General features: G+C 72.1%; 51 protein-coding genes and 1 pseudogene (2 of these 52 cut by a window edge). 19 read left to right on the top strand and 33 right to left on the bottom strand.

The genetic code is table 11. The features are described from left to right. The 4 genes in view from NE235_RS00505 to NE235_RS00490 are tightly spaced (at most 48 nt apart) and all read right to left on the bottom strand, a layout consistent with a single transcriptional unit that may run on beyond the window. A protein-coding gene (locus NE235_RS00505; protein ID WP_252798626.1) for an ABC transporter permease crosses the window boundary here: on the bottom strand, window positions 1-710 show its 5' portion. The gene continues 301 nt to the left of window position 1, outside the view; the window shows 710 of its 1,011 coding nt (coding positions 1-710); the start codon lies at window positions 708-710; its stop codon lies beyond the left edge, outside the window. Then, the gene (locus NE235_RS00500) at window positions 707-1,684 is read right to left on the bottom strand and encodes an ABC transporter permease (RefSeq protein ID WP_252798625.1); all 978 of its coding nucleotides are present in this window, start codon (window positions 1,682-1,684) and stop codon (window positions 707-709) included. The genes NE235_RS00505 and NE235_RS00500 overlap by 4 nt, the downstream gene beginning before the upstream one ends. After that, a complete protein-coding gene (locus NE235_RS00495; RefSeq protein WP_252798624.1) occupies window positions 1,681-3,240 on the bottom strand; it encodes a sugar ABC transporter ATP-binding protein in 1,560 nt (519 codons plus the stop codon). The genes NE235_RS00500 and NE235_RS00495 overlap by 4 nt, the downstream gene beginning before the upstream one ends. Window positions 3,241-3,288: 48 nt before the next feature. Further along, window positions 3,289-4,371, bottom strand: a complete 1,083-nt coding sequence (locus NE235_RS00490) for an ABC transporter substrate-binding protein (protein ID WP_252798623.1) — start codon at window positions 4,369-4,371, stop codon at window positions 3,289-3,291. Window positions 4,372-4,625: 254 nt separating this feature from the next. Between NE235_RS00490 and NE235_RS00485 the strand changes: the two genes are divergently transcribed. The 4 genes and pseudogenes from NE235_RS00485 to NE235_RS00475 all read left to right on the top strand — a co-directional run bounded on the left by NE235_RS00485 (window position 4,626) and on the right by NE235_RS00475 (window position 9,664). Then, the gene (locus NE235_RS00485) at window positions 4,626-7,145 is read left to right on the top strand and encodes a LamG-like jellyroll fold domain-containing protein (protein WP_252798622.1); all 2,520 of its coding nucleotides are present in this window, start codon (window positions 4,626-4,628) and stop codon (window positions 7,143-7,145) included. A gap of 57 nt (window positions 7,146-7,202) precedes the next feature. After that, window positions 7,203-8,228, top strand: a complete 1,026-nt coding sequence (locus NE235_RS00480; RefSeq protein ID WP_308205998.1) for a beta-L-arabinofuranosidase domain-containing protein — start codon at window positions 7,203-7,205, stop codon at window positions 8,226-8,228. Then, window positions 8,174-8,416: pseudogene (locus NE235_RS38545) on the top strand (beta-L-arabinofuranosidase domain-containing protein); the annotation flags it as partial. The gene NE235_RS00480 and the pseudogene NE235_RS38545, both read left to right, overlap by 55 nt. Then, complete coding sequence (locus NE235_RS00475) at window positions 8,402-9,664, top strand: glycoside hydrolase family protein (protein WP_343885489.1); 1,263 nt, start codon at window positions 8,402-8,404, stop codon at window positions 9,662-9,664. The pseudogene NE235_RS38545 and the gene NE235_RS00475, both read left to right, overlap by 15 nt. Window positions 9,665-9,778: 114 nt before the next feature. On the opposite strand, the gene NE235_RS38015 is transcribed toward NE235_RS00475, so the two are convergent. Together NE235_RS38015 and NE235_RS00465 are read right to left on the bottom strand one after the other, a co-directional pair. Then, complete coding sequence (locus NE235_RS38015) at window positions 9,779-11,305, bottom strand: sugar ABC transporter ATP-binding protein (protein WP_252798621.1); 1,527 nt, start codon at window positions 11,303-11,305, stop codon at window positions 9,779-9,781. 93 nt (window positions 11,306-11,398) lie between these two features. Next, complete coding sequence (locus NE235_RS00465; protein WP_252798620.1) at window positions 11,399-12,742, bottom strand: aspartate aminotransferase family protein; 1,344 nt, start codon at window positions 12,740-12,742, stop codon at window positions 11,399-11,401. Window positions 12,743-12,829: 87 nt separating this feature from the next. Between NE235_RS00465 and NE235_RS00460 the strand changes: the two genes are divergently transcribed. Beyond that, window positions 12,830-13,759, top strand: a complete 930-nt coding sequence (locus NE235_RS00460; protein WP_252798619.1) for a LysR family transcriptional regulator — start codon at window positions 12,830-12,832, stop codon at window positions 13,757-13,759. A gap of 17 nt (window positions 13,760-13,776) precedes the next feature. On the opposite strand, the gene NE235_RS00455 is transcribed toward NE235_RS00460, so the two are convergent. From NE235_RS00455 to hypF, 9 genes are all read right to left on the bottom strand, one after another. Beyond that, window positions 13,777-14,583: a DeoR/GlpR family DNA-binding transcription regulator gene (locus NE235_RS00455; protein ID WP_252798618.1), complete on the bottom strand. Its 807-nt coding sequence runs from the start codon at window positions 14,581-14,583 to the stop codon at window positions 13,777-13,779. A gap of 141 nt (window positions 14,584-14,724) precedes the next feature. After that, window positions 14,725-15,213 (bottom strand): hypothetical protein, encoded by a 489-nt coding sequence (locus NE235_RS00450; protein WP_252798617.1) that lies wholly within the window; start codon window positions 15,211-15,213, stop codon window positions 14,725-14,727. A gap of 63 nt (window positions 15,214-15,276) precedes the next feature. After that, on the bottom strand, window positions 15,277-15,738 hold the full coding sequence (locus tag NE235_RS00445; RefSeq protein ID WP_252798616.1) for a S26 family signal peptidase: 462 nt from the start codon (window positions 15,736-15,738) through the stop codon (window positions 15,277-15,279). Continuing rightward, window positions 15,735-17,663, bottom strand: a complete 1,929-nt coding sequence (locus NE235_RS00440; RefSeq protein ID WP_252798615.1) for an ABC transporter ATP-binding protein — start codon at window positions 17,661-17,663, stop codon at window positions 15,735-15,737. Before NE235_RS00440 ends, NE235_RS00445 begins: the two co-directional genes overlap by 4 nt. Further along, the gene (locus tag NE235_RS00435) at window positions 17,660-18,226 is read right to left on the bottom strand and encodes a TlpA family protein disulfide reductase (protein WP_252798614.1); all 567 of its coding nucleotides are present in this window, start codon (window positions 18,224-18,226) and stop codon (window positions 17,660-17,662) included. Before NE235_RS00435 ends, NE235_RS00440 begins: the two co-directional genes overlap by 4 nt. A gap of 95 nt (window positions 18,227-18,321) precedes the next feature. Further along, entirely contained in the window at window positions 18,322-18,525 is a 204-nt protein-coding gene (locus NE235_RS00430; protein ID WP_252798613.1) for a hypothetical protein, read from the bottom strand. 105 nt (window positions 18,526-18,630) lie between these two features. Then, complete coding sequence (locus NE235_RS00425) at window positions 18,631-19,176, bottom strand: TlpA family protein disulfide reductase (RefSeq protein ID WP_252798612.1); 546 nt, start codon at window positions 19,174-19,176, stop codon at window positions 18,631-18,633. Window positions 19,177-19,561: 385 nt separating this feature from the next. Continuing rightward, window positions 19,562-20,590, bottom strand: coding sequence for a hypothetical protein (locus NE235_RS00420; RefSeq protein ID WP_252798611.1), 1,029 nt, complete (start codon window positions 20,588-20,590; stop codon window positions 19,562-19,564). Window positions 20,591-20,729: 139 nt separating this feature from the next. Then, entirely contained in the window at window positions 20,730-22,988 is a 2,259-nt protein-coding gene (hypF, locus tag NE235_RS00415; RefSeq protein WP_252798610.1) for a carbamoyltransferase HypF, read from the bottom strand. A gap of 145 nt (window positions 22,989-23,133) precedes the next feature. Here hypF and NE235_RS00410 point away from each other — a divergent pair, with 145 nt between their 5' ends. After that, window positions 23,134-23,904: an enoyl-CoA hydratase-related protein gene (locus NE235_RS00410; protein ID WP_252798609.1), complete on the top strand. Its 771-nt coding sequence runs from the start codon at window positions 23,134-23,136 to the stop codon at window positions 23,902-23,904. 112 nt (window positions 23,905-24,016) lie between these two features. On the opposite strand, the gene NE235_RS00405 is transcribed toward NE235_RS00410, so the two are convergent. The 4 genes from NE235_RS00405 to NE235_RS00390 form a co-directional block, all read right to left on the bottom strand. Next, window positions 24,017-25,324: a cytochrome P450 gene (locus tag NE235_RS00405; protein ID WP_252798608.1), complete on the bottom strand. Its 1,308-nt coding sequence runs from the start codon at window positions 25,322-25,324 to the stop codon at window positions 24,017-24,019. Window positions 25,325-25,381: 57 nt separating this feature from the next. Continuing rightward, the gene (locus NE235_RS00400) at window positions 25,382-27,445 is read right to left on the bottom strand and encodes a glycosyl hydrolase family 28-related protein (RefSeq protein WP_252798607.1); all 2,064 of its coding nucleotides are present in this window, start codon (window positions 27,443-27,445) and stop codon (window positions 25,382-25,384) included. Window positions 27,446-27,751: 306 nt separating this feature from the next. Then, window positions 27,752-28,180, bottom strand: a complete 429-nt coding sequence (locus NE235_RS00395) for a cold-shock protein (RefSeq protein WP_252798606.1) — start codon at window positions 28,178-28,180, stop codon at window positions 27,752-27,754. A gap of 213 nt (window positions 28,181-28,393) precedes the next feature. Continuing rightward, on the bottom strand, window positions 28,394-29,182 hold the full coding sequence (locus tag NE235_RS00390; protein ID WP_252798605.1) for an ROK family protein: 789 nt from the start codon (window positions 29,180-29,182) through the stop codon (window positions 28,394-28,396). 42 nt (window positions 29,183-29,224) lie between these two features. Here NE235_RS00390 and NE235_RS00385 point away from each other — a divergent pair, with 42 nt between their 5' ends. The 3 genes from NE235_RS00385 to NE235_RS00375 all read left to right on the top strand — a co-directional run bounded on the left by NE235_RS00385 (window position 29,225) and on the right by NE235_RS00375 (window position 30,128). Beyond that, the gene (locus NE235_RS00385) at window positions 29,225-29,617 is read left to right on the top strand and encodes a fibronectin type III-like domain-contianing protein (RefSeq protein ID WP_252798604.1); all 393 of its coding nucleotides are present in this window, start codon (window positions 29,225-29,227) and stop codon (window positions 29,615-29,617) included. A gap of 62 nt (window positions 29,618-29,679) precedes the next feature. Then, the gene (locus NE235_RS00380) at window positions 29,680-29,838 is read left to right on the top strand and encodes a hypothetical protein (RefSeq protein WP_252798603.1); all 159 of its coding nucleotides are present in this window, start codon (window positions 29,680-29,682) and stop codon (window positions 29,836-29,838) included. Further along, entirely contained in the window at window positions 29,835-30,128 is a 294-nt protein-coding gene (locus tag NE235_RS00375) for an Ig-like domain-containing protein (RefSeq protein WP_252798602.1), read from the top strand. The genes NE235_RS00380 and NE235_RS00375 overlap by 4 nt, the downstream gene beginning before the upstream one ends. 91 nt (window positions 30,129-30,219) lie before the next feature. Here the strand turns inward: NE235_RS00375 and NE235_RS00370 are convergent, their stop codons facing one another. Genes NE235_RS00370 through NE235_RS00360 form a run of 3 tightly spaced genes read right to left on the bottom strand, consistent with a single transcriptional unit; the run spans window position 30,220 to window position 33,011 of the window. Continuing rightward, window positions 30,220-31,512 carry an ATP-grasp domain-containing protein gene (locus NE235_RS00370; RefSeq protein ID WP_252798601.1) on the bottom strand — a complete coding sequence of 431 codons (1,293 nt, stop codon included), beginning with the start codon at window positions 31,510-31,512 and terminating at the stop codon, window positions 30,220-30,222. Next, entirely contained in the window at window positions 31,513-32,334 is an 822-nt protein-coding gene (locus NE235_RS00365) for an amino acid ABC transporter permease (protein ID WP_252798600.1), read from the bottom strand. After that, complete coding sequence (locus tag NE235_RS00360) at window positions 32,331-33,011, bottom strand: ABC transporter substrate-binding protein (RefSeq protein ID WP_252798599.1); 681 nt, start codon at window positions 33,009-33,011, stop codon at window positions 32,331-32,333. Before NE235_RS00360 ends, NE235_RS00365 begins: the two co-directional genes overlap by 4 nt. A 294-nt stretch (window positions 33,012-33,305) precedes the next feature. On the opposite strand from NE235_RS00360, the gene NE235_RS00355 reads away from it, so the two are divergent. The 9 genes from NE235_RS00355 to NE235_RS00315 all read left to right on the top strand — a co-directional run bounded on the left by NE235_RS00355 (window position 33,306) and on the right by NE235_RS00315 (window position 44,943). Next, entirely contained in the window at window positions 33,306-34,436 is a 1,131-nt protein-coding gene (locus tag NE235_RS00355; protein WP_252798598.1) for an MFS transporter, read from the top strand. A 624-nt stretch (window positions 34,437-35,060) separates the two neighbouring features. Continuing rightward, the gene (locus tag NE235_RS00350; protein WP_252798597.1) at window positions 35,061-36,407 is read left to right on the top strand and encodes a formylglycine-generating enzyme family protein; all 1,347 of its coding nucleotides are present in this window, start codon (window positions 35,061-35,063) and stop codon (window positions 36,405-36,407) included. Between the two features lie 4 nt (window positions 36,408-36,411). Further along, a complete protein-coding gene (locus NE235_RS00345; protein WP_252798596.1) occupies window positions 36,412-37,776 on the top strand; it encodes an MBL fold metallo-hydrolase in 1,365 nt (454 codons plus the stop codon). After that, on the top strand, window positions 37,773-38,795 hold the full coding sequence (locus NE235_RS00340) for an alpha/beta hydrolase (RefSeq protein WP_252798595.1): 1,023 nt from the start codon (window positions 37,773-37,775) through the stop codon (window positions 38,793-38,795). The genes NE235_RS00345 and NE235_RS00340 overlap by 4 nt, the downstream gene beginning before the upstream one ends. Beyond that, on the top strand, window positions 38,783-40,624 hold the full coding sequence (locus NE235_RS00335; RefSeq protein WP_252798594.1) for an asparagine synthetase B family protein: 1,842 nt from the start codon (window positions 38,783-38,785) through the stop codon (window positions 40,622-40,624). Before NE235_RS00340 ends, NE235_RS00335 begins: the two co-directional genes overlap by 13 nt. Next, a complete protein-coding gene (locus NE235_RS00330; protein ID WP_252798593.1) occupies window positions 40,599-41,651 on the top strand; it encodes a hypothetical protein in 1,053 nt (350 codons plus the stop codon). Before NE235_RS00335 ends, NE235_RS00330 begins: the two co-directional genes overlap by 26 nt. A 53-nt stretch (window positions 41,652-41,704) precedes the next feature. After that, entirely contained in the window at window positions 41,705-43,153 is a 1,449-nt protein-coding gene (locus tag NE235_RS00325; RefSeq protein WP_252798592.1) for an aldehyde dehydrogenase family protein, read from the top strand. 9 nt (window positions 43,154-43,162) lie between these two features. After that, window positions 43,163-44,188: a threonine aldolase family protein gene (locus NE235_RS00320; protein ID WP_252798591.1), complete on the top strand. Its 1,026-nt coding sequence runs from the start codon at window positions 43,163-43,165 to the stop codon at window positions 44,186-44,188. After that, entirely contained in the window at window positions 44,185-44,943 is a 759-nt protein-coding gene (locus NE235_RS00315) for a phytanoyl-CoA dioxygenase family protein (protein ID WP_252798590.1), read from the top strand. The genes NE235_RS00320 and NE235_RS00315 overlap by 4 nt, the downstream gene beginning before the upstream one ends. Here NE235_RS00315 and NE235_RS00310 read toward each other — a convergent pair. From NE235_RS00310 to NE235_RS00280, 7 genes are all read right to left on the bottom strand, one after another. After that, window positions 44,916-46,169 carry an MFS transporter gene (locus NE235_RS00310; protein WP_252798589.1) on the bottom strand — a complete coding sequence of 418 codons (1,254 nt, stop codon included), beginning with the start codon at window positions 46,167-46,169 and terminating at the stop codon, window positions 44,916-44,918. The two genes, NE235_RS00315 and NE235_RS00310, sit on opposite strands and share 28 nt — an antisense overlap. 35 nt (window positions 46,170-46,204) lie before the next feature. Then, window positions 46,205-47,548, bottom strand: coding sequence for a formylglycine-generating enzyme family protein (locus NE235_RS00305; protein WP_252798588.1), 1,344 nt, complete (start codon window positions 47,546-47,548; stop codon window positions 46,205-46,207). After that, entirely contained in the window at window positions 47,545-48,336 is a 792-nt protein-coding gene (locus NE235_RS00300) for a phytanoyl-CoA dioxygenase family protein (RefSeq protein WP_252798587.1), read from the bottom strand. Before NE235_RS00300 ends, NE235_RS00305 begins: the two co-directional genes overlap by 4 nt. Continuing rightward, a complete protein-coding gene (locus NE235_RS00295; RefSeq protein WP_252798586.1) occupies window positions 48,333-49,613 on the bottom strand; it encodes an SUMF1/EgtB/PvdO family nonheme iron enzyme in 1,281 nt (426 codons plus the stop codon). The genes NE235_RS00300 and NE235_RS00295 overlap by 4 nt, the downstream gene beginning before the upstream one ends. Window positions 49,614-49,967: 354 nt before the next feature. After that, a complete protein-coding gene (locus tag NE235_RS00290) occupies window positions 49,968-50,636 on the bottom strand; it encodes a sulfotransferase family protein (RefSeq protein WP_252798585.1) in 669 nt (222 codons plus the stop codon). Between the two features lie 15 nt (window positions 50,637-50,651). Next, on the bottom strand, window positions 50,652-51,083 hold the full coding sequence (locus tag NE235_RS00285; protein WP_252798584.1) for a carboxymuconolactone decarboxylase family protein: 432 nt from the start codon (window positions 51,081-51,083) through the stop codon (window positions 50,652-50,654). 177 nt (window positions 51,084-51,260) lie between these two features. Beyond that, window positions 51,261-52,115 carry a helix-turn-helix domain-containing protein gene (locus NE235_RS00280; RefSeq protein WP_252798583.1) on the bottom strand — a complete coding sequence of 285 codons (855 nt, stop codon included), beginning with the start codon at window positions 52,113-52,115 and terminating at the stop codon, window positions 51,261-51,263. A 172-nt stretch (window positions 52,116-52,287) separates the two neighbouring features. Between NE235_RS00280 and NE235_RS00275 the strand changes: the two genes are divergently transcribed. Beyond that, window positions 52,288-53,874: an acyl-CoA carboxylase subunit beta gene (locus NE235_RS00275; RefSeq protein WP_425542407.1), complete on the top strand. Its 1,587-nt coding sequence runs from the start codon at window positions 52,288-52,290 to the stop codon at window positions 53,872-53,874. Window positions 53,875-53,997: 123 nt separating this feature from the next. On the opposite strand, the gene NE235_RS00270 is transcribed toward NE235_RS00275, so the two are convergent. The 4 genes from NE235_RS00270 to NE235_RS00255 form a co-directional block, all read right to left on the bottom strand. Beyond that, window positions 53,998-55,749 carry an ABC transporter ATP-binding protein gene (locus NE235_RS00270; RefSeq protein WP_289847986.1) on the bottom strand — a complete coding sequence of 584 codons (1,752 nt, stop codon included), beginning with the start codon at window positions 55,747-55,749 and terminating at the stop codon, window positions 53,998-54,000. A gap of 61 nt (window positions 55,750-55,810) precedes the next feature. Further along, the gene (locus NE235_RS00265) at window positions 55,811-56,080 is read right to left on the bottom strand and encodes an acyl carrier protein (RefSeq protein ID WP_252798581.1); all 270 of its coding nucleotides are present in this window, start codon (window positions 56,078-56,080) and stop codon (window positions 55,811-55,813) included. Beyond that, window positions 56,067-57,323, bottom strand: a complete 1,257-nt coding sequence (locus tag NE235_RS00260) for a ketosynthase chain-length factor (protein ID WP_252798580.1) — start codon at window positions 57,321-57,323, stop codon at window positions 56,067-56,069. The genes NE235_RS00265 and NE235_RS00260 overlap by 14 nt, the downstream gene beginning before the upstream one ends. Next, window positions 57,320-57,671: the 3' portion of a beta-ketoacyl-[acyl-carrier-protein] synthase family protein gene (locus NE235_RS00255; protein WP_252798579.1), read on the bottom strand. Its footprint extends 920 nt past the window's final position; the window shows 352 of its 1,272 coding nt (coding positions 921-1,272); the start codon falls outside the window, past its right edge — the gene reads right to left on this strand; the stop codon is at window positions 57,320-57,322. Before NE235_RS00255 ends, NE235_RS00260 begins: the two co-directional genes overlap by 4 nt.

Genomic DNA, 57,671 nt, shown 5'->3' with positions numbered 1-57,671 from the left:
CCGGACAGCACGTACACGACGATCTTCGTGCGGGCGACCGGCACGCCCATGAGCGCGGCGGCGTCCTCGGCGCCGCCGATGGCGTACACCGCCTGGCCGAACCCGGTCCGTTGCAGGACCACGCCGCCGACGACGAAGAGGGCGAGCGTCAGGTAGACGGGGTAGCCCAGGCCGAACAGGTGTCCCTGGCCGAGCCGGGCGAGCACCGAGCCGTGCGGGATGAGGTACGTCGTCGCGCCCTCGTGGGAGATCGACAGCAGCAGGCCGCGCGCGCCGAGCAGGCCGGCCAGGGTGACGATGAAGGGCGCCAGCCGGACCCGGGCGATCAGCAGGCCCTGCACCAGCCCGATCGCGCCGCACACCAGCAGGGGCACCAGGAGCCCGGCCACGGTCCCCCACCGCACGGCGTACGCGGCCAGCACCCCGCCGAGGGCGAAGACCGAGCCGACCGACAGGTCGATGCCGCCGGTGATGATGACGAACGTCATGCCGAGCGCCACCATCGCGGGGAACGAGGACGTGATGGCGATGTCGCCGAGGTTCTCCCCCGTCGGGAAGCGGCTGAAGGAGAGTGAGCCGACGACGAGCAGGAGGACGAGCACCGCGGTGGCGCCGTGGCGCTGGATCAGGCCGAAGGCGCGGTCGCGTCCGCTCAGCGCGTAGGTGTCCTGGGTGACGGGCGTCTCGGCCGTCGCTTGCCCGGTGGTCATCGTCCGGTCCCTCCCCTCGCCGCGTACACGGCGCCAAGGATGATCACTGCCTGCACCATCTGGGCGACCGAGTCGGGCAGGTTGTGCTTGATCAGCGTCGCGCGTACGAGCTGGATCAGTAGCGCGCCGGCGACGGTGCCGAGCACCCGCACCCGGCCGCCGGTGAGCGGTGTGCCGCCGACCACGACCGCGGTGATCGCCGACAGCTCCATCAGCAGGCCGAGCGACGAGGGGTCGCTGGCCTGCAGGCGGGCGGTGGCGAGCACGCCCGCGACCGCGGCGAGCAGGCCGGACAGGACGTACACCAGCAGGAGGACGCGCCGGACCGGCAGCCCGGACAGGACGCTCGCGGTGCGGTTGCCGCCGATCGCGACGAGCTGCCGCCCGAAGGTCGTCCGCCGGACGACGCCCGCCATCAGCACGGTCAGCACGCCCGCGACGACCACGGGCAGCGGGATCCCGGCGACGCTCGACGAGCCGAGGTCGAGGAGGGTCCCGTTCTGCACGTCCTTGAGCCGCCCGCCGGCGAGCACCAGGGCGAGCCCCCGGCCGCCGACGAACAGGCAGAGGGTGGCGACGATCGGCTGGACGTTCACGAACGCCACGAGCGAGCCGTTCACCAGCCCGACCGCGACGCCGCCGACGAGGGCGACCAGGATCGCCGCGCCGACGCCGTACCCGAGGTACAGCGGGATGAGCGCGGTGGCCAGCGCCATGACCGAGCCGACGGACAGGTCGACGCCCTCGGTGCCGATCACCAGGGCCATGCCGAGGGAGACGATGACGACGGGCGCGACCTGGACGAGCTGGGTGCGGAGGTTCTCGGTGCTGAGGAAGTGCGGGGTGATGGCGATGTTCACGACGATGAGCGCGGCGATCGCGGCGTACACCCCGTAGTTCTGCAGCCAGGCCAGCGTCCGCGCGCCGGCCGGCCGGGGCGGCGCGACGGCGGTGTCGGCGGTGATGTCGCTCATGCGACCTCCTCTCGCGTGTGCGCGGCGATCGTGGTCATCACGGCCTCCTCGGTGAGTTCGTCCCCGGTCAGCTCACCGACGACGGCGCCGTTACGCAAGACCACGACGCGGTCCGATCCCTCGACCAGCTCCTCCAGGTCCGAGGAGATCAGCAGGACGGCGAGGCCGTCCTCGGCGAGTTCGTCGACGAGCGCCTGGACCTCCGCCTTCGCGCCGACGTCGATGCCGCGCGTCGGCTCGTCCAGCAGCAGGACCTTCGGCTCGGTGGCCATCCAGCGGGCCAGCAGGACCTTCTGCTGGTTGCCGCCGGACAGCTCGGCGACCGGCTGGTGCGGGCCGGTCGCCTTGATCCGCAGTCGCCTCATGAAGGTCTCGACGATCCGGTCGATGCGGGCGTCGGAGACGACGCCGGCGCGGGCGAGGCGCGGGAGGGCGGCCAGGGCGATGTTGTCGCGGACCGAGAGGGTCGGCACGATGCCCTCGGCCTTGCGGTCCTCGGGCAGCAGCGCGATCCCCGCTCGTACGGCGGCCGTGGCCGAGCCCCGCCGGACCGGGAGCCCGGCCACGGTGACCCCGCCCGCGTCGAGCGGGAGCACGCCGGCGATGGCCTTGGCCGTCTCGGTACGACCCGCGCCGAGCAGGCCGCCCAGGCCGACCACCTCGCGGGGCCGGATGGTCAGGGACACGTCGTCGAGGAGGTGCCGGCTGCTCAGCCCGCGCGCCTCCAGGACCGGCTCCCCGGCCGCCTCGTGCGCGCCGGAGAACCGCGTGACGCCCTCGGCGCGGACCTGGGCGACGTCGCGGCCCAGCATCAGGGAGACGAGGCGGAGCCGGTCCAGGTCCGCGAGGGCCCCCTGGTGGACGACCCGGCCGTCGCGCAGGACCGTGACGCCGTCGCAGATGCGGTAGAGCTCGTCCAGCCGGTGGCTGACGTAGATCACCGCGATCCCCTGCCCGCGCAGCCGGTCGATGACGCCGAACAGCGTCTCGACCTCGCGGGGTTCGAGGGAGGACGTCGGCTCGTCCATGATGACGACGCGGGCGTCGACCGAGACGGCGCGGGCCAGCGCGACCATCTGCTGGGCGCCCACGCCGAGGGAGCGCAGCGGCAGCCGGACGTCGACCCGCACGCCGTACGACTCGAGCGTCCGGGCGGCCTCCTGGTGCATGCGGCGGGTGTCGATGAGGCCGAGGGCGCGGCGCGGCTCGCGGCCGAGGAGCAGGTTGCGGGCCACGCTGAGGTCCGGGACCAGCCCGATCTCCTGGTGCACCGCCTGGACGCCGGCGCGCTGGGCGTCCAGCGGCCCGGTGAACCCGGCGGGCCGGCCGGCGAGGCGCACCTCGCCCTCGTCCGGCCGGTGCACGCCGGTGATCACCTTGATGAGGGTGGACTTGCCCGCGCCGTTCTCGCCGACGAGCGCGTGGACCTCGCCGGGACGCAGGCTGAGGGACACCCGGTCGAGGGCGAGCACGCCGGTGAAGCGCTTGACGATGTCGCGGGCCTCCAGCACCGGCGGGTCACCGGCGTTCCGCTGCTCGGGGACGGGATCGGTCACGGGTACCCCCGGTCGTGTCGGAGCATTCGATCGGTACGGGCGCCGGCGTCAGTACGCGGACGAGAGCGACGCCTTGGCGTTGGAGGAGTCGTACTCCCGGTCGGAGATGATGACCTTGTCGGGGATCGGCTCGCCGTTCTCGAACTTGGCGAGCGTCTGGAAGGCCAGCGGGCCGAAGCGGGGGTTGGACTCGACGACCGCGTAGATCCAGCCGCTGACGATCTGCGATACCGCGTTGCGCGTGCCGTCGACGGAGACGATCTTGATGTCGCCGGCCTTCTTGCCGGCGCCCTTGAGCGCGGTGACCGCGCCCAGCGCCATCTCGTCGTTCTCCGCGTAGATCGCGTTGACGTCGGGGTGGCTCTGGATCATCTGCTCGGTGACCTGCTGGCCCTTCTCGCGGGCGAAGTCGCCGGTCTGCTCGAAGGTGATCTGGATACCGGGCGCCTTCTTGGCGATCTCGTCCTTGAAGCCGGCGGTGCGCTCGGTGGTGACGTTGTTGCCGGACGCGCCGAGGAGGATCGCGACCTTGCCCTTGCCGTTCAGGGCTTTGATCATCTGGTCGGCGGCGCGCTTGCCCTGCTGGTAGAAGTCGGACCCGATGAAGGTCACGTAGTCCTTGCAGGCGGTCGCGTTGATCTTCCGGTCGATCGTGATGATCGGGATGTGCTTGGCGGCGGCCTGCTGCAGGACCGGCTCCCAGCCGTCGGAGTTCAGCGGCGCGATGACGAGCGCCTTGGCCCCCTGGGCGATGAGCTGCTGGACGTCGCTGATCTGCTTGCTGAACTGGGACTGGCCGTTGGTGGTCCGCAGGCCACCGATCCCCTGCTGCTTCGCCTCCGCCTTGATCGAGGCCGTCTCCGCGATGCGGAACGGGTTGGCCTCCTTCTCGGACTGGGAGAAGCCCACGACCGCGGTCTTGGGGTCGAACTTCGTGCCCCCGAACTTGCCGATCGTGCAGGAGGGCGCGGAACCCGACGGGCTCTGCACCACCTGCCCGGCCTGGGCGCCCCCGCCCCCGGTCTGCTGGTCCTTCTCGGATTTGGCGCAGCCGGCGGCGACCAGGGCGGTCATCGCGACGATCGTGGTGGTGAGCGTGACCGCGCGCGGGCGGTGCAGAGGGATGGTCATGGGCGGTCCTTCCCCAGGGCGGAGGCGAGATGCCGGTTATTGACGCACCCACGATCGAGTTCTGTCAATAGCGATCAGCATCGGTCGGAATTTCCGGTCTGAATCTTGCAGGATCGATCAGAGCCCTTCATGCTGTCCTCACCGGTACCGGACGTCCCAGTGCCCCTCCTGACCTCCGTCCGTTCCGGCGCGGCCGCCTGCCGGCGCCCGCGCCCGTCCGCCCATCACCCTGTTCCAACAGATGGGAGTCTGCCGTGCCCACCCTTCGATCAGCCAGCCTCGCCAGGCCCCGCGGCCCGGCCGCCGCCATCGGCGTGGCGGTCGCGCTGCTGGCCGCGCTCGTCGCCCCCGCGTCGGCGCGCGCCTCCGCGTCCGCACCCGCCCCGGCCTGGAAGGCCCAGACCCCGCCGCTGACCACCCCGTGGACCGACAAGGTCTCGCCGGCCAACGCGCTCCCCGACTACCCGCGGCCCCAGCTGACGCGGTCCAAGTGGCAGAACCTGAACGGGGAGTGGGAGTTCGCCCAGGCCTCCGCCGGCGAGGCGCCACCGACGGGCAAGACCCTGGGCGAGCGGATCCTCGTCCCCTACCCGGTCGAGTCGGCGCTGTCCGGGATCAAGCGCCACGTCGACCACATGTGGTACCGCCGGACGTTCACCGTGCCGAACTCCTGGCACGGCGACCGGCTGCTCCTGCACTTCCAGGCCGTCGACTACAAGGCCACCGTCTACGTGAACGGCACGCAGGTCGCCACGCACACGGGCGGCTACGACGGCTTCTCCGCCGACGTCACCGACGCCGTCCGGGGCAAGGGGCCGCAGGAACTGGTCGTCGGCGTCGACGATCCGACCGACATCGGCACCCAGGCGCTCGGCAAGCAGCGCTCGCCGGGCGACGGCATCTTCTACACCCCGTCCTCCGGCATCTGGCAGACCGTCTGGATGGAGCCGGTCGCCACGTCGTACGTGTCCCGCCTGGACGCCACCCCCGACCTGGCGAGCAAGACGCTGCGGCTCACCACGCACGTCGCCGGGGACTCGGGGGCGACCGTCGAGGCGACCGCGTACGCCGGGAACCACAAGGTCGGCCGCGCCATCGGCGCGGCGAACTCCGAGCTGAGCATCCCGATCACCAAACCGCACCTGTGGACGCCCGACGACCCGTACCTGTACACGCTGAAGGTCAGGGTCCGGGACGGTCACAAGGTCGTCGACAAGGTCGGCTCCTACTTCGGGATGCGCTCGATCGGCCTCGGCAAGGGTCCCGACGGCAAGGTCCGGATGCTGCTGAACGGCGAATTCGTCATGCAGGTCGGCACGCTCGACCAGGGCTTCTGGCCGGACGGCATCTACACCGCGCCGACCGACAGCGCCCTGAAGTTCGACCTAGAGGCGCACAAGCGCCTCGGCTTCAACATGGTCCGCAAGCACGTCAAGGTCGAACCCGACCGCTGGTACTACTGGGCGGACAAACTCGGGCTCCTCGTGTGGCAGGACATGCCCGCGACGTACGCCGGCCACTCGCCGTCCGCGGCGGTCAAGACGCAGTTCGAGACCGAGCTGCGCAACCTCGTCGACCAGCACCGCAGCCACCCGTCCATCGTCGTGTGGGTGCCCTTCAACGAGGGCTGGGGCGAGTACGAGCCGGACCGGATCGCCGCGCAGGTCAAGGGCTGGGACCCCAGCCGCCTCGTGAACGTCGACAGCGGCACCAACTGCTGTGAGTCGATCCCGAACATCACCTCGGGCGACATCTACGACGACCACACCTACGTCGGTCCCGGTTCGCCGGTCCAGCAGGGCGCGCGGGCCGCGGTCGACGGGGAGTACGGCGGCCTCGGTCTCAAGGTCGACGGCCACATGTGGGACCCCGCGCACGGCTTCGCGTACGAGATGGAGCCCGACTCGGCCACGCTGACCCGGCGCTACACCGAACTGCAGAACCGCCTGCTCGACGTGGAGAAGCGGTGCGGCGTCTCGGCCTCGGTCTACACCCAGATCACCGACGTCGAGAACGAGCTGAACGGCATCTACACCTACGACCGCCAGGTGCTCAAGCCCGGTGCTGACGACGTCCGCGCGGCCAACGAGGCCCTCATCAAGGCGTCCTCCTCGGTCGGTCAGGGCGACGCGACGACCTTCCCGCCCGGTAAGGCGGGACTCGACGGCGTGAGCTTCTACCCGCTCGACGAGGGGTCCGGCACGGTCGCCAAGGACGCGGCCGGCGGCCACGACGCGACGCTCGTGAACGGGCCGGCGTGGACGGCCGGGCACTCCGGGTCCGCGCTGCAGTTCAACGGTTCGAACCAGTACGCCGACACCGGCGCCGCCATCCTGGACACCACCGGGAACTACAGCGTGTCCGCCTGGGTGAAGCTCGACCGGCGCGGCGGGTTCGCCACCGCGGTCAGCCAGGACGGCGACAGCAACAGTGCCTTCTTCCTGCAGTACTCCGGGCAGGACGACCGGTTCGCGTTCAGCTTCGCCGGGGTGCGGGCGCTCGCGCCGGCCGCCCCGGAGACCGGCCGGTGGTACCACCTCGTCGGGGTCCGTGACGCCGCCACCGGCACGCTGACCCTGTACGTCGACGGGCAGAAGGCCGGCACCGCGGCCGCCTGCCTCGGCGACCGCTCCACCGGGCACACGGTGATCGGCCGCGGCAAGTACGGCGGCAACCCCGTCGACTACTGGCCCGGGGCCCTCGACCAGGTGCACGTCTTCGACCGGGCCCTGTCCGCCGACGACGTCGCCAAGCTCTACCAGTCCGGCAAGTGACGTGACGCGGGAGGGACCTGCGGGTCCCTCCCGCCTCCCGCGCGAAGGAGAGAGCCGATGGAACGACGGGCGTTCCTCACCCGCGGTCTCGCCGTCACCGGAGGCGTCGCCGCCGCCGGCGTCGGCGCCCGGCCCGCCGACGCGGACTCCCGGGACCGCGTGCTCGTGCGCGTCCTGCCGACCGTGGAGGCCGCCGCGCCGGGCGGGCACTACACGCCGAACCGCGCGCCGCTGCGGCCTGCGCCCTTCCTCAAGCTGCCGCCGGGGAGCGTACGGCCGAAGGGGTGGCTGCGGCGGCAGCTCGACCTGCAGGTCGAAGGGCTGAACGGCCGCATGCCCGAGGTGTCGGACTACCTGGACTACGACACGAACGGATGGGTCGATCCCGCGAAGGCGGGCTGGAAGGAGCTGCCGTACTGGCTGCGCGGCTTCACCGACCTCGGCCTCGTGACCGGCGACGAGCGCGTACGGACCCTGACCCGCCGCTGGGTGGACGGCATCCTGGCCGCGCAGCAGCCGGACGGCTGGTTCGGCCCGGCCGCCCTGCGGACCTCCCTCGAGAGCGGCCCGGACTTCTGGCCGCACATGCCCGTCCTCGACGCGCTCCGCTCCTACGCCGAGGCGACCGGCGACGAGCGGATCACGCCGTTCCTGGCGCGCTACTTCGACTTCCAGAACCGGCAGCCCGCCGAGGTGTTCCGGCGCGGCTGGGGCGCGTACCGCTGGGGCGACACCATCGACAGCGTGTACTGGGTCTACAACCGCACCGGGGACGACCGGCTCCTCGACCTCGTCCGCAAGATCCACGCCGGCTCCGCCGACTACGTCACCGGCCTGCCGACGATGCACAACGTGAACCTCGCCCAGGGGTTCCGCGAGCCGCTCCAGTACGGCGTGCTGACCGGCGACCCGGCGTTGCGCGCGGCGACGTACCGGAACCACGACGTGATCATGGGACGTACGGGCAGTTCCCCGGCGGCGGGTTCGCCGGCGACGAGAACTGCCGCCCGTACTTCACCGACCCCCGGCAGGGCATGGAGACCTGCGGGTTCGTCGAGCTCATGCACAGCTTCGAGCTGCTGACCCGCATCACCGGGGACCCGGTGTGGGCCGACCGCTGCGAGGACATCGCGGTCAACTCGCTGCCCGCCGCCTTCGACCCGGCGCAGCGCGGCACCCACTACATCACCAGCGCCAACTCCGTCCGGCTCGACGACGCCGCCAAGACCCACGGCCAGTTCGACAACGACTTCGCGATGCAGGCGTACCGGCCCGGGGTGCACGACTACCGCTGCTGCCCGCACAACTACGGCATGGGCTGGCCGTACTACGCCGAGGAGCTGTGGCTGGCGACGTACGACGCCGGACTGTGCGCCTCGATGTACGCCGCGTCCGAGGTGACGGCGAAGGTGGGCACCGACGGCACCGCCGTCACCGTGACCGAGGAGACCGGGTACCCGTTCGAGGAGACCGTGACGCTGCGGATCTCGACGCCGCGTCCGGTCGAGTTCCCGCTGTACCTGCGGGTCCCCGGCTGGTGCGCGGAGCCCGCGCTGCGCGTGAACGGCACGCCCGCCCCCCTGCGCGCGGCACCGCCGTGCTACGTCGCCGTCACCCGTACCTGGCGGCACGGGGACCGGGTCGAGCTGCGCCTGCCCATGCGCGCCACCACCCGCACCTGGGCGAAGAACCACGGCGCGGTCTCGGTGGAGTACGGCCCGCTCACCTTCTCCCTCGCGATCGAGGAGGAGTGGCGGCGATACGCCGGCACCACGGCGTGGCCGGAGTACGAGGTCACCGCCGGCTCACCGTGGAACTACGGCCTCGACGGCCGGTCGCTGCGCCTGCTGCGGCGATCGGCGCGCGGCAACCCCTTCACCCGGCGGGGAACGCCGCTGGAGATCCGCGCCCGCGCCCGGCGGATCCCCAACTGGCGGGCCGACGACGAGAACGTCATCCGGCCGCTGCAGGACGGCCCGGTACGGTCGGGCGAACCCGCCGAGACCGTCACGCTGATCCCGATGGGCGCCGCCCGGCTGCGCCTCACCGCGTTCCCGGTCATCGGCCATGGCCCGGACGCGCGGGAGTGGCGGCTCGTGCCGATCGCCACCGCCTCCCACACGTGGCAGGGAGACACGACGGAGGCACTGTGCGACGGGATCGAGCCGTCCGGCTCCGGTGACCAGTCGATCCCCCGGTTCACCTGGTGGGACCACCGCGGCGGCGTCGAGTGGGTCCAGTACGACTACCCGGAGCCGGTCACGGCGTCGGCCGCCTCCGTCTACTGGTTCGACGACACGGGCCAGGGGCAGTGCCGCGTCCCGGTGTCGTGGCGGCTGCTGTACCGCGACGGCGACACGTGGCTGCCGGTCGAGAACCCCTCGGCGTACGGCACCGCGCGGGACACGTACAACCGCACGACCTTCACCCCGGTACGGGCCACGGCGTTCCGGCTGGAGGCCCACCTCGGCGACGGGGTGTCGGGCGGCATCCTCGAATGGCGGATGGAGCAGGGCTGAGGAGCAGAGGCTGGGGAGCAGGCTCGAGGGGCAGAGCCCGAGGAGCCGGTCCGAGGAGCCGGTCCGAGGAGCCGGTCCGAGGAGCCGGTCCGAGGAGCAGGTCCGAGGAGCAGGTCAACCGTCCGCCGGCGGCACGCCGCCGGCGGACGCCATGGCCGTGATGATGCGCTCCTCGGTGATCTCCAGGCCGGTCAGCTCCGCCGCGACCGCGCCGTCGCGCAGCACGACGACGCGGTCGCAGCCGGAGACCAGCTCCTCCAGGTCGGAGGAGATCAGCAGGATGGCCAGGCCCGCGACGGCCAGCTCGTCCAGCAGGTCCCGCAGCTGGGCCTTGGCGCCCACGTCGATGCCGCGCGTCGGCTCGTCCAGCAGCAGCACCTTCGGCTGCATCGCCAGCCAGCGGGCGAGGAGGACCTTCTGCTGGTTGCCGCTGGACAGCTCGGCGACCTTCTGCAGCGGCGACGTCGCCTTGATGCGCAGGCGGCGCATGAAGGTCTCCACGACCCGGTCGATCCGCGCGCCGGAGACGAGCCCGAAGCGCGACAGGCGGGGCAGCGCCGCCAGCGCGATGTTGTCGCGGACGGACAGCGACGGGATGATCCCCTCGACGGCGCGGTTCTCCGGCAGGAGCCCCACCCCCGCCCGGATCGCCCCGGCGATCGAACGCCGCCGCAGCGGCGCGCCGGCCACGGTGACCTGGCCGGCGTCCAGGGTCAGGGCCCCCGCGATCGCCTTCGCGGTCTCCGAACGGCCCGCGCCGAGCAGGCCGCCCAGCCCCAGCACCTCGCCCTCCCGCAGCTCCAGCGAGACGTCGGCCAGCGCATGCCGCCGCGTGAGCCCGGTGGCACGGAGGTACGGCGGGTCGGCCGGCGTCTCGGCGGCCGCCTCGGGCACGGCGGGCGACACACGGGGAAGCCGCCGCCCCAGCATGATCGACACCAGCGCGCGCCGCTCCAGACCCGCGAACGGCCCGCTGTGCACGACCCGACCGCCGCGCAGCACGGTCAGCCGGTCGCCGAGCCGGTAGAGCTCGTCGAGCCGGTGGCTGACGTACAGCACCGCACGGCCCCGCTCGCGCTGCCCGGCCACGACGCGGAACAGCGCCTCGATCTGCCGCGGCGCCATCTCCGCGGTCGGCTCGTCGAGGATGAGGACCTCGGCGCCGGCCGTCACCGCGCGGGCCAGGGCCACGAGCGTGCGCGCGCCCGGGTCCAGCGTCGCCAGCGGCCGGCGCACGTCGACCCGCAGCCCGTACCCGGCGAGGACCTCGGCGGCCTGGTCGTTCATCCGCGCGAGGTCGATCAGGCCGAACCGGCCCTTCGGCTCGGCACCGGCGAACAGGTTGCGGGCGATGCTCAGCGACGGGATGAGCGCGCCGTCATGGTGCACCGCCATGACGCCGGACCGGCGGGCGTCCAGCGGGCTGCCGAAGCGGACCACCTCGCCGTCGCGCCGCAGCCGTCCGGCGTCGGGCCGGTGGACCCCGGAGAGAATCTTGACGAGCGTGGACTTGCCCACGCCGTTCTCCCCGGTCAGCGCGTGCACCTCCCCGCGCGCCAGCGTGAGTGAGACGTGGTCGAGGGCGACCGTGCCGGGGAACGTCTTGAGGATCCCGGCCGCCTCTAGGGCCCTGTCGGTCACGACGCACCTCCGGTAACGCGCCGGTGTACCGCAGGTAATACCACGCCGGGACCACCGGCCACCAGGGTCCCGGCGCCGCCGGCGGGGGTCGCCCTACGACGCGGCCGCCCCGCTTCCGGAGACCACGTCGCCGATGGCCTGGTCGAGGATGGCCAGACCGAGCGAGATCTCCTCCTCCGTGGCGGTCAGCGGCGGCGCGATCCGGAATACACCGCCCATGCCCGGCAGCTGCACGATGTTCATGTGCAGGCCGAGTTCCAGGCAGCGCCGGGTGACCAGCGCGCCGAGCTCGTCCGATCCGCGGCCGCTCTCGCGGTCCGCGACCAGTTCCAGTCCGGCCAGCAGGCCGCGGCCGCGGACGTCCCCGACGACCGGATGCCGCCGCGCGATCTGATCGAGGCCGCCGCGCAGAAGGGCGCCGAGTTCGGCGGCACGCTCGTCCAGCCGGTCACGGATCAGCACGTCGAGGACGGTGTTGCCGACCGCGGCCATCAGCGGGTCCGCGACGTGGGTGGTGAAGAACAGGAAGCCGCGGTCATGGGCCTCCTGCTCGATCTCGGCGCTGGTGAGCACGGCCGCGAGCGGCAGCCCGGCGCCGAGGGTCTTCGACAGCGTCAGGATGTCGGGGACGACGCCGTCACGCTGGAAGGCGTACCAGGTGCCGGTGCGGCAGAGCCCGGTCTGGGCCTCGTCCAGGATCAGCAGCATGCCGCGCTCGCGGCACTTCTCGCGCAGGGCGGCGAAGTAGCCCGCGGGCGGCTCGATGATCCCGCCGGAGCTCAGGATGGGCTCGACGATGCAGGCGGCGAGACTGCCGACCGACTGTGCGTCGATCAGTTCGAAGCCGAGGCCGAGCTGCCGCCGCCAGTCGAGTTCTCCGTCGGAGGTGGTGACGTCGGGCCGGTACGCGTTGGGCACCGGGATGGCGAAGTTCCCCGGGGCCGCCGGACCGTATCCCTTGCGACCCGCGCTGTAGGTGGCGGACGCCGCGCCCTGCGTCATGCCGTGCCACGAGCGGGCGAAGGAGACGATCTCGTGCTTGCCGGTGACGAGCTTGGCCAGCCGGAGCGCGGCCTCGTTCGACTCGCCGCCGGTGGTCAGCAGCAGGGCCTTCTCCAGCGGGGCGGGCAGGGTCTCGGCCAGACGCCGGGCGAGGTCGACGACGGGGCGGCTCAGCATCCCGCTGAAGAGGTGGTCGAGCCTGCCCACCTGCTCCCGTACGGTGGCCACGATCTCCGGGTGCGAGTGGCCGATGATCGCGCTCATCTGGCCCGAGGTGAAGTCGAGGATCTTCCGGCCGTCCTCGGTGTACAGGAAGCTCCCGGCGGCGCGGTCGATGATCTCGGGCGTGAACCGGCCGGCTCCGGCGTAGCGCACGAGGTGCCGGTCGGCGTCGGCCCAGAAGGCCGACGGTGAGGCGGAGGTCGTAACGGTCATGCCCCGCACGCTAGGTGCCCGCCGAGCGACACGTCCATCTCACGTTCCCGGCCGTCCTGTTCGGCTGAGCCGTACAAGAATGGTGCGGTGATTCTCAACCCATGGCGGCTGCGGCTCCTGATCCAGCTCGACACGCTGGGGACCGTACGCGCGGTCGCGCAGGCGGCGAACCTGAGCGCGTCGAGCGTGTCCCAGCAGCTGTCCGTGCTCGAAGCCGAGACGCGCACGCAGCTGCTGGAACGCACCGGGCGGCGGGTGCGGCTCACCCCCGCCGGGCTGATCCTGGCGCGGCGGGCCCGGGAGATCCTCGACCACATGACCGCGGTCGGCGCCGAGCTGCGCAGCCTCGGCGAGGAGCCCGCCGGCCTCGTCCGGCTGGGTGCGTTCCAGAGCGCGCTCCACAGCATGGCCGTCCCGGCGATCACCCGGCTCGCCGAGACCCACCCGCACCTCGACGTCGAACTGCTGGAACTGGAACCGCACGAGAGCATGCCCGCCCTGCGCGTGGGCGACGTCGACGTCATCATCACGACGACGGACTTCGTCGAGCAGCCGCTGGGCCCCGACCTCGACATCGTGCCGCTGGCCACCGACCCGATCGTGCTCCTCGTGCCGCCAGGCCACCCCGCGGCGGGGCGCGACCCGGCCGACCTCGCCGCCTTCGCGGACGAGCCGTGGGCGTTCGACCGGCCACAGTCCTACATGGCGAACCTGGCGACCCGCCTGTGCCGTGAAGCCGGGTTCGAGCCGCGGGTGGTGTGCCGCTTCAGCAACTACCTGATGACCATGCAGCACGTCGAAGCCGGGCTGTCGATCGCGCTGCTGCCCGGCCTGGCCGTCGATCCGCGGTACCACGTCACCGTCCGCCGGCTCGCCGCGCCGGTCACCCGGACCATCACCGCGGCGATCCGCCGCGGATCGCCGCCACGATCGGCGGTCAACGTCGTCCTCGACGCGCTACGCCACCATCCAGGGCACCCGGAACTGTCACCCGCCGATTCCCATGAAAGCGGGTGAAGCCGTTGAGACAGGCCTTAGAGACGGGCGACGTGGATCCGTACGCCGCGCGCGCTCAGTTCGTGCAGCTCCTCCGGCGCGGCCTCCTCGCCGGTGACGAGATGGTCGATGCGCTCGGGCGGCACGGTCTGCACCATCGTATCCACCCCGACCTTGGTGTGGTCGGCGAGCACCACGACCTCCTCACCCGCCTCGGCCAGCGCCCGGTCGGTGCCCGCGACCTGCATGTTCGGCGTCGACAGGCCGCGCTCGGCCGTCAGGCCGTTGCCGGAGATGAACACCCGGCGCATCCGCAGCCCGGCCAGCGACCGCTCCGCCGCGCTGCCGATCAGGGCCTGCACCGGACCGCGTAGCGTGCCGCCGGTCACGACGACCTCGATGCGCGGCGAGGCGGCGAGGGTCTGCGCGACCAGGAGCGAGTTCGTGACCACCGTCAGCTCGGTGTGGCCGGTCAGCCGCTGCGCCAGCGCGTGGGTCGTGGTGCCGGGGCCGATGGCGATGGCGTCGCCGTCCTCGACGAGCGCCGCGGCGAGGTCGGCGATCGCGGCCTTCTCATCACCGGCGACCTGGGCCTTCTGCAGATACGTCGCCTCGCGGGAGAGCTCGCCGGGCAGGGATGCCCCGCCGTGGTGACGGTCCAGCAGGCCGTCGGCCTCGAGCGCGCGCACGTCACGGCGCACCGTGACCTCCGACGACTGCACGGCCTCGGCCAGCTGGCGCAGCGACAGCGTGCCGTTCGCCCGGAGGAGCTCGAGAATGCGCTTACGGCGTTCGGCGGCGAACACCGGCTTGCGACCGTCCGGCGGCCCCTGGACGTCGCTCACGGTCCCCCCTCCATGGCGAAGGCTCCCACTATCTGAGATCGTAGCCATCCGGCGCGTTCACGGCCCACACGATCATGGAGATCGCGCCGACGTCGTGCATGCTTTCAGGCCGCCGAGGGGCTCCGGGCCTGCTCGGCCTCGTCATCGCGCGGTGGCCTCGGTGTGCGGCGCACGGGTGAGTGCGAGGATGCTCCCGGCCACACCGATGAGGATGATCGCGATGGCGGCGCTGATTCCGCTCGCGCGGTTCCAGTACACGTCCTTCAACTCGATCAGCAACGCGGCCTCGTCGATCACCAGGGCGAGCCCGATCCCGAAGGCCAGGCCCATCCAGGTCCGCCAGAGAGTGGACCTCTCGACGAGCCCGCACGCGCCCACGGCGATCAGCAGCAGAACTCCCCAAATGTAATGGTGAATGTGAACACGACCGACGTGAACGTTTCCCAACCCCGCGACGTGAACATGGATCGCCCACGTCAGCGAACGCAATCCAGCGAATGTGACGGTGAATCCCCACCAGGAAAGGATCAGACCACGCCGCGTTGGATGAACCTGCCGAAATCGGCGTGGACGCCGGGACGGGTTCTCGACCGACCGATCATCCGGGGAATTCGACGCTCCACCGCTCACCCGATGAGCCTACTGCGACCACCACAAAGAACGCCGACTCAGGCCGTCACCCTGCCGCGCTCCTCAGGCGGCGGCTCGGTCGCCTCCCGTGCGCAGTCGCAGGAGCATCACTCCGTACAAGCGGTCCGCGGGGCACAGCCCCCATTGCCGGGAATCCTCCGAGCGGGGGTGGTCGCCCCGCAGCACCAGCATGCCCGGCGGTACCCGGCCGGGCCGGTCCCCCGCCACCCAGGGTGGTACCGGATCCCCGGCCACCGCGACGACTCGTTTGACGTACCACCCGGCGGCTCCGGAGAGATCGACGGGACCGCTCCACCCGGTCCGCCGGTCGGGCCGCTGGACGACCACGATCTGCCCGGGACGGGGGCGACGGCGGTGGCGCAGCACCAGCAGCACATCGCCGTGGTGCAGGGTCGGGGTCATGCTGCCGCCCCGTACGGTGACGGTGGACAGCAGCAGCCGGATCGCCGGCACGGCTCCGCTCACCAGCGCCGCCCCGATGACCCAGCCCAGAGCCTGGCTCATCCGGCGGCCACCGTGGTCGGCGCCGTCTCGCTTCCTCCGGGCTGCGGCCCGGGGCCGTCCGCCGCCGGATCCTCCTGGTAGCCCTGCGCCTGGCTGCGGAAGAGCCGGGCGTAGACGCCGTCCGGGGACGCGATGAGGGAAGCGTGGTCGCCGCTCTCCGATATCCGGCCGTCCTGCACGACGACGATCCGGTCGGCGCGGCGGACGGCGCTGAGCCGGTGCGAGACGAGGACGCTGGTGGAGCCCGTGCGCAGTTCCCGCAGCCGGTCATGGACCGCCGCCTCGGCCACCGCGTCGAGACCGGAGCTCGGCTCGTCCAAGATCATCAGGTCGCGCCCCTGGCGCATCAGCCCGCGGGCCAGCGCCAGGCGCTGCCACTGTCCGCCGGAGAGGTGGACGCCGCTCGTCCGCGCGGCCTCCTCCTCGTCACCGTCCTCCTCGTCTCCCGCGTGGAACAGCCTGCTCAGCATCGTCCGGTAGCCCGCCGGCAGCCGCTCGACGGTGTCGTGGACACCGGCGCGCTCGGCGGCGGCCCGGATCCGGTCCGCGTCGTCGATCGCGTTCACATCCCCGAGTCCGATGTTCTCGGCGGCGGTGAGGTCGTAGTCCATGTAGTCCTGGAACACCGCCCCGATCCGTTGACGCAGCTGCGCGACGGGAACATCGCGGATGTCCACCCCATCCCACAGCACGGCTCCGCGCTCCGGATCGTAGAACCGGCACAGCAGCTTGACGAGCGTGCTCTTGCCCGCGCCGTTGAGCCCGACCACCGCCAAACTGGTGCCGTGCGGGATGGTCAGGTTCAGCCCGCGCAGCACCCACGGGGCGTCCTCCCCGTAGCGGAACCACACGTCGCGCAGTTCGATGGAGTGCGCCAGCGGAGGGAGCTCGCGGCGCCGCGCCGGCCCGGCCAGGTCGTCCTCGATTCCGACCACCGTCAGATAGTGGTGGAAGACGAGAGCGGACTGGTGTCCCATGGCGATGCCCTGCACCAGGCCGCTCAGCCCGGACTGGAGCCCGGCCAGGGCGCCGATGAAGACGGACACGTCACCGATGCTGATCGTCCTGGCGGCCGCGGCGTACACGGCCCACAGCAGCCCTCCGGCCGCCAGCAGCGCCCCGAGAGCGGCGAGGAGGACCTGGACGCGCACCACTCCGCGCTCCAGCCGATCCTCGGCGTCGTTGGCCGCGCGCAGTTCGGTGAGCATCCTGCCGTGCAGGAAGCCGCCCAGTCCGAACAGGCGGACCTCCTTGGCGGCCTGCAGGTCCGTCAGCAGCATCTGGTAGAAGAGTTTGCGACGCATGCCGGGGCTGGTGCGCCACAACAACCCCGCCCGCCGTCGGCTGAGCGTCAAATGGGCGATCATCGCCGGTGCGGCGGCCGCCAGCGCGACGCCGGCCATGATCGGGTTGATCGCCACCAGGGTGCCCAGGAACCCGACGATGCCCAGGGTCCCCTGCAGGGTGGACAGGCCCATCTGGACCAGTTGGTCCGGGGCGTGTTCGGCCGACTGCTGGGCCAGCCGCAGCCGGTCATGGAAACGCGGCTCCTCCAGGCGTGCCAGCCCGTTCATCCGGTTGACCGCGTCGAACAGCCGGTCCTGTGAGAGCAGGCCGACAGCACGCCGGGCACGTCCCTGCGCGTAGGTGGTGACGGCCGAGGTGGTGGCCATCGCGATGCCCAGGACACCGATGCCGGCCGCCATCCCCATCAGCGCCCCGGTCCGGGGATGCGCGGCTGTCAGTTCGTCGAGCGCGGCCTTGGTCAGCCAGGCGGTGGCCACCGGCGCCGTGCCACCGATCACCGCCATGACGAGCTGGAGGAACACCATGCCGGGGCAGGCCTGCCAGGCGAGCGCGTAGGCCGCCTTCATCCCCCGGACGACGGAGACACCGGGCTCCGTCCGCTGAGCGTCCGCGCTCACTGTGCCGAGGCTCGCGCGGTCTCGGCCAGTCGCTGCAGGCCGACACCGGCGGCGGTGGCGACCCCGTCAGGAGCGTAGTGGGCGAAGGTGGGATAGAAACGGACACCGAAGGCGGTGCCGACAGGCGCGTCGAGGAATTCGGGGACCACATGGTCCGCGACGCCGGCCAGCCGGGCGGCCAGTTCACTGCCGCCCGCGTCGACGCCGACCACCGTGGCCATCACCCGGCCGCCCGCGTCCCGCACCCGGCGCGCGTGCTCGGCGAACGCCGGCACGCTGTCGTCGCAGCCAGGGCAGTCCAGCGACAGGAACGCGATCAGCGCCGGCCGGCCGGCGAATTCGTCCCGGGTGAGCCTCGCGCCGCCGGCGGTGGTCACGGTGAACTCGGGCATCCGGTCCCCGGGCGCGATGCCCGGTTCCGGGTCCCTGGGGAGGTGGCCGGGGCGGGCGGCCGGCGGGGCGCTCAGACGGGCACGCCAGCGACGCACCAGGGCCACGGTCAGCACCAGGTTCAGCGTGGTGAGTCCCGCGACCAGAACGAGCCCTGCGACGAGGTATTGCACGAATGTCCTTTCCGGCGCCACGAACGAGAGCGCGGACCGACGTGGCCGCCCTCACCGAGGGCGGCCACGCGGTCGTCACGCGGGCCGAGGAGGCATCAGCAGTAGTTGTTGCTGTAGCTGTACCAGGTGCCGCAGTGAGTGGTGCAGTTGGCGCTGGTCGAGCAGGTCCGGCCAAAGCAGACACCGTTGATGTACTTGTACTGCATGTACGTGTCCGGCGGGCAGCCGGCGTCGGCGGTGGTCGTAGGGAGCAGGGCCTCGATGGCGCGGTTGACACGCCGGGTCACGCTTTGGAGCATGGCTCCTCCTTGTGGTGGGGGTGTTTCCACACACGGGCCGGATACCGCCGGGAACGAGGCGAACGCGGCGGCGGGACCCGTGGCGCAGGGGGCGCCCTTCGGGCGCTAAGGGGCGACCGGCTCGGTGCGCAGGGCGGCGACGCCCACACCGGCCGAGGTCACCATGCCGTCGGGGCCGTACCAGGCATAGGTCGGGTAGTGCTTGGCTCCATACCGCTGCGACAGCTCGGCCTTCGAGTCCTCGGCGATCACGATGTCCATCACGTCGCCGAGCATCGCGGCCAGCGCGCTCTCGGCCGAGTCGTCTCCGTGGACGATCGCCACGGAGATCCCGCCGGCGGCCCGCAGCCGCTCGGCGTGCCCGGCGAAGACGGGCACCGCCTCGGCGCAGGCCCTGCAGGTGATCGAGAAGAATCCGACCAGGGTCTCCTTCCCGAGGAGGGTCCGTTCCGTCACGGTGACGCCGTCGAGGGCACGGGCCGAGAAGCTCGGGATCCGATCGATCATCCGGACATTGGAGGCGGCTCCGGCGGTGGGGAGGCCGCCCGCCGTCTCCAGCTCTCGCCATCGACGGAGCGTGACCAGAAGGATCGCCAGGTTCAGCACGCCGACGACGCCGACCAGCACCAGCCCCACTACAGCGAATATCACGAGATGCGTCCTCTCCCAGAACCTACGGGCGCCGGTGGGCCGCGGCCACTCGTCCATGATCACTTAAAAAGTGGTGTGCCGCAATGCCGAATAAGCTGGGCAAACAAACCCCGGCCTCTGATTCGAGGGTCGATCGCGGCCCGCATGCTCTCCACGGGGCGGACCGGATGCCCGCGCGGAGAGCACGTCGGTACGCGCGCCGGCCCGGGTCGGCGGAGTCCCTGATCCGGTGACCGCGCGCCTGGCCTGCCACCTCCCCGGACCATCCCGATACTCACGGAGCGTCACTATCCGGCGTTCGACTCCGACGCGACCGGGAATCGAGGGCGGCGCCGCGGTGAGGCGTTCCAGCACACGTCCGGCTCCCCGAACCGTCGAGGCGGTGTCAGCGGCAGGTCGTGACGGGGTCGTCGTGGGTCAGGGCGCAGATGATGCGGTCGCCGCGCCCGGGGTATGCCCGCCGCACCGCCGCGGCGAAGTCGTGCCATTGGCGGCGGGTGTCGTCGATGGCCGCGCGTACGGCGCGATGGAAGTCGTCCCCGACCTGCCCACGCGGGGTGCAGATGTTCTTGCCCCCCTCGATGCAGGAGGTGACGCCCGTGCGGGGGTCGATGACCCCGTGGTCCTTGTTGATCCAGGCGTGCTTCAGCCGCGTCCGGCCGCCATCGGTGCACCCGGCGTGTTCGCCGGTGATGGCGGCCTTTGCGTCGAAGCAGCCGGTGCTCAGCCAGCCGGGCACACTCGCGGCGGTCGGCCCGGCCCCGAACAGGGCGAACAGCGGGCTGATGCCGCTCTGCCGGCCGCCGGGCGGGTTGTGCACGCCGATCGGGCCGGCCGCGGGCTGGTCGGCCCAGTTGCTGTGGGAGTAGAAGTCCTGGACCACGTGCAGGGCGCGCCCGAACTCCTCGATCACGTCGCACTTGGCCCGGCCCGACACCCGGTTGAAGGTGCAGTCGCCGGTCGGACGCGGCGGGAACAGCGAGGGTTTGAGGCTGACCTCGCCCGGTCTGATACGCCCGTCGGTGTCGAGCAGGCCGACAGCCCTGTGGAGGCCGGCGCGGACGCGGGCGCGAGCGTGATCGACGCACTCGATCAGGGCGGTGGTCGCTCGCTGCCGGTCCTGCGGCCGGTAATCGGAACCCTGAACGTAGTCGGCGTTGTCGCAGTGCGCCGCCGAGGTCAGGCTCTCCCCCGTCAGCGGGTTGTCCGGCGAGCCCACCGCACCGAACGTCCCCTTCCTACCGGCGACCTGGTCCAGGGATCGGGGCTCGAAGCAGTCGGGGCCCGCGCCGGAGGCACAGCCGAGCGCCGCCCGGGTGATGCGCTCGTGCTCGGCCAGATGACCGACCGTGCCGAACGCATGCGCACGCGGCGCGGCTCCCACGAGCAGGGCCGCGGCGGCGGCGGCCGCCATGGCCGCGACTATCGCGTCGCGGGCCGCGGCCCGGGAACGCCGATGGGGGGTCGATACGGTCGACGGAACCGTTGCCGGCATCCTGTCCTCCTCCGTGGGCACCTCCACCAGTGATAGCACACCGCAATGACCCGACTACTCAAAGTGCGCACGACGTCGCGCGTGCGGTGGCGACCACGGCCTGGCCGAGGCTGATGCCGCCGTCGTTCGGCGGCACGCGGTGGTGGACCAGCACGGTGAGGCCCGCGGTCTCCAGGCCGGTGACCGCGCGCTCCAGCAGCAGGAGGTTCTGGAACACCCCGCCGGACAGCGCCACCGTGGTCAGACCGGTCGCCTCGCGCAGCCGGACGGCTCCGGCGACGACCAGGTCGCCGACCGCGTTGTGGAACCGCGCGGCGATCGTCGGCGCGGGCGTGCCGGCGCGCAGGTCCTCGACGACGGCCTGAACGAGTTCGGCCCCCGGCACGACGAACGACGGCCCGCCGTCCTCCGCGTCGTCCAGCCGCACCGGGTAGGCCGAGCGTTCCCGCGGGTCGGCGCGCTGTTCCAGTTCGACCGCGGCCTGGCCCTCGTAGGTGATCCGGTCGCGGACGCCGAGCACGGCCGCGACCGCGTCGAACAGCCGGCCCATGCTCGAGGTCGGCGGTGCGCCCAGGCCGGCCCGGCCGACCGCGACGACCCGGTCCCACGCCGCGGCGTTGCGCCGGGCGACGTCCAGGTCGTTCGGCACGCCGTACGCGGCCGCCATCCGCCACGGCTCCCTGATCGCCGTCGCGCCGCCCGGCAGCGGTACCGGCCGCAGGTGCCCCGCTCGCTCGAAGCCGGTCAGGTCCGCGATGAGGAACTCCCCGCCCCACAGCGTGCCGTCCGTGCCCAGGCCGGTGCCGTCGAAGGCGACCCCGATCACCGGCCCGGCGTGCTCGTTGTCGGCCAGGCAGGCGGCGATGTGGGCGTGGTGGTGCTGCACGCCGATGAGCGGCAGCTCCTGCTCCCCCGCCCGCTCCAGGGCGTACTTGGTGGACAGGTACTCCGGGTGCGGGTCGTGCGCGAGCACGGCGGGCGCGATGCCGAAGAGACGCTCGAAGTGCTCGACGCCCTCGCGGAACGCGCGGAACGTCTCGTAGTTCTCCAGGTCGCCGATGTGGTGCGAGACGAACGCGCGCCCGCCCTCGGCGAAGCAGAAGGTGTTCTTCAGCTCCGCCCCGCAGGCCAGCACCGCCGGGCCGCCCGCGGGCACCGGCAGCGGCCGCGGCACGTACCCACGGGACCGCCGCACCGGCAGCGCCCCGCCGCCGAAGACCCGGACGACCGAGTCGTCCGTGCGCACGTGGATGGGCCGGTCGTGGGTCAGGAACGCGTCGGCGACGTTCCGCAGGCGGGTGAGGGCCTCCGCGTCGCGGTGGGCGATCGGCTCGTCGGAGGCGTTGCCGCTCGTCATCACCAGCGGCTCACGGACCAGCAGGTGGTGCAGCGGGGTGTACGGCAGCAGCACGCCGATCGACCGGTCGCCGGGGGCGACGGCCTCGGCCAGCGGCGCGCCGGCCCTTCTTCGCAGCAGCACGATGGGCCGGGCGGCGCTCGTCAGCAAGGCCTCCTCGGCGGGCCCGACGTGGGCGAGGCGCCGTACGGACGGCAGGCCGGGCGCCATCACCGCGAACGGCTTGTCCTCCCGGCGCTTGCGGGCGCGCAGGGCCGCGACCGCGGCCTCGTCGGCGGCCGTGGCGGCGAGGTGGTAGCCGCCCAGGCCCTTCACCGCGAGGATCCCGCCGCGCCGGAGCAGGCCGCGCGCCTCCTCGATCGGCTCCCCGGGCATCTCACGGCCGTCGCGGTCCCGCAGGGCGAGCCGCGGCCCGCAGGCGGGGCAGCACACCGGCTGGGCGTGGAACCGGCGGTCGGCCGGGTCGTGGTACTCGGCGGCGCACCCGGCGCACATGGCGAAACCGGCCATCGTGGTGTGCGGCCGGTCGTACGGGACGTCCGTCACGATCGTGAAGCGCGGCCCGCAGGCGGTGCAGTTGACGAACGGGTAACCGTGGCGCCGGTCGGCGGGGTCCCGCAGTTCGCGCAGGCAGTCGGCGCAGGTGGCGGAGTCGGAGGACACCAGCGCGCCGCGCCGTCCGCCCACGGCGCTCCCCACGATCGCGAACCGGCCGCCACCCCGGGCCGAGAGCCGCCGGGTCGTGATCCGCTCGATCACGGCCGGCGGCGGCGGGCAGCTCAATCCGCCTAGGAACCGCTCGACGGCGGCGGCGTCGCCCTCGACCTCGATGAACACGCCGCCCGCGTCGTTGCCCACGAGCCCGGCCAGGCCGAGCGTCGTGGCGAGACCGTGCACGAACGGCCGGAATCCGACCCCCTGCACGATCCCCTCGACCCTGATCCCCGTCCGAACCCGCACTCCGCGATTCTCCCCAGGTGAGAACCTCGCCTCACCCGGCCCGCCTGACCGGCCCGCCGCGCCGGGCCGCCGCGCCGGGCCTTCGCCGGGTCCCCCCGGCGGATCGCGGTGGCCCCGGCCGCGGCCGGGGACGTAGCGTTCGACTATGAGCGTCGACGAGGTCCTCATCGAGACGGACGGCCCCTTCAGGATCATCACGATGAACCGCCCGGAGCGGCGCAACGCGCTGTCCCTGTCGCACATGCGGGCGCTGACGGCGGCGTTCCGGCGGGTCGCGGAGACCGGCGCGCGCGGCATCGTGCTGGCCGGCAACGGCCCGGTGTTCTCCGCCGGGCACGACTTCGCCGATCTGGCCGGCGCGGACCTCGCCCGGACCCGGGAGCTCCTGCTCGCCTGCCGGGAGCTGATGGACACGATCCACGCGGTTCCGCAGGTGGTGATCGCCCAGGTGCACGGCATGGCGACGGCGGCGGGCTGTCAGCTCGTGGCCGCCTGCGACCTGGCGGTGGCCGCCCGCAACGCGCGCTTCGCCGCCCCCGGCGGCAAGGGCGGCTGGTTCTGCCACACGCCGATGGTGCCCATCGCACGCACCGTCGGCCGCAAGCGCGCCATGGAGATGGCCCTCACCGGCGACGCCATCGACGCCGGTACCGCCCTCGACTGGGGCCTGATCAACCGCGCCGTGCCCGAGGAGGAGCTGGAGAAGGCCACCCGCGCGCTGCTGGAGCGCGCCACCCAGGGCAGCCCGCGCAGTAAGGCGCTCGGCAAGCAGGCGATGTACGCCCAGCTCGACCGGCCGGAGGCGGACGCGTACACGTACGCGATCGAGGTGATGGCCGCCGCGAGCCAGACCCCGGAGGCGCAGGAAGGCATGCGGGCGTTCCTGGACAAGCGCGCACCCGAGTGGCCGGCGTGACGCACTCCCCCGGCGCGCAGCCGGTATAACGCACTCCCCGGCCCCGGCGCGCAGCCCGTGTGGCGCCTCGCCCCCGCCGGTTCGCCGGCCGGCAGCGTACGGGGCCGCGGGCCTACCCCGCCGCCGGGCTCCGGCGGCGCACGACCGCCAGACCGCCCCGGGCCGGGGCGCCGGCGACGCCGCGTGAGTGCCGCCGTTCGCCCGGCTCGGCCGTCGGCAGCAGGGTGAAGCGGCGCAGCACGGTGCGCAGGACGACGTTCATCTCCATGGCCGCGAACGCCGCGCCGAGGCAGCGCCGCCTGCCGCCCCCGAACGGGACCCACCGGTAGAGGTCCGGCTGCTCGCCGAGGAACCGGGCCGGGTCGAAGGCCCGCGGGTGCGGGAACAGTGCCTCGTCCTCGTGCATCAGGGCGACGGCGACCAGCACCGTGCACCCCCGGGGCAGCGTCCACCGTCCGAGCCGGTAGCCGTCGGCGATCACGTGCCGCCCCACGACGTCGATGACGGGGCGCGTGCGCTGGACCTCGGTGATCGCCGCCTCGCGCAGCGCGCCACCGCCGGCGTCGGCCTCCTCGGCGAGGTCCCGCAGGATCGCGGGATGCCGCCGAAGCCGTTCGATCGCCCAGGCGAGGGTCGTCGCGGTGGTCTCGTGCCCGGCGACGAGGAGGGTGAGCAGGTGGTCGGCGATCTGCGCGCGGCTCATCGGCGAGCCGTCGGTGTGGCGGCTCCGCAGCAGGAGCGCGAGGACGTCGTCGCGTTCGCCGGGGTCGCCTTCCGCCGCCTCGTCGATCAATCGGCCGGCGATCGCGTCGTACCGGCGGCGCGCGAGCCGGAGCCGGCCCCACGGGCTCCACCGCCCGAGGTCGGTCCTCGGGATCGGGAGGACGGCCAGCCGGGAGCCGGAGGCGACCCACGGCGGCAGCAGTTCCCGCAACTCGGCGAGTTCGGCACCGTCGGCGCCGAACACCGCGCGCAGGATGGCGTTCAGCGTGATCCGCCGCATCGACGGCAGCGTCGCGAACGCCCGGTCCTCCGGCCAGGTCGCCGTCTCCCGTACGGTCTCGTCCTCGATGGTCTTCTCGTACGCCGCGAGGCGGCGGCCGTGGAAGGGCGGGACGAGCAGCCTGCGCTGCTCGCGGTGCTCCTCCCCGGTCAGGGCGAACAGCGAGCCGGGGCCGAGGAGCCGCCCGAGATTGGGCCGTACGTTCTCGACGAGGTCGGTGCTCGCCGTGAAGAGCTGCTTCACCTCGTCGGGATCGCTGATGACCACGGTCCGGCCGAAGATCGGCACGTTGACGGTGAAGGCGTCACCGTACCGGGCGCGCATCCGGCGCAGGCCCTGCGACCGGGCGGCCAGCACGACCGCGCCCTGCGCGGAACGCGGAAGCGACGGGCCCGGCGGGAGGGTCACGGTCGTCATGGCGGAGCACCCCTCTCGGCGCGGTACAGGGCCCTACCCCGCACGGTACGCCGAGGGTCACCAGGACGATGGAGCCGGCGGCGCGACGACCGGCGGATGGTCGTCGCAGGTGATGGTGTTCGGCAGCTCCCACGGGGCGAGCCAGGGCCCGGTCGTGCCGCCGCCGGAGTTGCCGCAGAGATCCGTCAGCGTGAACTCCGAGCCGGTGGCCGGGAAGTGGAACGACCCGCAGTTGTTCACGCCGACCGCGCCGACGTTACGGGCGGCGACGTTCTGGAACGACGCGGATCCGGCGGTGCGTGCGCTGACCACCGAGGTGCCCGTGCCGTCGATCCGCAGGTCTTTGAAGTGGACGTTCGTGATCGAGTACAGGTCCCTGACGGGCCAGTCGCTGACGAACATGATGGCGTTGTAGGTGTTGTCGAGGAAGTGGTCCCCGGCCACCTGGACGTCCGCGTCGATGTTCTTCTCGAGCGCGTAGAACCAGATGGCGCCGAGGCCGATCTTCCAGTTCAGGTCGTACGGGCCGGAGCGGACGGTGGTGTTGTCGGTGATCGCCAGGTGCCCGGTGAACGCCTCGGCGCCGAAGCGCGACCCGGCGTGGATGGCGCTGCCCTCACGGATCGGGTCGGCGATGAGGTTGCCCGACACGGTGTTGTCGGCGCCACCGTACACGGCGACGCCGTTCGCGAGGACCGGCGTCTGCACCGTGTTGTGCTCGAACGTGTTCCGGGCGTCGGCGGTCCTCTCCGACCACATGGCGAGGCCGTCGTCGCCGGTGTTGCGCAGGAAGTCGTTCGACACGACGGAGTCCGTGACGCCGGTGTGGAAGTTGAGGCCGTCGGCGATCTGGTCGGCGATGACGTTGTTCGTGATCCGCAGGTTCGTCATGGGCCCGTCGAACCACATGCCCACCTTGGTGTGGTGAACGTACAGGCCGTCGATCGTCGAGTCGCTCAGGGCCCCGCCGACGCCGTTCACCTGGTCGGTGTCGACGCGCTCGCGGACGTCGCCCTCGATCGCGAAGCCGGACAGGTGGACGTGGTGGCTGCCGCCCGCGGAGGCGTCCTTGCCGTAGAAGCCGACGCCGGTGTGCACCGAGCCGTCGGTGGCCGGGGTGCCGAGGGTGACCTCGTGCCCCTTGATGATCGTGTACCAGCCGCCCGCGCCCTCGATCGTCACGTCGTCGACGACGATGTGACGGTTCACCTGGTAGGTGCCCGGTGGCACGTAGACCTCGACCCGCGCGCGCCTGGCGAAGGCGATGGCCTTGTCGAACGCGCCGGCCGAGTCACGCCGGCCGCCGGGGTCGGCGCCGAACGCCAGCACGTTGGCCGCGGCGGGCACGACGCGCGGCGCGCCGACGAGCTGGGAGTCCAGCAGGTCGATGACCGTCCACGCCGCGTTGCTCCCGGCGGGGACCGTCAGCCGCACCTTGTCGCCCGCGCGGTACGTGCGGCCGAGCAGGAGCCGCTGCTCGTCGTAGAAGTGGGTGGGACGGAACGGCTTGGTGATCGTCGGGGCCGGTGTCGTCTCGCCGGGCACGCAGGAGCACTCGGTGATCCACCAGTCGGGGTGGAGGAGATCGGCGTTCGGGTCGTTGGAGAACGGATATTGGTTGTACAGCCAGGCGTACCGCGAGGTCAGCGTCATGACCTTCCGGTGCGCGCCGTTCACCGTGACGTCGAGCGGCGCGGTGATGCCGCCGCCCGCCGGCGCGTCCGGGATGCTGTAGCGGACGGTGATGGCGTTCGCCCGGCTCGGCAGCGTGAACTCGACGTGCCGCCCCGGCGTCAGCTTGACCGCCGTACGGCCGGATGCCTCCGAGGGCAGGGTGTAAGGCGTGCGGTCCGGGCCGATGACCGTTCCGTCGGTGCGGGCGTTCTCCGCCTCCTGTTCGGCGAAGTCGACGTCGGCGCCCCTCCCCGCGACGAGGGACGGGTCGAGGGCGGCGCGCGTCACGATGGGGCCGGAGGCGTCACCCGCGCCGGCGACGGCCGTGCCGCCGAGCGCGCCGCCGAACCCGACGGTGGCGGCGGTCACCACCGCGGCCATCGCCGCGACCGACCGGGGCGGCCGGCCGTACCGCCGGAGGACAGGGCCTGGGACGCTCCGTGACATCGGAAGCTCGCTTCTCTCGGAGGGGCGGAGGAGACGGTCGAGCCGGCGGAGGGACACCGTTCGGGTGAGGTGACACTAGACCGCCGTGGTCCCCTTCACAAGATCCCCGGAAGCGTACCTTCGTTCAGTTGTCGCCTATAGCCACGTCGCTGCTCGTTTTTTGCGTCCGATTGCCGGAGACGCAGCCGTCACCGGACGCCGGGAGGCGAGCTGAGTCCGGCCGCCGACCGGCGGCGACGCGGTGCCGGCGCGGCGAGTCGCCGCGCCGGCACCGCGCGATGAGACGGCGAGGCCTTGCGGCAGGCCTCAGTCCTCGATCCAGCCGTACCCGGCGGCCAGCGCGATGACCCCGTCACGGAGTCGTACGATCTGCGCGGCCGTCAGGTCGGGAGCCGCCTGGATGAACGACTCGGTGAGCTCGTTGCGGAGCTCCGCGACGGACAGCACCTCGCAGGTGCCCTCCACATCACGGCCCGCTTCGCCCGGTCGTCCCGTGGAGCCGCTGCGCACCGGCGCCCCGGCCCCCTCCGGTGCGGCGACGATCCGCACGTCGTAGCCCTTGCGGCCACGGTCGCCGTCCTTCAACTCGAACTCGACGCTCGTACCCGGAGTGAAGGCACGCTTGTCCACGAGAAGGTCGTTCGCGTGGACGAAGACGTCCTCGCCGCCGTCGTCCGGCGCCACGAACCCGTATCCGCGCACTTCGTCGAACTTGACCACACGTCCTCTGACCACTGCACCCAACCTCACACCATCCGCGACTGTCCGGAAACCCACTCGAACGCGCCACCCCGGTACGGCCTGCCGCCGCGCCGGGACCACCCGCGTCTGCCGATCAAACTAGTTCATGACCGACCTGGACGGGCACGCCGGGGCGCACTCGCGCGCCCCGCGAGCCCGCCGGCCGCCGGCGCGGGGCGCCGAGCGGATCTCGGAGATGCCACCGCCTCAGCGGACGAGGGTGGTCGCGAGCAAGCGCGGAGCGTCCGCGAGCACCCGGCCGATCTCCTCGGCGGCGTCCTCCAGGGCCCGGATGGCGCCCCGGTCACCCGCCTGGACGAGGGCGACCAGGTCGGAGACGGTGACCGGGTAGCCCCAGCTGTCGGTCAGGAGCCGGGTGATGGCGTCCGGGCCCGCGACGGTCTCCAGGCAGCCGCGGTTCCCGCAGCGGCACACGCGCCCGTCCGCCTGTGACCGGATGTGGCCGATCTCCCCGGCGAGGCCACCGCTTCCGTGCAGATGGCGGCCGTTGGCGATGATCCCGGCTCCGATCCCGCCGGAGAGACGTACGTAGATCATGTCGTCGACGTTGCGGCCGGCGCCGTAGTTGCGCTCGGCGAGGGCCCCCGCGTCGGCGTCATTGGCCAGCCACGTGGTCAGGCCGGTGCGCCGCTCGAGTTCGGCGCCGGGCTGCACACCGATCCAGCCGGGCATGATCCCGTGGGCCTCCAGAACGCCACCGGGCTCTCGAACCGGCGCGGCGATGTCGATGCCGAGGCCGAGGACGCGGGACCGGTCGATCCCCTTCTCGTCCAGAGCCCGGCGGATCAACTCGGCGGCCAGGTCGAGCGTCTCTCCCGGCGCGTGGTCGACGTCCGTGGCCACACCGTCGTTCCAGACGGGGGTGCCGCTCAGCTCGCACAGCGCCACCCGCACATGCTGATGGCCGATGTCGGCCCCGAGGGCGTAGACCGCGGACGCGCGCAGGGCCAGTGACCGGGCCGGGCGACCGGGCACCTCAACTTCACCTGGTACAGGAACGACGCGCAGCTCCCGGACATGTCCGACTACGACATCGCCCCGGGAGGCACCGGCGGGATCGGCCGTACGTACCAGTACTTCACCGGCACGCCCACCTACCCGTTCGGTTACGGCCAGAGCTACACCACCTTCGACTACTCCCACATCCGGGCGAACACCGCGACGGTGAGCGCGGACGGCAAGGTCACCGTCCGGTTCGACGTCACCAACACCGGCGACGCCGCCGGCGCCACGGTCGCCCAGCTCTACGCCGCCACCCCCTTCACCGTCCCCGGCGTCGAGCTGCCCAGGAAGCGGCTCGTCGGCTTCCAGAAGACCGCGGTCCTGAAGCCCGGCGAGACCGAGCGCGTCTCCCTCACCGTGAACGTCGCCGACCTGGCGCTCTGGGACGCCCAGGCGATGCGGTCGTAGCGAACGGGACCTACCGGTTCGAGGTCGGACCCGACTCCGCCGACATCGTCGCCGCGCCGTCGGTGAAGGTCACCGGGCGGATCACCCCGGAGGTCCGGTACGTCACCGTGCAGCCCGAGGCCGTCCAGTACAAGGTCGGTGACACCATCGACCTGACCGGCAAGAACCGGTGGATCAAGGACGACACCGATCACGGCAAGAGCAGCGGAACCTGGCGGTGACCGCCGACGACGTCGTCGAGGCCGTCAACAACGACCAGTCCTTCGTCGACCTCGCCCACGCGAAGGTCCACTACGGCAGTAGCGACCCGCACCTCGCCACCGTCGACGACACCGGGCACGTCAAGGTGGTCGGCTCCGGCGTCGCGACCATCAACGTCAAGGTGGGCGGGGTCACCGGCCGCAAGGGCGGCGACGAGACGGCGGCCAGCGTGGGAGTCCCCTTCTCGTCCGTGCCCGGCGCGTACGACAACGTCGCGATGCACGTCTTCGCCGTCGCGAGCGGCGGATAGACCCGACCGCCCGGAACGCCATGGGGGCCGGTGACGACCATCACCGGCCCCCATGGGCCCGTCTCGTCCGGGAATCAACCGCCGCGGTCGCTCACCGGGAGCAGCCGGAGGTCCGGGCCACCCCCGCCGGCTCCCGCTCGACGTCGTAGAAGCCCAGGCCGTCCAGGTAGCGGATGGTGCCGATGTCGCGCAGCACCGCCTCCTCCGAGGGACTCATGAGCGTGACGACGACCGGGTACGTGAGATCGTCGACCGTGCGCCGCAGGCGCCCGCGCGGTTTCACGAGGAAGTCGATGTCGTGGAAGCTCTCAAGCCGCCGGATCGTCTCCGCGCCGCAGTACTCCCGCAGCGTCCCCTCGTACGGCGACACCATCGCCACCATGGCGCAGAACCGGCGGACCCGGTAGGGCTCCCCGCACCGGGCGTGGAACCGGTCCGGCCGGACGTACGCGTCCGCGGTCCACTCGATCTGTGACTCGCCGATGCCGAGTGAGGCGTAGTAGGGGATGTCGCCGCCCGCCATGCGCGCGCCCACCTCCACCAGGCACGGGCCGTCCGGGGTCATCCTGACCTCCACGTGCGCCGGGCCGTGGCGCACGCCGAGCGCGTCGAGGACCCGGCCGGCGTACTCGGTGAGGGCGGGCACGACCTTTTCGTCGGAGGCGATCAGGCAGAGCGCGTCGCACAGATCGGTGATCCCGTTGGCGTTGATCCGCGTGGTCTTCCAGACGTCGCAGACGTGGTGCCGGCCGTCCCTGCTGACAGTGTTCACCATGTACTCCGTGCCGGAGAGGTACTCCTGCGCGACCACGCTCTCGTTGCGCCCGGCGAAGACGTCCCGGGACCCGAGGAGGGCCCGGTAGGCCCGCACCGACTCCTCGGGGGTGTCGCAGAACGAGACGCCGTCCCCGCCGGCGCTGCGCAGCGGCTTGATCACCACACGCCCGCCGAGCTCGCGGTGCCAGTCCGCGAGCTCGGCCGCGTCCGTGACGCGGAGCTGGCGCGCGCCGCGAAGCCCTGCCCGCTTGATGGTCTCGACCATCAGGAACTTGTCCCGCCGCGCGGCGCTGAGCGCGGTGCCGTTGGTCGGCGTGCCGAGGCGCTCGCTCAGCAGGTCGCTGAACTCCACCCCCACCTCGCCGCCCGGGACGACGGCGACCGGGTCGAAGGCGGCGACCGCCGCCAGCGTCCTGTCGACGTCGCCGTCATGGACGACGGAGGCGGCGTAGTCACCGAGGTCGACCGGCTCGGAGGCGTACACGGGCGGAGGCTCCGGCGTGCTCTGCACCCGCACGCACCGGTATCCCAGGGCGCGGAACCGCGGCGCCAGCAGACGGGTCGGCGCGTAGGTGTCGACGAGGACGACATGGGGCTGACCGCTCATTCATCTCTCCTTGTGCAGTCGCTTCTCGAGCCGCCGCGCCAGATGGCCGAGTGGCAGGGTGATGATCAGGTAGCAGAGCCCGGCGACCACGATCGGCGTGGTGTTCGCCGAGGTCGCGGCCAGGTCGCGGCCGAACTTGGCCAGCTCTCGTTCGCTGAGGACGACGCCGAGGAACAGCACGAGAGACGAGTCCTTGAACAAGAGCACGAACTCGTTGGTCAGCGGGGGGATCATCATCCGGATCGCCTCGGGGAGGATGATCCATCGCATGGCGGCGGCGTGGGTCATGCCGATGGACATGGCGGCGTCCACCTGGCCGCGGGGCACCGCCTGGATCCCGGCGCGCACGGTCTCGGCGACGTAGGCCGCGGAGATCATGCCGAGCGCCAGGGCCACCTTGCCGTAGGTCCCGCCGGGGATCCGCACGCCCGGGAAGGCCAGCGGGACGCCGACCCCGACGAAGATGAAGATGAGCAGGGCCGGCAGGCCGCGGAGGATCTCGATGTAGACCAGGGCGATCGCGCGGTACACACGGATCCGCGACAGCCGCATGACGGCCAGCACGATGCCCAGGGACAGGCCGCAGGCGAAACCGCTCAGCGTGTAGACGAGCGTGTTGACGAGCGCGACCGTGAGGATCTGCGGGAAGAGCGAGCGCGCGAGGTCGGGCTGGGCGAACTGCCGGCCCAGCTGCGCCCAGTCCGCCTGGGACAGGAACGTCAGCAGTCCGGCGAGGATCACGCCGTGCACGGCGTGGCGCCCGAGCCGCCGGCTCGGGCGGAGGCGCACCCAGCCCCTGCGGGGCAGTGCCGGATCGGTCACCGCGCGCTCCGGTACGGCCCGATCCAGCGCTCGTAGGTGCGGACGTAGGTGCCATCGGCCCTGGCCTGGCGGATGGCGGTGTTCACCGCCTGGATGAGCGCGGCGCTGTGTCCCTTGCGGAAGGCGAAGCCGTACTGTTCGCCGGTCCGCAGGTCGGCCACGATGTGGAAGCCGGAGTTCTTCGGGTCCTTGAGCCAGCCGGCCACCACGGGGCTGTCCATGATGATCACGTCGACGTCGCCGATGCGCAGGCCGTTGAGCAGGGCGTCGGCCAGGTCGTAGGACTTGGGGTCGAAACCGTGCCCGGTGAGGTACTCCTCGCCGGTCGTGGAGGCCAGCGAACCGACGCGCAGCTTCGCCGCCTTGATCTGGTCGAGGGTCGCGGCCTTGACCGACGGCCCGGCGAGGAGCGTCTGCGTCGCCTCGAAGTAGGGCTCGGAGAAGTCGATGTACTTCTTCCGCTCGTCGGTGATGGTCATGCCCCCGGCGCCGACGTCGCAGCGGCCGGCGTTGAGCTCCGCACCGGTCTTGATCGTTTCGAACGGCGTGTCGATCACCTGGACCGTCACGCCGAGCCGTCGGGCGGCGAGGTCGAGCATCGCGACGTCGAAACCGACGACCTTGCCGTTCTCCGCGTACTCGAAGGGTTTGTAGGGAAGCTGCGCGCAGACGGTCAATCGACCTTGATGCACGATACGGACGCCCCCGCCCGCCGATTTCGAGCTACCCGAATTCGTACTGCAGGCGACCAGTGATCCGATGATTACGAGCAGGCCCAAACGAAGCGCTGATGCCACACCCTCGCCCTCCCGTGATAGCTAGACGCGGCGCCCGAGAAGCAGGTAGACATTAACAAAGTCATGGTCTTCACACATCTGGCCAAAGTAAGGCGCCATCTCTTGGACGTAGCGGGCAGCCGTTCGTCAGCACGTGACCGAATGTCGGTATGGGTGCTATATACCGTACCTGCGGTGCTTTTCGTCAATACGCTGGGCAGCTTTTTCGTTCTGCTGAGGCTGTCCACCGCGGTGAGCGACGCCACCGGCTCGGGCCTGCTCGCGGGGGCGGTGCTGAGCGCGCCCTGGCTGCCCGCCCTGATCCTGGCGCCATTCCTCAACCGCATCCTGGGCGAGCGCGACCCCGGGCGTCTCGTGCGGATCGCCGAGGCCACCAGCCTCGTTCTCACCGCGTCGCTCGCCGCGCTGCCGGTCTCAGGGACCGCACTGGTCGTCGTCGCGGTGTCCGTGGTGCTGGTCCGCGGCTTCTTCGAGGCGATGACCCGCTCGGCGACGTCCGTCCTGCTGCGCCGGCTCGTCGACGCGCGCCGGCTGAACCGCGCGAACACCTTCGCCGAGATCGGCAAACTCGCCGGCACGAGTGCCGGGGCGGCCGCCGCCGGCCCGCTCAGCGGGGCGCTGGGCCCGCACGCGTTCTTCGCCCTAAACGCGCTGACGCTGGCCGGCTCGCTGCTGCTCGCCGGCACGCTGCCGAAGGCCGGGCCGCCCGGCGCGGGCGAGGAGGGGGCGGCGTCTGGACGGCCACGCCGTCTGCGGCTGGAGGATCCGGCTCTGCGGCGCCTGTTCGCACTGTTCCTGCTCGTGGCGTTCTGGCAGGGGTTCCACACGGTGGCCGTCAACGTCGTCCCCCGCGACGTGCTCGGCGGCGGGACCTCGCTGGTCGGCGTGTTCGTCGCACTGTCGGCCGTCGCCATCTTCGCCGGGTCCTTCGCCGCCCTGTCAGCCCAGCGGCGTCTCACACGGATGCCGGCGGAGGTCTGGGCGATCGCGCCGATGGCACCCCTGGCCGCCGCGATCGCGATCGCCCGGGTGGGGCCCACGCTGGCCGGGTACCTGATCTTCCTCGTCCTCTTCGAGGTCGCCTACGTGGCCTACAACAACCGGCTGCTGGCCCAGGCCCGGCCGGAGGAGGTTCCGGTCGTGGTGACGCTCCGGGCGACGCTGCTGCCGGCCGGCGTCATCGTGTCGATCCTGGTCGTCGGCCTGCTGGCCGACCTGGCGGGCCCGCTCGTGGCCGTCCTAGCGGTCATCGCGGTCACGGTGCTGGTCACGGCCGCGCCGTGGCTCGGCCGTCGCCCCCGGTGACGCCCCCAGGGCAGCCGCGGCGGAGGCGCGTACGTCCGGAATCGGCCACCACGAGCCCTGTAGGCACTACCAGCCATGTTCCCCGCGACGACCCTGAATCCCGACATACCTGCATCTTCCTCTCTCTTTCGAGTTAAGGACGGCCGTTATTGCGGAGCGAACGAGATTTCGGTTCGTTGACACGGGACATCTTACCTCTTAGCGTGTCGGAACGTTGGGTGCTGACATTGCTCGATTCCCTCGCCGGAGGCTCACTCGAAGCGATCGATTCCCATCGCGCAGCATGAGGCCGACAGACTCCTTGATCGAGCAGCGTTCCTCTGTGATTGCCAGCCATTCGACAGGCGACGATAATCCACGGGCCGATCAGTCCCAGTGTGCCCAGGGCGTCCATTCCACGGTGCAGCCGGCTCGCCGGAATTCACCAGACGGTCGTCCTAAGTCACGACGCGACGGAAAGGAGGTGGAAGACATGACGGACGCTCAGTTCCTGGAGACGCGCGAGGACGAGGAGGTCACCAAGTGGTGAACCTCCGCTGACTCCCACGGTGTCATCCGCGGCCACCGTGCCGCGGGTGACACCGCCCACCGGCCGGCCCCACCCCACGGAAGGAAATACGGCGCATGGAGCCAGCGGAGGACCTCTCCGGCGGTGACGTCGGCGCACTGGCGGTCGACGGCAGCAGTGACGAGGCGTACTGGCGCGGCATCGAGCGGATCACAGCCGAGCTGGACCGTTCCGCCGACCTCGATCGGCTTCGCGACCTGTCCCGGCGGCACCCGGAGTGGCCGGTGCGCGCCGCGTGCGTGCGGATCCTCGGCGATCGGTTCGCCGACCGGCCGGCGGCGCAGGAGGCCATCGCGGCCGCCACCCACGACGAGGTCGACTGGGTCGCCTTCACCGCGATCCGGGTCTGCGGCGAGCAGCGCGTCGCTCTCGCGGCACGCGACCTCATCCGGATCTCCGGCTGGCCGAGCAACTTCACCAAGCCGGGGTACGCCCGCAAGCCGGTCGGCTGCGGCGCCGCCTTCACCAAACGGGCCCTGATCTCCATCTTCGGCAGCGAGGACCCCGACGAGCTGCGCGCGCTGGAGAACGAGCACTTCGGCGAGGTCCTCCGCAGGGCGGCCGAGGTCCGCCCGCGCGCCGGCGACGACGTCGTCCTCGTGCCGGCCGGGCCGTTCATCGCGGGAGCGACCGTGCGCGAGATCGGCCCCTTCCAGATGAACGACACCGACAACCCGCTGCGCGCGGCCGAGCTGCCCGCCTTCCTCATCGACCGGACCGCGGTCACGAACGAGCGGTACGCCCGCTTCCTGCAGGACATCGGCGACAGCACCGACTTCGACCATCCCGACCAGCCGGAGCACCGCGACCACCGGCCCGTCCACTGGCACGATCCCCGCTTCAACGCGCCCGGCATGCCGGTCGTCGGCATCGACTGGTACGACGCCTGGGCGTTCGCCAAGTGGGCGGGCGGCCGCCTGCCCAGCGAGGCCGAGTGGGAGAAGGCCGCCCGGGGCACCGACGGGCGGGTCTTCCCCTGGGGCAACGACTGGGACCCCGCGCGCGCCAACTACGTCGAGCGGGCCTTCGAGGCCGAGGTCCACGACCTGGCGGACCTCGAGAGCCTCCTCGTCAAGGTCACGGCGACGGACGTGCCGAAGCGTCCGGTGCTGCCGGCGGACAGCCTCCCGGAGGGCGCGAGCCCGTACGGCCTCCTTCACATGGCGGGCAACGTCTGGGAGATGACCCGCACCAACTTCTTCACCCGCGCGGACCTGGACCCGTTCTTCCGGCACCTGCGCCCGGTCGAGTTCATGAACCGCCGGGAGGCGTTCTACGTCCTGCGCGGCGGCACCTGGACCTCCCCGCCGGTCTGCCTGACGACGTACTACCGCGGCAAGGACCTGCTGACCGACAAGCACAACGAGATCGGGTTCCGCTGCGTCTACCCGGCGGAGAGCTGACCGGATGCGACTCACCACGTTCGGCCACGCCGCGGTGCTGGTCGAGACGGGATCCGAGCGGATCCTGATCGACCCCTGGCTGACCCAGCGGCTCGACCGCTTCTGGGAGCGCCTGCCCGCCATGCCCGACGGGCTGCTCGACGTCCTGGACGACGGCGTCGACCACATCGTGTTCAGCCACCACCACTTCGACCACCACCACTTCCCGAGCCTCCGGCTGCTGTCGGAGGACCCCGAGGTGGACTTCGACGAGGTGCCCGCGCGCGCCGCCGAGACCCACTGCGTCTGGCCCCGGCGTCCGGGCCGGCCGCGGCCGACCGCCTCCGGCCTCGGCCACCAGGCGATCGGCTGGACGCTGCGCCGACTCGGGTTCACCCGCTCGACGGCCGTCCAGCCGGGCGACACCGTGCAGCTCGGCGGCACGCGGCTGCGCACGTCGGTCTCCCGCGTGCCCTTCCCCGAGATGCCCCTCCTCCTGGAGGGCCCCGACGCCACGGTGATGCTGTGCGGCGACGCCGTGCTGCATCCCGACACCCAGGCGTGGCTCACCGGTCCGGACGCCCCGGACGTCGACGTCGCCCTCATCCCGGCGCACAGCATCGCGCCGCCGGGAGTGCTCACCGAGCGCCGCCCGCTGAGCGGGGTCGAGGAGGTGCGCGCGCGGGCACGCGCCAACTTCGACCGCTGGGTCGAGACCGTCGGCGCGCGGCTGACCATCCCGTCCTCGTTCGGCTGGCGCGTCGGCGGGGAGAACGGCGAGTTCTCCTGGTGCAACCAGGCGATCTTCCCGTTCACCCCCTGGCAGGCGCTCGAACGGCTGACGGAGACCGGGCGGCCCGGCGCCCTGTGGGGGCCCGGGCAGACGCTGGAGGTCGCGGGCGGGCAGGCCGCCCTCTCCGGCCCCGAGTACGACTTCGCCTCCGTCTTCGCGGAGGTGACGCTCGACCCGGACGCGAAGATCCCGGCCTTCTCCCCCGAACACGACCGCGTCGGCGCGCAGCGGGAACCCACCGCGGAGTTGGTGGGACGGCTCATGGACCATCTCGTCGGCACCGAGCTGTGGTACCGCGCGGTGGACGACGGCGACGGGCACGTCCTGAGCGTCACCGAGGACGCCGGCGCCACCCGGCACTTCGTGCTCGACTTCGCCGGCGGCCGGGTCCTGCCGTTCGACGGGGAGACCGGCGCCGGTGAGGGCTACACCCGGATCGCCGGCTCCACGCTGCAGGCGCTCTTCGACGCCGAACTGCTGTTCGGCAGCTCGTACGGGCTGTGGGCGAGCAACGGCGCGGTGCTATCGGCCGTCTTCCACGACCCGCGGTGGTACGTCCGGCATGTGAACGCCGCGCTGGAACGGAGCGGCCGATGACGGCGGACGTGCGCCGACCGGGCGGCTACACCGTCGTCACGATCGAGCACGAGAGCACGCTGCTCGCCGGCAATCCCCTCGGCGATCCGCACCGCCGCGAGATCCTCGTGCTCGGCCCGCGGGAGCCGCCGGAGCGCCCGATGCCCGTCGTGTACCTCCTCAGCGGGTACGGCTCGCGCGGGCGCGGCCTCCTCGCCGACCACGTGCTCGGCGACGGGCTCCCCGGCATCGTCGGCCGCCTGGTCGACGCGGGACGCCTGCAGCCGTCGTACGTCGTGCTGCCGGACTGCACGACTCGGTACGGCGGGTCGCAGTACCTCGACGCGCCGATGTGCGGGCCGTACCAGCGGTACCTGGTCGACGAGGTCGTGCCGGCGGTCGACGAGCGGTTCCCCACCGTGCGCGCGGCCCGGGGCCGCGCGGTGATGGGCAAGTCGAGCGGCGGCTATGGAGCGATCATGGCCGCGGCCCTGCGGCCAGGGGTGTTCGGGCACGTCATCGCGCACACGCCCGACGCGGGCTTCGAGCACTGCTACCTGTCGCTGCTGCCCCGCGTCCTGGATACGCTGCGGGAGCGCGGCGGGATCCGCGCGCTGACCGGGCCCGGTTACGAGGGCCCCTTCGACGCCCCGTACATGGTCGCGATGAGCCTGGTCGCCATGGGCGTCTGCTACGCCCCCGAGGGCGTGTCCGACCCCGCCGCCGCCTTCATCTGCGACCCGGACACCGGCCGGTTCCGCGACGACGTGTGGCGGGCCTGGCTGTCCCACGACCCGGTGCGCGCCACCACCCGGCTGGCGCCCGCGCTCCGGGAGCTCGGCTGCTTCTTCCTCGACGTGGGGAGCCGCGACGAGTACGGGATGCGCTGGGGAGTGCGGGCCCTGGACGCGGCGCTGACCGACGCCGGGGTGCCGCACACGTTCGAGGAGCACGGCGGCGGTCATCACGGGATCGAGCACCGCTTCGCGCGGTCCCTGACCGTGCTCGGGCGGCACTGGGGCGGGTCATGTGCGGGATAGCGGGTTTCGTCAGCCTCGACGGGCCGCGCGATCGCGACCGGCTCGCCGCGCTCGGCGCTCGGATGACCGCGGCGCTGCGGCATCGCGGCCCGGACGGCGACGGCGTCCACGTCTCGGCCGACGGCCGGGTCATGCTCGGCGCCACCCGGCTGGCCGTGCGCGACCTCAGCGACGCCGGGGGCCAGCCCATGCACAGCCCGGACGGCCGGGTCACGCTCGTCTACAACGGGGAGCTGTACCGCGACCGGAACCCCGCGGGCGCACGGGCGTGGCCGCTGCGCGGCGGCTGCGACACCGAGGAGTTCCTGCGGGTCGTGTACGAGCGGTCCGAGGCCGCGCTGCCCGGTCTCGACGGCATGTTCGCGGCGGCGTGGCACGACCTCCGCACCGGCCGGGTCGTGCTGGCCCGTGACCACTTCGGCGTCAAGCCCCTGGTCTGGGCGCGGGCCGACGGCGGGCTCCTGTTCGCCTCGGAGATCGGCGCGCTGCTGGCCTCCGGTCTGCTGGCGGCCGCCGTCGAGCCGCTCACGTTCCTGCACCGGGCGTACGTCCGGATGGACGCGGTCGACGACGGGACGTGGATCGCCGGCGTGAACTCGCTGGAGCCCGCGCACATCCTCGTGGTGGATCCACGCGACGCCTCGGTGCGGCGGCGGCGCTACTGGGCGCCCACGGCCGGGGAGGAGCCGGTCGCGCCGGAGGTCCTGCGGGCGGCGTTCCACGACGCGGTGGCGATACGCCGGCCGTCCGACGTCCCGATGGCCGCCGTGGTGAGCGGCGGGGTCGACTCCTCGGCGGTCTTCGGAGCCCTGCGCCGCCTCGACTGCGACGTGGCGCCGTACGTCGTCCGGTACGAGGGCGCCGACGAGGGCCAGAACGAGGACGTGCCGTACGCGGTCGAAGTGGCACGCCGCGGTGGCCGCGAACCGGTCCTGTGCGACATCCGGGTCGACGACGTCGCCGCGCTCGGCGCGCGGCTCGCGCCGCATCTGCAGCGCCCGTTCTTGCACGGCGCCGAGCTCGCGCTGTTCCGCACGTACGAGCGCATCGCCGCGGACCGCCGGACCGTGGTGTTCTCCGGGCACGGCTCCGACGAGCTGTGGGGGTACCAGGAGGGCCGCTACTTCCCGATCGCCGATCCGGCCCGTCCGATCGACACCCACGGCGAGTACTACCTGCGCACCCGCCTGTACCGGGACGAACGGCCCGGCTGGCACCGCATGCTCGACGCCCTGGCCGTGCAGCTCGGCGTGGCGGAACGGGACATCACCGACCTGGTGTGGGAGCGCACCCTCGCCCCGTACCGCGACCTGGAGACGCTCGATCCCCACAAGCGCGGCCGTCACCACCTCATGCGCCGGTTCCTCGTCTACGTCAACGAGATGGTCGACGCCTGCTCGTCGGCGTTCTCCCTGGAGGACCGGCCGGCCTTCCAGGACGTCACGCTCGCCGGGATCGCGTTCGGCATGCCCGAGCACGTGAAGAACCGGAAGGGGCCCGGGCCGGTCAAGCCCTTCCTCAAGCAGGCGGTGCGGCACCTCCTGCCGGACGGTGTCCTGAACCGGCCGAAGAAGGGGTTCCCGTCACCGGGCGACCCGGCCTTCCGCGACCGGCTCGTCGCGCTGGTCCGCGACACCGGTCTGCCCTACGATCTGCGGCTGGACGAAACCCTGCTCGGCGAGCTGGGCATCGGTGAGCTGATGTTCCTGTTCTCGGCCCGTGTCTGGCTCGACGGGCTCCGCGCGCGGCCGGCCGGCACGGCCCCGATTCGAGTCTCTTCCCATCGACAAGGAGGTCAAGGGCGTGTGGAAGCATCGGACCCTCGCTGACGCGGCGGAGCTCCCGGCCAGGCCCCCGGCGGTGCCGCCGGAGCAGGCCCAGGAGTGGTGCAACTTCGTCGTGTGGACCCCCGACCGGGTGCCCGCCGGCTGCGAGCTGCTGACGGGCACGCTCCGCAAGGAGGCCCCGCCGGGCCGGCTCGAGGACCATCTGTCAGGTCACACCCCGTGGAGCGACAACAACCCCGCCGCCTACCGGTTCGAGATCGCCGGAGACGGCCGCCGGCTCCGCGTCAAGGAGTTCCTGTACGACTGGGCCTTTCCCGCCCTCGACCACCCCTGCCTCTGGGAGAGCCGGGCCCACGCCGCCCCGGTCGACGACCGCCACGTCGTGTGGTTCGGCACCGACTACCTGAAGAACGCCGCCGCGTCGGCCCGGATCGACCGTACGACGGTGGAGCTGTCCGTCCTGTCGGGGACCTTCTCCGAGGAAGAGATCCTCGGCGTGTACCGGGCGCTGCGGCCGGCCGATCCCGCGGTCGCCGCGGAGTTCGCCGCGACGCCGTTCGCGGCGCTGAGCTACTGGGCGCGCCGTGCGGACGCGGCCGCCGTCAACGTCCCGGTGGGACTGTGGACCTTCCGCCGCCGTCGCTCGCACGAGAGCCGGTGGTCGACCGGCGCGGCGGCGGAACGGCTCATCACCGGCCTCGGCCTGCCGGCGACGCTCGGCGGGCTGGACCTGGACAGCGCGGCCCGGTTCGTCGACGACCAGGGCCGCGAGGACGTCGAGGCCGTCTACTCGGGCCGCCCGGACCGGGGCCGCGAGCTGCGCGTGATCGTCCAGGAACGCGGACGGGGGAGTCTGCGGATCCCCGCCGAGCCCGAGGACCAGCCCGGCGAGCGCGGCACCGTTCGCGTGGGCGGCGTCGACGTCCAGCTCGGCTGGATCGACGAGCGGTACGGCCCCTTCCAGGCCGTCTACGCCCACGGCGGCGTCGAGGCGACCCTGCTCAGCAGCACCGGCGTCGGCCTGGACCGCGCGTGGTTCCTCGGCGCGCTCACCGAAGCGATGTCCTGACGGCCTTCAGGCGAAGGCCATCCCACCCGCTCCACCCGGAGGTGAGAACGCAGATGACACCGCGTCCCGGCCTGCTGGACCGGCTCGGCGGCGTGGCCGTACGCGGCCGGATCGAGAAGGCGCGGGGACCGTCCCGCGTGCTGTACGACCCGTCGTACGGCACGCCGATCGCCGAGTTCGCCGAGGCGTCCGGCGAGGAGGTCGCCACCGCCGTCGCGGAGGCGGTGCGGGCGTTCCCCGCCTGGGCCGGGAGCCACCCGCGGGACCGGCAAGACGTCCTGCTCGCGCTCGCGGACCAGGTCGAACGGGCCATCGGCGAGCTCACGGAGCTGGAGGCGCTTAACGCCGGCAAGCCGCTCGCCCAGGCCCGCGGCGAGATGGTCTTCGCCGTCCGCACCCTGCGGTACTTCGCCGGCGCCCCGTTGCGCCCCACCGGCGAGCTCAACCCGTCGGCCGGGGGAACGCTCGCCTACACCGACCGGACCCCGCTCGGCGTGTGCGCGGCGATCGCGCCGTCGAACTATCCACTGCTCCTGTCGGTCTGGAAGGTCGCGGCGGCGCTGGCGTACGGCAACACCGCCGTCCTGAAACCCGCGGAGGAGACACCGCTGTCCGCGCTGCGCTTCGCGGAGCTGGCACACGACGCCGGCCTGCCGCCGGGCGTCCTGGCCGTCGTGACGGGCGGGCCGGAGACGGGCCGGCTCCTGTGCCGCCACCCCGACATCGCGGCGGTCTCCTTCACCGGGTCGACCGCCGCGGGCCGCGACGTCGCGGCCCTGTGCGCCGAGGGGATCAAGCCGGTCTCCCTGGAGCTCGGCGGGGTGAGCCCGTTCGTGGTGCTCGCCGACGCGGACCTGGACGCGGCCGCGGCGGCGCTGGTCGAGGGGTTCACCGGCAACACCGGGCAGATGTGCGTCGCCGCCGGACGGCTCATCGTGGAGAGCCCGGTGCGCGAGGCGTTCACCCGGCAGGTCGCCCGGGCCGCGGCGGCCCGGCGAATCGGCCCGGCCTTCGACCCCGCCACCGAGCTGGGTCCACTGGTCAGCGCCGAGGCGCGAGACCACTGGACGCGGCAGGTCGACCAGGCCCTCGCCGCCGGCGCACGCGTCGTCGAACCACGCGGCGCCGAGCCGTCCGGCGGCGGCTACTACGTCGCTCCCCTCGTCCTGGACGGAATCCACCCGGACATGCCGATCGCTCGCGAAGAGGTCTTCGGGCCGGTGCTCCCGGTCATCGAGGCCGCTTCGGCGGACGACGCGCTCCGGCTCGCCGCCGCCACGCGGTTCGGCCTCGCCGCGTCCCTATGGACCCGCGACCTGCACCAGGCGCACCGCGCCGCCCGTAACCTCCGCGCCGGAATGGTGTGGATCAACACCTACGGCGACACGGAAGAGCACATCAGCGTGGGCGGCATCGGCCTGTCCGGCTACGGCAGGGAGCTCGGCGTGCACGCCCGGGAGCAGTACACCGCGACCCGGGCCGTCTTCCTGGCGCACGGCTAGGAGGGCGGTGTGGACGTCATCGACCTGCGCAGCGACACGAGGACGACGCCGGACCCCCGGATGCGCGCCGCGATGGCACGAGCGGAGGTCGGCGATGACAGCTTCGGCGACGATCCGACCGTCCTCGAACTGGAGGAACGCGTCGTCGGGCTGCTCGGCACCAAGGCCGCGCTCTTCACCGCCGGCGGGACCATGAGCAACCTGCTCGCGGTCCTCGCCGGCATCGGCCCCGGCGGCGGGACGGTCGTGGCCGGCGCGCAGTCGCACCTGCTCCACTACGAGAACGACGGCGCGCGGGTGCTCGCCCGCGCACGGGTCCAGGCCGTGCCGGACCCCCACGGCGAGCTCGACGGGGACGCCGTGACCGCCGCGCTGGCCGATGGTCCCCGTCCGGCGCTGCTCTGGCTGGAGAACACCAGCAACCGGTACGGCGGGAACGCCCTCGACGAGGCGTCCTCGCACCGGCAGGCCGCACCGGCCCGCCGCGCCGGAACCGCGGTCCACCTCGACGGCGCCCGCCTGGCCAACGCCGCGGTCGCCCTCGGCCGCCGGCCCGCGGAACTGGCCGCCGTCGCCGACACCGTGTCGTTCTCGCTCTGCAAGGGGCTGGGCGCACCGGCCGGATCCCTGCTGTGCGGCCCGGTCGAGCTGATCGAGGAGGCGCGCTACTTCCGCCGGATGATCGGCGGGACCCTTCATCAGGCCGGAGTGCTGGCGGCCGCCGGCCTGGTCGCGCTGGACCGTCTCCCCGAGCTCGCCGAGGACCACCGCCGGGCCGCCGCGCTGCGGGCCGCGCTGGCCGGATCCGCGGGCGTCGAGACGTCCGCCATTCCCCGGCCGACGAACATGGCGTTGTTCCAGGTCCCTGGCGTGCCCGCCGAGGAGGCTCTCGAACGGCTGGCCGGCGCCGGCGTCCTGGGCCTGCCCATCACCGCCGACCTCGTACGGCTGGTGGTGCACCGTGAGCACTCCGACACCGACATCGAGCGGGCCGCGGAGCGGATCGCCTCGGTCTTCCCCGGAGGGAGAGCATGAACCCGATCGACGAACTGCGGACCGACGGCTACGTCATCCTTGAAGGGCTGGCGGGCGAGGCCGAACTCGACCGGCTCCGGGCCGTCATCGCCGGCCTCGAGGCGATGGCCGCCGGGATGACGCGATCCACCGACGACTTCGTGCTGGAGGCCGAGGGGGTCGGTGGCTGGGTGGCCTGGCAACAGGGAACCGCCGCGGTACCCGGCACGCTGCGGTCGGTCAGCCGGGTCCACGTCCACCGGCCCGAGCTTCTCGGGATCGCCGCGGACCTCGGCCTGCCGGGCAAGCACGTGGAGCCCGCGGTGGGAACGCCGGTGGAGCTCATCAACGCGTTCCTCTGGGCGAAACCGGCGCGGCTGGGGTCGGAGAAGCCGTGGCACCAGGACATGGCCTTCGCCCCCGACGGGTTCACCGACCGGCACGGCAACGTCGTCACCGTATGGATGGCGATCGATTCCGCGACGAGGGAGAACGGCTGCCTGGAGTTCTACCCCGGCTCGCACCGCGGCGGGCTCCTCCCCCATGTCGGCGACGAGGAGCGTACCGGCGGCGGGCCGCGGCTGGAACGCCCGGTCGAGCCGCACATCGACGCGGCCGCGCTGCCGGCGGGCACCACGCCCGTGCGGGTGCCGCTGGCCCCCGGCTCGGCGGTGGTGTTCGACGGCCGGCTCGTGCACCGGTCGGCGCCCAACACCGCGCAGACCTCCCGGCGGGCCGTCAGCCTCGTCTACGCGCTCCCGCGCGACAGGGACTGAGCTCCGCTCCGGCTCCGGGCCTCGCCGCGGAGCCGCGCCGACAGGACGCAGGCCGCGCCGAGGACGGCGAGCCCGACCGTCGAGAGGCCGGACAGCAGCAGCGTTCCCCCCGAGCCGAGCCCGGTCACCAGGCGCCCGCCCAGCGCCGCGCCGAGCGGGGTCGCCGAGACCAGGATGGCGCTGCGGAACGCGCTCAGGCTCACCAGTTCGTCCGGGGGCGCCTCCCGCTGCAGGAGGGTCACCGACAGCGGGCCGTACGGGGCGTAGATCAGCCCGCCGAGGGCGAACCCCGCGATGCCCGCGGCGAGGGTGCCGAAGATCGCCAGGGGCAGCATCGCCAGGCCCCAGCCGGCCACGATGGCGAGCGTGGCCGGCCACAGCGGCAGGCGGCGCAGCGCTCCGGTGATCACCGCGCCGGTCACCGCCCCGGCGCCGAACGCGCCCCAGATCCAGCCGAGCATCGTCGGGTCCCCGCCCAGGTGGTCGGCCACGAACACCGGGACCGCCACCTCGACCGGCCCGTAGAGCAGGTAGAACAGGTAGCTGAGGGCCAGCAGGCCCACCAGCGCGGGGCGGTGGGCGAAGGTCCGCACCGTCCGGCGCAGCGGAATCGGCGGCCGGCGGCCTACCGTGCTCCGTACCCGTACGCGCACGACCGTCAGCGCCAGGTAGGCGTAGCTGACCGCGTCGCAGAGCAGCACGGCGCCGGGGCCGAGCACGGAGGCCACGGCGCCCGCGAGCGGCGGGCCCGCGATGTAGGAGAACTGCTCCTGACCGGCGACCATCGAGTTGCCCGCCAGGCGGCTCTCCGGCGGGAGGCACTCGGCGACGAAGGCCTGCCGCCCGGCGATGCCCCAGGCGTGCAGCAGCGAGGACACCGCGAGCAGGACGACGTAGGTGGTGGCGTCCAGCAGCCCCGCCCAGTGCAGCACCGGGATCAGCGTGAACACGGCCCCGCGCAGCACCGAGTCCAGGAGGATGAGGCTCCGGGCGTCGCGGGAGCTCAGCCAGCGCCGCAGCGCGATCGACCCGATCGCCCCCGGCAGCGAGTAGGCCGCGACGGCGAGGCCGGTCACGGTGGCCCGGTCGGCGGGCGCGGCGAGCCGGATGGCCAGCCAGGCGACGCCCAGCAGGCTCATCCCGTCGCCGATGAAGGAGATCAGGAAGCCGGGCTGCATCCGGCGGAAGTCCCGGTCGGCCAGGCACCGGGCGTAGCCCTCGGGCATCAGCCGGCGAAGACCTCGGCCCCGCCCGCGCAACGTCATCGGCTGGTGGCCTCCGCCTCACTCACCGCGCAGCGGAACCCGATCTCCGGGCTCCTGGTCACGAGGAGCTTACCGGCTCGGCCGACGGCGGTCAGCAGGGCCGCGGGTGAGCTCCACGCGCCGCCGCGGATGGCGACCTCGGCCGACCATTCCCCCCACAGCTCCCCCGGATCCATGGTGCCGAAGCGCGGCGTGAACGGCATGCCGTCGAGGTACCGGGTGGCGGTCCACTCCCAGACGTTGCCGCACAGGTCCCGTACGCCGAACGGGGACTCGTCGCCCGCGACGCTCCCGACCGGACCGGTGAGGGCGGGCAGCGCGTCGACGCGCGTCTCGCCGAGGACCCGGAGCCAGGTCTCCCGGTCGAGGTCGGCGCCGTGGCCGTCCGGCGTGCTCACCGAGTGAAGGCCCCGCGCCAGTTCCGGGCGGAACTCCTCACCCCACGGGTGACGGCGGTGGTCGTCTCCGCGCGCGGCCCGCTCCCACTCGTCCTCGGTGGGCAGCCGCTTGCCGCACCAGGCGGCGTAGGCGAACGCGTCGTACCAGCTGACCCCGGTGACCGGGTGGTCGGCGCCGCAGCGCGGGTCGTCCACGGTGGCCCGGGTGTGGTCGGTGTCCCTGGGCTCGTCGGGGTGGCACCACAGGTGGCCGTGTTCGGTCACGTCGGCGGTGAACGCGTCGTAGTCGGCGTTGGTCACCGGGTGGGCGTCCAGGTAGAAGCCCTCCACCGAGGTCTCGTTCACCGACGGCTCGGCCGGGTCGCCCCAGGTCCGCGGCTGGTCCGGGCGCGGGCCCCGGCGGAGCCGCCCGGCGGGGACGTGCCGCATCCCGGACAGGCTGAGCCGGTTCGGCATCCGGTCGGCGGACAGCGGCACCGGCAGGTCGGCCAGGACCTGCCCGGTCAGGTCGGCGTCGGCCAGGAGTGCCCGGGCGGCGCGCAGCGCGGCGGCGTCGGCGGCGGTCGCGCAGTCGGCGGTGCCCGCGGCGATCGTCTCTGGCGTGCGCCCGAGCGAGGCGAGCAGGGCCCGCAGGGCCGGCGCGCCGGCCGCCGGCCCGAGAGCCGCCGTCCGCACGGTCTCGTCGGGGTCGGCGAGCGCCCAGCCGGCCGCGTCGGGCGCCAGGCCGGGGCTCAGCGCGGCGGTCGCGGCGAGGGCCCGCCGCCGCACCGCGGGATCGGCGTGCATCAGGCCCGCGAGGAGGCTCTCGCCGAGCAGCTCTGGATCGGTCAGCCGTTCCAGGCGGCCGAGGTAGCCGCCGAGCAGGGTCTCCCGTTCCTCGGCCGTTCCCCCGGCCCAGTAGGACAGGCGCAGGACCTCGATCGGGATGGCGGAGACGGTCATCGCAGGGCCTCTTCGCTCTCGGGGGACGCGTCCGTGAACAGCGTCGCGAACTGCTCGCCCGCCGTGTGGGTGTAGGTGGTGCCGGCCGCGGGCCGCTCACCCGCCGCGTAGTACAGGTAGAGGGTGGCCCGGCAGGTGTCGTCCAGCACCCGGCCCGAGTGGTGGAGGATGTTGTTGGTGTGGCAGATGACGTCTCCCGGCTCGACGACGAGCGGCAGTCCCAGGGGGTCCAGCCGCCGCGGCGGGAAGCGGTGTGAGCCGGGCACGACGACGAGGCATCCGTTCCGCGTGGTGGCCGCGTCGAGGTAGATCCCGACGTTCACCAGCGGGGCGACGGGGTGGTCGTGCGGAAAGTCCAGGTGCCAGTCCAGCGCGTTGTACGAGGTCCGTTTCGCCCGCTTCATCTGCCAGACGGACCCGTCGATGACGTCCTCGAACCGCCAGGCGGGCCTGCCCAGCAGGCCCGGCCCCAGCGCGTCGAGGCCGCGACGCTCCACCAGGTCCCGGGTCCTCGGGCTGTACAGGGTGAAGTACGGCAGCCGGTGCAGGCTCGGCTTGCCGTCCTCGTCGTAAGAGGGTTCCAGGACGACGTCCCGGTGCTCGGCCGGGATCTTTCCCTGGAGGGTGTCGCGCTCGAGCCGCTCGGCGTCCTCTTTGATCACCTGGATGTCCTGCTCGCCGAAGACGTTCCGGTAGATCAGGAAGCCGTGCCGCTCGTAGAAGGCCCGCTCGTCCGCGCCGACCGTGCCGGTGAAACGGAATCGGGCGACGCGCTGGGGAGAACTCACCGGATCACTCCTCGGAATCCGATCTCGTTGTGCCGGTCGGTCAGCAAATCCTTGCCGCGGAAGTACGCCGTCAGCTCCTCCGCCATGGAGGTCCACGCGCCGCCCCGGATGACGGCGAAGGACTCCTCGGCCGTCGCCCACTCCGGACGGGGGCGGCCCGAGGTCATCGGCCTCATCCTGTCGCGGGTGTAGAAGTTGGTGTCGGTCCACTCCCAGCAGTTGCCGACCAGGTCGGCGACGCCGTAGGCACTGACGTTCTTCGGGTACGAGCCGACCGGGACGGTCGTCACGGCGGGGGTCGTGTCGTCGAACGTGCAGAGCGTGTCCCGCCAGTGCTCCAGGCTCGCCGGCTCGCCGAAGACGGCGCCGAACCAGCGCAGCGCGGCGGGGTCGAACTCCCGGCCCCACGGGTAGTGGGCGCCGTTCTCGCCGCGGGCGGCCTTCTCCCACTCCAGTTCGGTCGGGAGGCGCTTGCCGTGATGGGCCAGGTAGGCGTACGCGTCGAACCAGTCGACGCCCACCGCGGGGTGGTCGGGACCGAATCTGGGGTCGCTCGCCAGCCCGCGCCGATGGTCCTTGCCCTCGGGCTCGTCGGGGTGGCAGAGGACGTGCTCGCGGGCGGCGTCACCGCCGGCCCACGCGTCGTACTCCCGGTTGGTCACCGGATACCGGTCAATGAGGAAGTCGGGGAGGTGGCGGGTCCGCCGGGGCACCGCGTCGTCCACCTCGTAGATCGGATGGACGACGTCCTCCATGCCGACGCCGGTGACGAAGGACGACCCGGGAACGAGCACCATGCCCTCGGGAGCCGGCTTCGGCAGGTGCTCCGGTTCGTAGTCCCAGTGCTCACCGAGCGCCGCCTCCGCCGGCAGCCTGCCAGTCTCGGCGTACACGCGCTCGCACTCCATCCGCTCCGCGCGGTCGTCCGCGCCGAGGATCCGGCCCATCGCCGTGGCCACGACCGCCGCGCCGATGCCCACGGGCTTGGTGCTGTGGAACAGCGCGGTGTTCGCCGGGCCGGTGATGTGCTCCAGCTCCTCGTAGGCCTCACCGATCCGGTTCCGGCTGGCCATCTTCGCGGCGGTGAACACCACGAAGTCCTCGTCATCGCCGAGCAGCCAGACGAGCAGCTCACGGGCGGCGGGATGCGTCGCGAGGAACGGCTCGACACCTTCCAGGACGGACCGCCTGACCAGCGCACTCGGGTGGGTCGCCGCCACCGCGCAGAGCTCCTCGACCGCCCGGGGATGGCGGAGCTCGCCGATGAGCCGCCGCATCTTGGCACGGTCGTCATCGGTCGACGCCGCCCCTCGATCGGTCCCAAGAAAGCGATCCGAGAGATCGGCCAAGATCTGCTGGTCCACCCGAAAGCGCTCAACACTCCATCGATGCATCGCATACCTCGCTATCGAGCGCCTGTGGAGGACGCGAAACGTCCTCCACAGGCTTAACCCAATGGATCAGGCCGCCCACTTGAAGTGCCGGCCCGCCGGCCGGACAGCACCGGCCCGCTGGGAGAGCAACGCACTCCACTTACGAACTGACTTCATCGATGTCACCCCCTTCCGGATTCCGGTTCTCTTCCTAATCCGAGATGGTTCTGAGCCGCAAGAAATATGCGGTTGAACGGGTCAGCCTCCGGCCGCCGCGGGGCCCGCCACGCCGAATCCCTTACGAAGGAATGCGCGCATGGATTCGGAGTCGTTCGCGTGCGGGAAATCCGCTGCGGGCACGTCGACCCCCAGGTAGGCGCACAACGGTTCCCACCCCTGCCGCACGTCGTACACCAGGAGGTTGTCCGGGTCGACATCGCGAATGACCTCCCGGTTGTGCGCGTGGAAGACCTCGATCGCGTACTCCTTGTCGGAGAACCGGCCGTTGAAGAGGCCACTCCAGGTCATGGTGTTCGTCACGCGGTACATCCGTGACTGCCGGGAGTCGGCCGGTGGGGGGTTCTCCTCGCTCTTCACGGCGAACTGGTAGAGCGTGTCGTACGTGCTCTGGTACCAGCGCTCGGCGTCGCGGACCGTGAGGATCATCTTGGCGTCGGGGAACGCCGCCATGACCTCCCGGTAGTAGATGGCGCAGGGCCCGTCCACGGCGGAGGTGTAACCGTCGAACACCGCTCCCCAGTCCGGGCGCCTCCCCTCGCAGACGATCTCCTCCCACTGCTTGAGGCGCTCTTCGCTGCCCACGATGTCGAACATGTGGTAGCAGGGCCCGAACCCGAGCCGTTCCAGCGCCACCTTCAGCGAGGTGGTACCGGTCCTGCCCAGCCCCGCGTTGATGAGCTTCAACAAGGCGGACTCCCGTCCTCAGCTCAGGTCGCCGGGTACCTCTCGGGTGGCGACGTTGACGCGGTTCCAGAGGTTGACGAGGCCGATCTGTATGACCAGGGCGCCGAGTTCCTGCTCGTCGTACTGCCGGGCGGCCTCCGCCCAGAGCTCGTCCGGGACCGGATCGTCCCGGTCGTCGATGCGGGTGAGCACCTCGGCCAGCGCCAGCGCGGCCCGCTCGGCGGCGTCGAAGCAGGACGCGTCCCGCCACTCGGCCGCCTTGAGCAGCCGTTCGTCGGCCTCGCCCTCCGGGAGGTTGATGGGACGGCGGTTGATCTGGCTCACGCGCAGGCGGACGAGATCGAGAGTCTTCTGCGGAAGACCGACCTTGCCGATGACCTTGGTCAGTTCGAGGAGAGGCGGCAAGGCGTCGGGAACGACCAGCGACGGGTTGGTCATCCGTGGCGGCATGGGTGTTCCTCCCTGAGGGTGTTCAACTGGGGAATGGGAGCGGATGAAATCCGCCCTCCCGCGGCCGGGCGACCAGGGCGTGGATGCGCCCGCCCGAGGCCGGGTGACCGGCACGTGAAGTCCGGTCTTCCGCGGCCGGGTGACCGTCCGTGCGCCGCGCGGACGCTCTTCTGCGGGTCACGACGGCGACCGGGCCGGCACCGGGGACGCCATCCGGCGATTCCCACCGGCGCGGCGGTGGCCGGCCGAGACCGGGCGGGGAGTGATGGCGGGGCACCCGGCGACCGCCGCGAGGGCGGGCCGGGGTTCGAGGTCGGGCAGCGCCAGCAGGACGGGCGGGTCGGCCGGCCGGCCATGGCGCAGGCGCACCGCGGCGCTCGTGACGCTGTCGGCGGTCACCGTGACCGCGTCGCGCCCGCCGACGAGCGTGGTCCGGTCGGCCCACGGATCGGGGCCGACGCCGTCGGCCACTCCCACGGCGCGCACGAACCAGGTCCCTTCGGGGACGTCCGGCAGGTGATAGCAGGACGGGCGGCCGCCGGGCACGTCGACGATGACGGCGGCGGCCGACGGGTACTGGACGATGGGCGTACGGAAGGCGCCCACGTACACCCGCGCGTTCCCGTGGCCCTCCGGCAGGCTGATCGTCCCCGCCACCGCGCCGGCCCCGGCGCGCGGATCCGGCTGCGGGCCGGGCAGGTCGAATCCCCCGGTCCGCGACAGGCGGCGGAACCGGCCGGGAGAGACGCCCACGCTGGCCGTGAAATAGTTGGTGAACGACCCCAGGCTGTTATATCCGACCGCAGAAGAAATATCGGTTATGCTCATCGAGCTGGTCAGTAGCAGACGCTTGGCCTGATGAATGCGGATCGCCGCGAGAAATCGGCAGGGTGTGATTCCGGTCGTGTCCCGGAAGAGACGGGCGAAGTAGAACCGACTGAGCAGGGCGCTCTCCGCGATCTCCGTAAGGGACAACGGTTCGCTGTAGCGCTCCCAGATACACTCGATCGCCCGCTCAATTGCACTGTCCATATCCACCTCACTACGACCCGGATGGGCCATCAGAGTGGCCCGCGGGCGTCGCGGTCAGGTCGAGCAGCGCTCGTGCCGCACCCGGATGGCAAGGCACGAGATGGACGCGCCCGGCGATTGGCGCACGCTAAGAGATCGCCGCATCACCGCCGTAGGAGAAAGACGCATGACCATGAGCGAACAGCCCTCCGATCCGGTGCCGGACTCCGCGCGGCACGCGGCGACGACCAGGGACCATGTCCGCCGGCTGCGGGGAATCCGCGAGCGGGCGATCCAAGGGGACGAGCTGGCCACCGAGCGCCAGCACGCGAAGGGGAAGCTGACCGCCCGGGAACGGCTCGAGCACCTGCTCGACGACGGTTCATTCACCGAGATCGACCTGTTCCGGCGGCGGGCGACCGGCCCGGACGCCGCGGGCCCCTTCACCGACGGGGTCGTCACCGGGGCGGGCACCGTGCACGGCCGCCGGGTCTTCGCCTACGCCCAGGACTTCCGCGTCTTCGGCGGCTCACTCGGCGAGGAGCACGCCGCCAAGATCCACAAGGTCATGGATCTGGCCATCGCCGCCGGAGCCCCGCTCATCGCGCTGAACGACAGCGGCGGCGCGCGCATCCAGGAGGGCGTCACCGCGCTCGCCGGCTATGGCGGGATCTTCCGCCGCAACGTCCGCGCCTCCGGCGTGATCCCTCAGATCAGCATCATCCTGGGACCCTGTGCCGGCGGCGCGGCGTACTCACCGGCGCTCACCGACTTCACGTTCATGGTCCGGGAGACCTCGCACATGTTCATCACCGGGCCCGACGTCATCAAGACCGTGACGGGCGAGTCGGTCACGCACGAGGAACTGGGCGGCGCCCAGGTACACGCCGCCACCTCCGGGGTGGCGACCTTCGTCTACGACGACGAGGCGGCCTGCCTGGACGACGTCCGCTACCTGATCTCGCTGCTGCCGTCCAACAACCATGACCTCTCCCCCGTCTGCGAGACGGGCGATCCTCCGGACCGGCGATGCCCCCGGCTCGCCGACCTCGTGCCGGCGAACCCGAAGATCCCCTACGACATCCGCGAGGTGATCACGGAGATCGCCGACCACGGCGAGTTCCTGGAGGTCCACGAGCACTGGGCCCGCAACCTCGTGTGCGCGCTGGCGCGGCTCGGCGGCCGGACGGTCGGCATCCTGGCCAACCAGCCGGTCGTCCGCGCGGGCGTCCTCGACATCGACGCCTCCCAGAAGGGCGCCAGGTTCGTGCAGATGTGCGACGCGTTCAGCATCCCGCTGGTCACGCTCGTCGACGTCCCGGGGTTCCTGCCCGGCGTGGACCAGGAACATCAGGGGATCATCAGGCACGGGGCCAGGCTGCTGTACGCGTACTGCGACGCCACCGTCCCCCGGGTGCAGGTGATCCTCCGCAAGGCGTACGGCGGCGCGTACATCGTGATGGACTCCCGGTCCATCGGAGCGGACCTGTCCTTCGCCTGGCCGATCAACGAGATCGCCGTGATGGGTGCCGAGGCCGCCGTCGGAGTGATCTACCGCAAGGAGCTGGCCGCCGCCGACGACCCCGACCGGCTCCGGTCGCAGCTCATCGCCGACTACACCGAGGAGCTCATGCACCCGTACTACGCGCCGGAGAGAGGCCTGGTGGACGACGTGATCGATCCCGCGGACACGCGCGTCGTGGTCATCCGGGCGCTCGACCTGCTGAGCGAGAAGCGGCCGGACCTGATGCCGCGCAAGCACGGGAACCCGCCTGCGTGACGCGCGGCCCCGGGCCTGAAGCCGGCCGGACCGGTTCGTGCCCCGCCGGGCTTCAGGCCGTTCGCCGGCCTCGAACCGTCCCCCGCTCCTGGCCCGCCCCCGGTTCTGAACCGTCCGCCGGCCTCAGGCCGTTCGCCGGGCGGCTTCGACCAGGTCGGCGTCGCGGTTGACCAACGCCGCGTACCGGCCGCCGAGGGCGAGCAGTTCGTCGTGGGTGCCGCGTTCGGCGATCTCACCGGCGTCCAGCACGATGATCTCGTCGGCGTCCCGGATCGTCGACAGCCGGTGCGCGATCGTGATCGTCGTACGGCCCGCGCTCGCCGCGTCGATCGCCTCCTGCACGGCCCGCTCGGTCCGTGTGTCGAGGGCGCTGGTGGCCTCGTCGAGGACGAGGATGGGCGGGTCGCGCAGGACGGCGCGGGCGATCGCCAGGCGCTGTTTCTCCCCGCCGGAGAACCGGTAGCCGCGCTCGCCGACGACGGTGGCGTAGCCGTCGGGCAGGGACACCAGGTGGTCGTGGATCTGCGCGATCTTCGCGGCCGCGTACAGCTCGTCGTCGGTCGCGTCCGGCTTGGCGAACCGCAGGTTGTCGGCGACCGAGGCGTGGAACAGGTAGGTCTCCTGGGAGACCAGGCCGATCGCGGCGGCGAGCGCGCCGAAGGACATGTCCCGTACGTCCGTGCCGTCGATCGTCACGCGGCCGGACGACACGTCGTACAGCCGCGGGATGAGGTAGCTGAGCGTGGTCTTGCCGGATCCGGTCTCGCCGACGATCGCGAGGCTGTGCCCGGCGGGGACGGTCACGTCGATGCCGCTCAGCGCGGGCCGTTCCGCGCCGGCGTACACGAAGCCGACGTCCTGCAGGCGCAGCTCGCCGCGCGGTTCCACGGGATCCACGGGGTGGTCCGGCTCGGCGATGTCGACCGGCAGGTCGAGGTACTCGAAGATCCGGCCGAACAGCTCCAGCGAGCTCTGGATCTCCACTCCGGCGCCCAGGAGCTGGACCGCCGGCCGGAACAACTGCTGCTGCAGGGTGGTGAAGGCGACCAGCGTGCCGATGGAGATCGCCATGTCGTCGCCGCGGCCGGTCAGCCCGGTCACCCAGTAGATCACCGCCGGCATCGAGGACAGGACGATGTTGATCATCGACTGGCTCCAGCGGCCCGCCATGCCGGCGCGCACCTCGAGGTCGGCAAGCCGGCCGGACTCGTCGGCGAAGGTGCCGGTCAGCGATCGGGACCGGCCCATCGTGTGGCCGAGCAGGACGCCGCTGACCGACAGCGACTCGTGCACGATCGAGGAGATCGCGGCGAGCTGGCGCTGCCGGTCCCGGGTGATGCGGCGGCGTTCGGTCCCGATGCGGCGGCTGATCCAGAGGAAGACGGGCATCATCAGCACGGACGCGATCGTGAGGCGCCAGTCGAGGACGACCATGGCGATGAGCGTCGCGACCGCGGTGGTGAGGTTGGACACCAGCGTCGTGGCGGTGGTCGTGACGGTGGCCTGCATGCCGCCGATGTCGTTCGCGATGCGCGACTGCACCTCACCCGTGCGCGTCCTGGTGAAGAAGGCCAGCGACATGCGCTGGAGGTGGGAGTAGACGGCGGTGCGCAGGTCGTGCATGACCAACTGGCCGACCTTGGTGGACACGTAGGTCTGCCAGACGCTGAACGAGCTGTTCGCGACCGAGACGACGATCATCCCGAGCGCGAGCAGGGTCAGCAGGCCGGTCCGTCCCCGGGGCAGGGCCACATCCATGATCTCGCGGATCATGAACGGGTTGACGAGAGAGACGAGCGATGAGGCGCCGACGAAGACGGCGACGGACAGCAGGCTCCACCGGTACGGGCGGAACAACCGGAGGATGCGCCGCATCGGCACACGGGGGTTGGCGGTAGTCGACTCGGCGGTACTCAACGGAGCCTCTCCCAGGACCCTACGAGGGTTCCCGTACGGTGAGCCGTGCGTTGACGGCCTCGATCAGGGCACGCGGGGTGGGCGACTCGAACAGTGTCGAGTCGTCCAGCGTGATGCCGAACTCCCGCTCGATCCGGCCGCCGGTCTCGAGCAGTGCCAGGGACTCATAGCCGAGGTCGATGAACTCGGTGTCCATGGTGCCGACGTCGACGTCGGCGCCGTCACTCTCGCCGGCGGCCTCGTGGAGGATGCGCCGGAGGTCCTCGATGGTGAACTCACCGGATGCCATGCTCGTTCCCTTCCTTCGGTCCGTTCCAGTCGATGGAGCGCAGGACGACGGCGGAGTTGAAACCGCCCTGCCCGCGGGCGAGGACGACGGCCGCGTGCACGGGTGTACGCCGCGGCAGCGTGGTCACCAGGTCGATGTCGTACTCGGGAGCGAGGGTGACGTTCGTCGTCGGCGGGATCAGTCCCGACCGCATGGCCAGGAGCGCGGTGGCGACGTCGAGCGGAGCGGCGCCCGAGCCGAGTCTGCCCGTCATGGTCTTCGGCGCGGTGACCGGGACGCCGCGGCACCCGAAGACCTCGGTGATCGCCATGGCCTCGACGCGGTCGAGCTCCGGGATGGCGGCCGCGTCGGCGAAGACCACGTCGATCTCCTCCGGTGACAGCTCCGCGTCGTCGAGCGCGATCTCGATCGCCTTCCGCAGCGCCGGCTCCCGCCCGCTGCCCGGTCGCGGATCGAACGTGGCCCCGTATCCGCCGATCTCGCCGTACACGCGGGTCACGCCGCGCCGCCGCGCGGCCTCGGCGCCCTCGATGATCAGAAGCGCCCCGCCCTCGCCCGGCACGTGCCCGGCCGCGTCGGTGTCGAAGGGGAGGTAGGCGCGGTCCGGCTGCTCGCTGGTGCTCAGCCTCCCGCCGGCGAGCTGCGCCACCCACCCCCACGGGCAGATCGACGCGTCGACGCCGCCGGACAGGATCAGGTCGCTGCCCTTGCGGATCAGGCGGCGCGCCTGCGCGATCGCGTCCAGCCCGCCCGCCTGGTCGCTGACCAGCACGCCGCTGGGGCCGCGCATGCCGTGCCGGATCGAGATCTGGCCGGTGTTGACCGCGTAGAACCAGGCGAAGGACTGGTACGCGCTGACGTACTGGCCGCCCTTGCTCCAGAGGTTCCGCAGCTCTCCCTGGCCGAACTCGAAGCCGCCGCAGGAACTGGCGGTCACGACGCCCATGCCGAACTCGGGCAGGTCCCCGGTGCTCACCCCGGCGTCGGCGAGCGCGTGATCCGCGCCGACGAGGGCGAGCTGGGTCATCCGGTCCGTCTGCGGTATGAGCCTGCTCGGAAGGTGGTCCTGTGCGCTGAACCCGGACACCTCGCCGGCGAGTCTCGCCGGGTATCGCGAGGGATCGAAGCGGGTGACGCGGTCGATGCCGCTCTTACCGCCGCAGGTGGCGGCCCAGTAGTCCTCCGCGCCGAATCCGTTGGGAGAGACCACGCCGATTCCGGTGACGACGGCCCGGGAGGTCATGCCGGGTTCCTCTCGGGACGGGCCAGGACCATCGCGCTCTGGAAACCGCCGAAACCGCTGCCCACCGTCAGGACCGTGTCGGTCCGCCAGTCGCGGGCGGTCAGCGGCACGTAGTCGAGGTCGCACTCGGGGTCGGGCTCGTGCAGATTCGCCGTCGGGGGCACCACGTTGTTCTCCATCGCCAGGACCGAGGCCGCGATCTCGATCGAGCCGATCGCACCGAGCGAATGGCCGACCATCGACTTGATCGAGCTCACCGGTGTACGGCGGGCGTGTTCGCCGAGGCTGCGCTTGAAGGCGGCGGTCTCGTGCCGGTCGTTCTGCTTGGTGCCGGAGCCGTGCGCGTTG

Source organism: Actinoallomurus spadix (assembly GCF_024055725.1).
In the GTDB taxonomy this organism is placed as follows: Bacteria; Actinomycetota; Actinomycetes; order Streptosporangiales; family Streptosporangiaceae; genus Actinoallomurus; species Actinoallomurus spadix.
Note: the sequence above shows the minus strand (reverse complement) of the source record. Positions and strands in the feature narration are given on the sequence as shown.

What these genes read in the sequence shown, in the direction of transcription:
- NE235_RS00500 (WP_252798625.1), bottom strand. Translation starts at nt 1,684, where the DNA reads ATGAGCGACATCACCGCCGACACCGCCGTCGCGCCGCCCCGGCCGGCC.
- NE235_RS00490 (WP_252798623.1), bottom strand. Translation starts at nt 4,371, where the DNA reads ATGACCATCCCTCTGCACCGCCCGCGCGCGGTCACGCTCACCACCACG.
- NE235_RS00480 (WP_308205998.1), top strand. Translation starts at nt 7,203, where the DNA reads ATGGAACGACGGGCGTTCCTCACCCGCGGTCTCGCCGTCACCGGAGGC.
- NE235_RS00475 (WP_343885489.1), top strand. Translation starts at nt 8,402, where the DNA reads ATGCAGGCGTACCGGCCCGGGGTGCACGACTACCGCTGCTGCCCGCAC.
- NE235_RS00465 (WP_252798620.1), bottom strand. Translation starts at nt 12,742, where the DNA reads ATGACCGTTACGACCTCCGCCTCACCGTCGGCCTTCTGGGCCGACGCC.
- NE235_RS00445 (WP_252798616.1), bottom strand. Translation starts at nt 15,738, where the DNA reads ATGAGCCAGGCTCTGGGCTGGGTCATCGGGGCGGCGCTGGTGAGCGGA.
- NE235_RS00430 (WP_252798613.1), bottom strand. Translation starts at nt 18,525, where the DNA reads ATGCTCCAAAGCGTGACCCGGCGTGTCAACCGCGCCATCGAGGCCCTG.
- NE235_RS00420 (WP_252798611.1), bottom strand. Translation starts at nt 20,590, where the DNA reads ATGGCGGCCGCCGCCGCCGCGGCCCTGCTCGTGGGAGCCGCGCCGCGT.
- NE235_RS00410 (WP_252798609.1), top strand. Translation starts at nt 23,134, where the DNA reads ATGAGCGTCGACGAGGTCCTCATCGAGACGGACGGCCCCTTCAGGATC.
- NE235_RS00405 (WP_252798608.1), bottom strand. Translation starts at nt 25,324, where the DNA reads ATGACGACCGTGACCCTCCCGCCGGGCCCGTCGCTTCCGCGTTCCGCG.
- NE235_RS00400 (WP_252798607.1), bottom strand. Translation starts at nt 27,445, where the DNA reads ATGTCACGGAGCGTCCCAGGCCCTGTCCTCCGGCGGTACGGCCGGCCG.
- NE235_RS00385 (WP_252798604.1), top strand. Translation starts at nt 29,225, where the DNA reads ATGTCCGACTACGACATCGCCCCGGGAGGCACCGGCGGGATCGGCCGT.
- NE235_RS00370 (WP_252798601.1), bottom strand. Translation starts at nt 31,512, where the DNA reads ATGAGCGGTCAGCCCCATGTCGTCCTCGTCGACACCTACGCGCCGACC.
- NE235_RS00350 (WP_252798597.1), top strand. Translation starts at nt 35,061, where the DNA reads ATGGAGCCAGCGGAGGACCTCTCCGGCGGTGACGTCGGCGCACTGGCG.
- NE235_RS00345 (WP_252798596.1), top strand. Translation starts at nt 36,412, where the DNA reads ATGCGACTCACCACGTTCGGCCACGCCGCGGTGCTGGTCGAGACGGGA.
- NE235_RS00340 (WP_252798595.1), top strand. Translation starts at nt 37,773, where the DNA reads ATGACGGCGGACGTGCGCCGACCGGGCGGCTACACCGTCGTCACGATC.
- NE235_RS00335 (WP_252798594.1), top strand. Translation starts at nt 38,783, where the DNA reads ATGTGCGGGATAGCGGGTTTCGTCAGCCTCGACGGGCCGCGCGATCGC.
- NE235_RS00325 (WP_252798592.1), top strand. Translation starts at nt 41,705, where the DNA reads ATGACACCGCGTCCCGGCCTGCTGGACCGGCTCGGCGGCGTGGCCGTA.
- NE235_RS00315 (WP_252798590.1), top strand. Translation starts at nt 44,185, where the DNA reads ATGAACCCGATCGACGAACTGCGGACCGACGGCTACGTCATCCTTGAA.
- NE235_RS00310 (WP_252798589.1), bottom strand. Translation starts at nt 46,169, where the DNA reads ATGCCCGAGGGCTACGCCCGGTGCCTGGCCGACCGGGACTTCCGCCGG.
- NE235_RS00305 (WP_252798588.1), bottom strand. Translation starts at nt 47,548, where the DNA reads ATGACCGTCTCCGCCATCCCGATCGAGGTCCTGCGCCTGTCCTACTGG.
- NE235_RS00295 (WP_252798586.1), bottom strand. Translation starts at nt 49,613, where the DNA reads ATGCGGCGGCTCATCGGCGAGCTCCGCCATCCCCGGGCGGTCGAGGAG.
- NE235_RS00285 (WP_252798584.1), bottom strand. Translation starts at nt 51,083, where the DNA reads ATGCCGCCACGGATGACCAACCCGTCGCTGGTCGTTCCCGACGCCTTG.
- NE235_RS00280 (WP_252798583.1), bottom strand. Translation starts at nt 52,115, where the DNA reads ATGGACAGTGCAATTGAGCGGGCGATCGAGTGTATCTGGGAGCGCTAC.
- NE235_RS00275 (WP_425542407.1), top strand. Translation starts at nt 52,288, where the DNA reads ATGAGCGAACAGCCCTCCGATCCGGTGCCGGACTCCGCGCGGCACGCG.
- NE235_RS00270 (WP_289847986.1), bottom strand. Translation starts at nt 55,749, where the DNA reads ATGCGGCGCATCCTCCGGTTGTTCCGCCCGTACCGGTGGAGCCTGCTG.
- NE235_RS00265 (WP_252798581.1), bottom strand. Translation starts at nt 56,080, where the DNA reads ATGGCATCCGGTGAGTTCACCATCGAGGACCTCCGGCGCATCCTCCAC.
- NE235_RS00260 (WP_252798580.1), bottom strand. Translation starts at nt 57,323, where the DNA reads ATGACCTCCCGGGCCGTCGTCACCGGAATCGGCGTGGTCTCTCCCAAC.